The sequence below is a fragment of the Streptomyces sp. S063 genome (assembly GCF_002832675.1).
In the GTDB taxonomy this organism is placed as follows: Bacteria; Actinomycetota; Actinomycetes; order Streptomycetales; family Streptomycetaceae; genus Streptomyces; species Streptomyces sindenensis.
The window spans coordinates 973,533-1,030,119 of record NZ_CP021707.1; the positions used below are offsets into that span (position 1 = coordinate 973,533).

General features: G+C 72.5%; 48 protein-coding genes and 7 tRNA genes (2 of these 55 only partly in view). 20 read left to right on the forward strand and 35 right to left on the reverse strand.

Going from position 1 to position 56,587, the window contains the following annotated elements:
• On the forward strand, window positions 1-64 hold the 3' end of the coding sequence (locus tag CCZ36_RS04315) for a 3'-5' exonuclease (RefSeq protein WP_128817055.1). The gene continues 662 nt to the left of window position 1, outside the view; the window shows 64 of its 726 coding nt (coding positions 663-726); the start codon falls outside the window, past its left edge; its stop codon occupies window positions 62-64.
• A gap of 65 nt (window positions 65-129) precedes the next feature.
• Here CCZ36_RS04315 and CCZ36_RS04320 read toward each other — a convergent pair.
• A tRNA-Val gene (locus CCZ36_RS04320) sits at window positions 130-201 on the reverse strand.
• Window positions 202-340: 139 nt separating this feature from the next.
• Here CCZ36_RS04320 and CCZ36_RS04325 point away from each other — a divergent pair.
• Complete coding sequence (locus tag CCZ36_RS04325; RefSeq protein WP_128817056.1) at window positions 341-3,103, forward strand: SCO7613 C-terminal domain-containing membrane protein; 2,763 nt, start codon at window positions 341-343, stop codon at window positions 3,101-3,103.
• A gap of 111 nt (window positions 3,104-3,214) precedes the next feature.
• On the opposite strand, the gene CCZ36_RS04330 is transcribed toward CCZ36_RS04325, so the two are convergent.
• Both CCZ36_RS04330 and CCZ36_RS04335 read right to left on the reverse strand, forming a co-directional pair.
• Window positions 3,215-3,286, reverse strand: a tRNA-Val gene (locus CCZ36_RS04330).
• 54 nt (window positions 3,287-3,340) lie between these two features.
• Window positions 3,341-3,796, reverse strand: coding sequence for a TIGR02611 family protein (locus CCZ36_RS04335; protein ID WP_069740407.1), 456 nt, complete (start codon window positions 3,794-3,796; stop codon window positions 3,341-3,343).
• 200 nt (window positions 3,797-3,996) lie between these two features.
• Here CCZ36_RS04335 and CCZ36_RS04340 point away from each other — a divergent pair, with 200 nt between their 5' ends.
• On the forward strand, window positions 3,997-4,410 hold the full coding sequence (locus tag CCZ36_RS04340; RefSeq protein ID WP_003959770.1) for an SsgA family sporulation/cell division regulator: 414 nt from the start codon (window positions 3,997-3,999) through the stop codon (window positions 4,408-4,410).
• Between the two features lie 260 nt (window positions 4,411-4,670).
• Window positions 4,671-5,255, forward strand: a complete 585-nt coding sequence (locus tag CCZ36_RS04345; RefSeq protein WP_069740408.1) for a CGNR zinc finger domain-containing protein — start codon at window positions 4,671-4,673, stop codon at window positions 5,253-5,255.
• Window positions 5,256-5,294: 39 nt separating this feature from the next.
• Here CCZ36_RS04345 and CCZ36_RS34700 read toward each other — a convergent pair whose 3' ends face one another.
• A complete protein-coding gene (locus tag CCZ36_RS34700; protein WP_164873483.1) occupies window positions 5,295-5,450 on the reverse strand; it encodes a hypothetical protein in 156 nt (51 codons plus the stop codon).
• 151 nt (window positions 5,451-5,601) lie between these two features.
• Window positions 5,602-6,075, reverse strand: coding sequence for a hypothetical protein (locus tag CCZ36_RS04350; RefSeq protein WP_069740417.1), 474 nt, complete (start codon window positions 6,073-6,075; stop codon window positions 5,602-5,604).
• 168 nt (window positions 6,076-6,243) lie between these two features.
• Between CCZ36_RS04350 and CCZ36_RS04355 the strand changes: the two genes are divergently transcribed.
• Window positions 6,244-6,762, forward strand: coding sequence for a DsbA family protein (locus tag CCZ36_RS04355; protein WP_164873484.1), 519 nt, complete (start codon window positions 6,244-6,246; stop codon window positions 6,760-6,762).
• A gap of 42 nt (window positions 6,763-6,804) precedes the next feature.
• Here CCZ36_RS04355 and CCZ36_RS04360 read toward each other — a convergent pair whose 3' ends face one another.
• Genes CCZ36_RS04360 through CCZ36_RS04370 form a run of 3 tightly spaced genes read right to left on the reverse strand, consistent with a single transcriptional unit; the run spans window position 6,805 to window position 9,558 of the window.
• The gene (locus tag CCZ36_RS04360; RefSeq protein WP_128817057.1) at window positions 6,805-7,641 is read right to left on the reverse strand and encodes a GNAT family N-acetyltransferase; all 837 of its coding nucleotides are present in this window, start codon (window positions 7,639-7,641) and stop codon (window positions 6,805-6,807) included.
• A gap of 40 nt (window positions 7,642-7,681) precedes the next feature.
• Window positions 7,682-8,503: an aminotransferase class IV gene (locus CCZ36_RS04365; RefSeq protein WP_069744689.1), complete on the reverse strand. Its 822-nt coding sequence runs from the start codon at window positions 8,501-8,503 to the stop codon at window positions 7,682-7,684.
• Window positions 8,503-9,558 carry a chorismate-binding protein gene (locus CCZ36_RS04370; RefSeq protein WP_176735328.1) on the reverse strand — a complete coding sequence of 352 codons (1,056 nt, stop codon included), beginning with the start codon at window positions 9,556-9,558 and terminating at the stop codon, window positions 8,503-8,505. Before CCZ36_RS04370 ends, CCZ36_RS04365 begins: the two co-directional genes overlap by 1 nt.
• A gap of 156 nt (window positions 9,559-9,714) precedes the next feature.
• Here CCZ36_RS04370 and CCZ36_RS04375 point away from each other — a divergent pair.
• From CCZ36_RS04375 to CCZ36_RS04395, 5 genes are all read left to right on the forward strand, one after another.
• A tRNA-Gly gene (locus CCZ36_RS04375) sits at window positions 9,715-9,787 on the forward strand.
• A gap of 38 nt (window positions 9,788-9,825) precedes the next feature.
• Window positions 9,826-9,899: transfer RNA gene (locus tag CCZ36_RS04380), tRNA-Cys, on the forward strand.
• Between the two features lies 1 nt (window position 9,900).
• Window positions 9,901-9,972 (forward strand) — tRNA-Val (locus tag CCZ36_RS04385).
• 37 nt (window positions 9,973-10,009) lie between these two features.
• Window positions 10,010-10,081, forward strand: a tRNA-Val gene (locus tag CCZ36_RS04390).
• A 33-nt stretch (window positions 10,082-10,114) separates the two neighbouring features.
• Window positions 10,115-10,189 (forward strand) — tRNA-Val (locus CCZ36_RS04395).
• Between the two features lie 105 nt (window positions 10,190-10,294).
• Here the strand turns inward: CCZ36_RS04395 and CCZ36_RS04400 are convergent.
• The 3 genes from CCZ36_RS04400 to CCZ36_RS04410 form a co-directional block, all read right to left on the reverse strand.
• Window positions 10,295-10,591 carry a TFIIB-type zinc ribbon-containing protein gene (locus CCZ36_RS04400; protein WP_010070170.1) on the reverse strand — a complete coding sequence of 99 codons (297 nt, stop codon included), beginning with the start codon at window positions 10,589-10,591 and terminating at the stop codon, window positions 10,295-10,297.
• Between the two features lie 65 nt (window positions 10,592-10,656).
• Window positions 10,657-11,649, reverse strand: a complete 993-nt coding sequence (locus tag CCZ36_RS04405) for a phosphotransferase family protein (RefSeq protein WP_128817058.1) — start codon at window positions 11,647-11,649, stop codon at window positions 10,657-10,659.
• A gap of 486 nt (window positions 11,650-12,135) precedes the next feature.
• Window positions 12,136-12,342 carry a hypothetical protein gene (locus tag CCZ36_RS04410; RefSeq protein ID WP_069740413.1) on the reverse strand — a complete coding sequence of 69 codons (207 nt, stop codon included), beginning with the start codon at window positions 12,340-12,342 and terminating at the stop codon, window positions 12,136-12,138.
• Between the two features lie 610 nt (window positions 12,343-12,952).
• Between CCZ36_RS04410 and CCZ36_RS04415 the strand changes: the two genes are divergently transcribed.
• Window positions 12,953-14,356, forward strand: coding sequence for a serine/threonine protein kinase (locus CCZ36_RS04415; RefSeq protein WP_128817059.1), 1,404 nt, complete (start codon window positions 12,953-12,955; stop codon window positions 14,354-14,356).
• Window positions 14,357-14,390: 34 nt separating this feature from the next.
• Here the strand turns inward: CCZ36_RS04415 and CCZ36_RS04420 are convergent, their stop codons facing one another.
• From CCZ36_RS04420 to CCZ36_RS04455, 8 genes are all read right to left on the reverse strand, one after another.
• Window positions 14,391-15,209 carry a TrmH family RNA methyltransferase gene (locus tag CCZ36_RS04420; protein ID WP_069744691.1) on the reverse strand — a complete coding sequence of 273 codons (819 nt, stop codon included), beginning with the start codon at window positions 15,207-15,209 and terminating at the stop codon, window positions 14,391-14,393.
• Between the two features lie 89 nt (window positions 15,210-15,298).
• Entirely contained in the window at window positions 15,299-16,573 is a 1,275-nt protein-coding gene (gene cobA, locus CCZ36_RS04425) for a uroporphyrinogen-III C-methyltransferase (protein WP_069740416.1), read from the reverse strand.
• A gap of 247 nt (window positions 16,574-16,820) precedes the next feature.
• Window positions 16,821-19,091: a nicotinate-nucleotide--dimethylbenzimidazole phosphoribosyltransferase gene (gene cobT, locus CCZ36_RS36655; RefSeq protein WP_335755840.1), complete on the reverse strand. Its 2,271-nt coding sequence runs from the start codon at window positions 19,089-19,091 to the stop codon at window positions 16,821-16,823.
• A gap of 1,734 nt (window positions 19,092-20,825) precedes the next feature.
• On the reverse strand, window positions 20,826-22,064 hold the full coding sequence (cbiE, locus tag CCZ36_RS04435) for a precorrin-6y C5,15-methyltransferase (decarboxylating) subunit CbiE (RefSeq protein ID WP_069744372.1): 1,239 nt from the start codon (window positions 22,062-22,064) through the stop codon (window positions 20,826-20,828).
• A gap of 221 nt (window positions 22,065-22,285) precedes the next feature.
• Entirely contained in the window at window positions 22,286-22,972 is a 687-nt protein-coding gene (locus CCZ36_RS04440; RefSeq protein WP_069739872.1) for a GNAT family N-acetyltransferase, read from the reverse strand.
• A 102-nt stretch (window positions 22,973-23,074) separates the two neighbouring features.
• Window positions 23,075-23,941, reverse strand: a complete 867-nt coding sequence (locus CCZ36_RS04445; protein ID WP_128817060.1) for a MetQ/NlpA family ABC transporter substrate-binding protein — start codon at window positions 23,939-23,941, stop codon at window positions 23,075-23,077.
• Window positions 23,942-24,024: 83 nt separating this feature from the next.
• A complete protein-coding gene (locus tag CCZ36_RS04450) occupies window positions 24,025-24,696 on the reverse strand; it encodes a methionine ABC transporter permease (protein ID WP_069739870.1) in 672 nt (223 codons plus the stop codon).
• The gene (locus tag CCZ36_RS04455; protein ID WP_069739869.1) at window positions 24,693-25,772 is read right to left on the reverse strand and encodes a methionine ABC transporter ATP-binding protein; all 1,080 of its coding nucleotides are present in this window, start codon (window positions 25,770-25,772) and stop codon (window positions 24,693-24,695) included. The genes CCZ36_RS04450 and CCZ36_RS04455 overlap by 4 nt, the downstream gene beginning before the upstream one ends.
• Window positions 25,773-26,372: 600 nt before the next feature.
• On the opposite strand from CCZ36_RS04455, the gene CCZ36_RS04460 reads away from it, so the two are divergent.
• A complete protein-coding gene (locus CCZ36_RS04460; protein ID WP_003970287.1) occupies window positions 26,373-26,732 on the forward strand; it encodes a hypothetical protein in 360 nt (119 codons plus the stop codon).
• A 1-nt stretch (window position 26,733) separates the two neighbouring features.
• Window positions 26,734-27,174: a hypothetical protein gene (locus CCZ36_RS04465; RefSeq protein ID WP_128817061.1), complete on the forward strand. Its 441-nt coding sequence runs from the start codon at window positions 26,734-26,736 to the stop codon at window positions 27,172-27,174.
• A gap of 49 nt (window positions 27,175-27,223) precedes the next feature.
• Here the strand turns inward: CCZ36_RS04465 and CCZ36_RS04470 are convergent, their stop codons facing one another.
• The 3 genes from CCZ36_RS04470 to CCZ36_RS04480 form a co-directional block, all read right to left on the reverse strand.
• Window positions 27,224-27,727, reverse strand: coding sequence for a GNAT family N-acetyltransferase (locus CCZ36_RS04470; protein ID WP_069739867.1), 504 nt, complete (start codon window positions 27,725-27,727; stop codon window positions 27,224-27,226).
• A gap of 46 nt (window positions 27,728-27,773) precedes the next feature.
• The gene (locus CCZ36_RS04475) at window positions 27,774-28,316 is read right to left on the reverse strand and encodes a sigma-70 family RNA polymerase sigma factor (RefSeq protein WP_069739866.1); all 543 of its coding nucleotides are present in this window, start codon (window positions 28,314-28,316) and stop codon (window positions 27,774-27,776) included.
• Between the two features lie 128 nt (window positions 28,317-28,444).
• Window positions 28,445-29,605, reverse strand: a complete 1,161-nt coding sequence (locus CCZ36_RS04480) for a glycerophosphodiester phosphodiesterase (RefSeq protein ID WP_128817062.1) — start codon at window positions 29,603-29,605, stop codon at window positions 28,445-28,447.
• A gap of 263 nt (window positions 29,606-29,868) precedes the next feature.
• Between CCZ36_RS04480 and CCZ36_RS04485 the strand changes: the two genes are divergently transcribed.
• The gene (locus tag CCZ36_RS04485) at window positions 29,869-30,540 is read left to right on the forward strand and encodes a lysophospholipid acyltransferase family protein (RefSeq protein ID WP_006123280.1); all 672 of its coding nucleotides are present in this window, start codon (window positions 29,869-29,871) and stop codon (window positions 30,538-30,540) included.
• A gap of 80 nt (window positions 30,541-30,620) precedes the next feature.
• Here the strand turns inward: CCZ36_RS04485 and CCZ36_RS04490 are convergent, their stop codons facing one another.
• Both CCZ36_RS04490 and CCZ36_RS04495 read right to left on the reverse strand, forming a co-directional pair.
• Entirely contained in the window at window positions 30,621-32,165 is a 1,545-nt protein-coding gene (locus tag CCZ36_RS04490; protein ID WP_069739864.1) for an MFS transporter, read from the reverse strand.
• Window positions 32,162-32,713 (reverse strand): TetR/AcrR family transcriptional regulator, encoded by a 552-nt coding sequence (locus tag CCZ36_RS04495; RefSeq protein ID WP_069739863.1) that lies wholly within the window; start codon window positions 32,711-32,713, stop codon window positions 32,162-32,164. Before CCZ36_RS04495 ends, CCZ36_RS04490 begins: the two co-directional genes overlap by 4 nt.
• A 252-nt stretch (window positions 32,714-32,965) precedes the next feature.
• Between CCZ36_RS04495 and helR the strand changes: the two genes are divergently transcribed.
• Window positions 32,966-35,131: an RNA polymerase recycling motor ATPase HelR gene (gene helR, locus CCZ36_RS04500; RefSeq protein ID WP_128817063.1), complete on the forward strand. Its 2,166-nt coding sequence runs from the start codon at window positions 32,966-32,968 to the stop codon at window positions 35,129-35,131.
• 55 nt (window positions 35,132-35,186) lie between these two features.
• Here helR and CCZ36_RS04505 read toward each other — a convergent pair whose 3' ends face one another.
• From CCZ36_RS04505 to CCZ36_RS04515, 3 genes are all read right to left on the reverse strand, one after another.
• The gene (locus tag CCZ36_RS04505) at window positions 35,187-36,158 is read right to left on the reverse strand and encodes an aldo/keto reductase (protein ID WP_069744378.1); all 972 of its coding nucleotides are present in this window, start codon (window positions 36,156-36,158) and stop codon (window positions 35,187-35,189) included.
• 118 nt (window positions 36,159-36,276) lie between these two features.
• Window positions 36,277-37,704 carry an argininosuccinate lyase gene (argH, locus tag CCZ36_RS04510; RefSeq protein ID WP_069739860.1) on the reverse strand — a complete coding sequence of 476 codons (1,428 nt, stop codon included), beginning with the start codon at window positions 37,702-37,704 and terminating at the stop codon, window positions 36,277-36,279.
• 137 nt (window positions 37,705-37,841) lie between these two features.
• Window positions 37,842-39,038 (reverse strand): argininosuccinate synthase, encoded by a 1,197-nt coding sequence (locus tag CCZ36_RS04515; protein ID WP_069739859.1) that lies wholly within the window; start codon window positions 39,036-39,038, stop codon window positions 37,842-37,844.
• Window positions 39,039-39,349: 311 nt separating this feature from the next.
• On the opposite strand from CCZ36_RS04515, the gene CCZ36_RS04520 reads away from it, so the two are divergent.
• On the forward strand, window positions 39,350-40,060 hold the full coding sequence (locus CCZ36_RS04520) for a L,D-transpeptidase family protein (RefSeq protein WP_128817064.1): 711 nt from the start codon (window positions 39,350-39,352) through the stop codon (window positions 40,058-40,060).
• 9 nt (window positions 40,061-40,069) lie between these two features.
• Here the strand turns inward: CCZ36_RS04520 and CCZ36_RS04525 are convergent, their stop codons facing one another.
• The 8 genes from CCZ36_RS04525 to CCZ36_RS04560 all read right to left on the reverse strand — a co-directional run bounded on the left by CCZ36_RS04525 (window position 40,070) and on the right by CCZ36_RS04560 (window position 50,766).
• Window positions 40,070-40,606: an arginine repressor gene (locus CCZ36_RS04525; RefSeq protein WP_006123291.1), complete on the reverse strand. Its 537-nt coding sequence runs from the start codon at window positions 40,604-40,606 to the stop codon at window positions 40,070-40,072.
• A 25-nt stretch (window positions 40,607-40,631) separates the two neighbouring features.
• The gene (locus CCZ36_RS04530; protein WP_069739857.1) at window positions 40,632-41,849 is read right to left on the reverse strand and encodes an acetylornithine transaminase; all 1,218 of its coding nucleotides are present in this window, start codon (window positions 41,847-41,849) and stop codon (window positions 40,632-40,634) included.
• On the reverse strand, window positions 41,846-42,790 hold the full coding sequence (gene argB, locus CCZ36_RS04535) for an acetylglutamate kinase (protein ID WP_128817065.1): 945 nt from the start codon (window positions 42,788-42,790) through the stop codon (window positions 41,846-41,848). The genes CCZ36_RS04530 and argB overlap by 4 nt, the downstream gene beginning before the upstream one ends.
• Window positions 42,787-43,941, reverse strand: coding sequence for a bifunctional glutamate N-acetyltransferase/amino-acid acetyltransferase ArgJ (gene argJ, locus CCZ36_RS04540; protein ID WP_128817066.1), 1,155 nt, complete (start codon window positions 43,939-43,941; stop codon window positions 42,787-42,789). Before argJ ends, argB begins: the two co-directional genes overlap by 4 nt.
• Window positions 43,938-44,966: an N-acetyl-gamma-glutamyl-phosphate reductase gene (argC, locus tag CCZ36_RS04545; protein ID WP_069739854.1), complete on the reverse strand. Its 1,029-nt coding sequence runs from the start codon at window positions 44,964-44,966 to the stop codon at window positions 43,938-43,940. Before argC ends, argJ begins: the two co-directional genes overlap by 4 nt.
• Before the next feature lie 112 nt (window positions 44,967-45,078).
• A complete protein-coding gene (sbnA, locus tag CCZ36_RS04550; protein WP_069744384.1) occupies window positions 45,079-46,086 on the reverse strand; it encodes a 2,3-diaminopropionate biosynthesis protein SbnA in 1,008 nt (335 codons plus the stop codon).
• Between the two features lie 4 nt (window positions 46,087-46,090).
• On the reverse strand, window positions 46,091-47,158 hold the full coding sequence (sbnB, locus tag CCZ36_RS04555; protein ID WP_128817067.1) for a 2,3-diaminopropionate biosynthesis protein SbnB: 1,068 nt from the start codon (window positions 47,156-47,158) through the stop codon (window positions 46,091-46,093).
• 95 nt (window positions 47,159-47,253) lie between these two features.
• Complete coding sequence (locus CCZ36_RS04560; protein WP_128817068.1) at window positions 47,254-50,766, reverse strand: non-ribosomal peptide synthetase; 3,513 nt, start codon at window positions 50,764-50,766, stop codon at window positions 47,254-47,256.
• Window positions 50,767-51,430: 664 nt separating this feature from the next.
• On the opposite strand from CCZ36_RS04560, the gene CCZ36_RS04565 reads away from it, so the two are divergent.
• The 4 genes from CCZ36_RS04565 to CCZ36_RS34705 all read left to right on the forward strand — a co-directional run.
• On the forward strand, window positions 51,431-52,228 hold the full coding sequence (locus tag CCZ36_RS04565) for a thioesterase II family protein (RefSeq protein WP_128817069.1): 798 nt from the start codon (window positions 51,431-51,433) through the stop codon (window positions 52,226-52,228).
• 268 nt (window positions 52,229-52,496) lie between these two features.
• Entirely contained in the window at window positions 52,497-52,724 is a 228-nt protein-coding gene (locus CCZ36_RS04570) for an MbtH family protein (RefSeq protein WP_069739849.1), read from the forward strand.
• 210 nt (window positions 52,725-52,934) lie between these two features.
• Window positions 52,935-54,437 (forward strand): condensation domain-containing protein, encoded by a 1,503-nt coding sequence (locus CCZ36_RS04575; protein ID WP_128817070.1) that lies wholly within the window; start codon window positions 52,935-52,937, stop codon window positions 54,435-54,437.
• Window positions 54,380-56,587, forward strand: partial view of a non-ribosomal peptide synthetase gene (locus CCZ36_RS34705; RefSeq protein ID WP_164873485.1) — the 5' portion only. 198 nt of this gene lie beyond the right edge of the window; only the first 2,208 of its 2,406 coding nucleotides appear in the window; its start codon is at window positions 54,380-54,382; its stop codon lies beyond the right edge, outside the window. The genes CCZ36_RS04575 and CCZ36_RS34705 overlap by 58 nt, the downstream gene beginning before the upstream one ends.

Genomic DNA, 56,587 nt, shown 5'->3' on the forward strand with positions numbered 1-56,587 from the left:
CGGGACGCCGGAGGCGGTGGACCCGTCGTGGCCACTGCGCCCGGAGCTGCCCGCGGCGGCGTGAGGGGTCCGAGGGTGCGGACATGCGAAAGCCAGCCCGCGTGATCGTTGCGGACCGGCTTTCCCCGGTGGGCGATACTGGGTTCGAACCAGTGACCTCTTCGGTGTGAACGAAGCGCTCTCCCACTGAGCTAATCGCCCGGGAACGGGTTGAACCATACAGGGCTTCGCGCTCTTCGTTCAAACCGCTTCCGGCCGGGCTCTACTCAGGGCGTCGCGGCCGGGAAGTGAGTATCCGAGCGCATGTACGGGCCGGGCGACCGGGGTCACACTCCCGTACATGGAACATGTGCCCCCGCCCGCCGAGGAACTGGCCCGCCTCGACCGTGAACTGGCCGAGCTGGACGCCCGCCGGGCCCAGCTGCTGACCCGGCGGGCCTGGCTGCTCGCCGCGCTGCGGCCGCCCGCGCCGACGGCCGCCCCCGGCTGGAACCCGTCGGCCTGGGGCGCGCCCGCTCCCGGCCGCCCGGGTGCTCCGGCACAGCCGTGGGGTTACGTCCCCCCGAAGCGGGCATCCGCGCCGCGCAGCGCGCAGAACGTCCTGCTGACGCTGGGCGGTCTGCTGCTGACGGTCGCGGCCATCGCGTTCACGCTGGTGAGCTGGGGTTCGATGGGGATCGGCGGCCGGTCGGCGGTGCTGGCGGCGGTGACCGTGGGGGCGCTGGCCGCCCCGGCGGTGCTGCTGCGGCGGGGGCTGACCGCCACCGCCGAGGCGCTGGCGGCCCTGGCCCTGGTGCTGACGCTGCTGGACGCCTACGCGGTCCATGCGGTGGCGGCCCCGAACACGGACGGGCTCGGTTTCACGGCGGTCGCGGCCGCGGTGCTGGCGGCGCTGTGGACGGCGTACGGGCTGGCGCTGGGCAGGCTTCACCTTCCGCTGCCCGCCGCCGTGGTCCTCGCCCAGTGGCCGCTGCTGTTCGGGGCGTGGGCCGCGGGCGCACCGGCGCTGGTGGTCGGGTGGGCGCTGCTGGCCACCGCGGTGCTGGACGGAGCGATCGCACTGTGGGGCAAGGGCACGGGGGCGCGGGTCACGGCGTGCGTCGGCGGATCGGTGATGGCGTTCTCGGCGCTGCTGGTGGGACTGACACTGTCCGTGACGGCCTCCGGGCCGGTCGGGGCTCTGGCGCCCGGTGCGCTGCTGCTGACGGCCGCCGCGGCCGCCCTCGCGGGGGCGTGGCGCGCGCCGAGGGGGTTCGCGCGGACGGGCGGTGTGGTGGCCGGTCTCGCGGCGGTGGCCGCGGTGGGCGGCGTACCGGCGGCGGCGGTGCCGGAGGACTGGGGGGTGCTCGCGTACCTGGCGGCCGGCCTCGCGCTGACGGCGGTCGTACGGACCCCGCTGCCGAGGAACGCGGCGCTCGGGGTGCTGGTGGCGTCGGCGGCGGTGGTGGCCGGGGCCGTGGCGGGAACGGTGCCGGGGGTCGCGGCGGTGCTGCTGGCCCCGGTGTCACTGCTATCGGACGTGTGGGCGGGTTCGCCGGAGGGCTTCCGCTCCGCACTGGGTTCGACGCTGCCGTGGACGGGCCTGGCCGCGGCCCCGGTGGTGCTCGCGGTGTCGGCCGTCCTGCTGGGCTCGGCGTACCGCTGGTGGCCGTCGCTGACCCGGATCGCCGCGCCGCTGCCGGCACGGGAGGCGGCAAGGCCGGGCGGGAAGCCGGAGTCCGCCGGGGCACCGGGGACGGCCGCGTACGGCGCGGAGCCGGTGGGAGCACCGGGCACCGGGGCGCCGGAAGCGGGCGGAGCAACCGTTCCGGGGGCTTCCGGAACGCCGACAGCGGGCAGTGCCCCGGCCGCGCCCGAGGCGGCGGCGCAGGCACCCGGAGCGCCCTGGTACGCCGGAGGCCGGGCCGGAGCGCCCTGGTACGCCGCTGGGACGCCCGCCGCCCGCAGGCGGCCGTCCGGGGCGGCCCTGCGCGGGGCCGCCGGCGCGGGGGCGCTGGTGCTGGGCTGGGGCGCGCTGTTGCTGGCCGGGGCCGGGCTGGATGTGTCCTACGCGGTCGCGGTGGCCGGGGAGACGGCCTTGGTGGCCGGTCTGCTCGCCCTGGCCGTACGCGGCGCGGGGAGCGGCCGGGACGGTTCGGCGGCGGTTCCGGTGACCGCGCTGGTGGCGGCGCAGGCCGGGGCGGTGAGCGCCGGGCTGCTGTCGCTGGCGTCCGAGGGGGCCTCCTACGCGGTGTTCGGCGCGCTGGCGGCCCTGTTCGGCGGGGCGGCGGTCCGGGCGGGGGCCGGGGTGCCGCGTGCGGTGTTCGCCGTCGCCGCCACGGCCGGGGGCACCGTGCTCACGGGGTTCGCGGGCCGGTCCCTGGGGCTCGCCCCGCACGAGGCCGCGCCGCTGATGCTCCTGGTGCCCGCGCTGACGGTGCTGTTCGGGGCCCGGCTGCGGCGGAACCCGGTGGCGTTGCCGGTGGAGCTGACGGGCGCGCTGGGTGCGCTGGTGGCCGTGGGGCTGGCGGTGCCGGACGCGCCGTTCCTGGCGCTGGTGCTGGCGCTGTGCGGGGTGCTGGCGGCGGGTGCGGCGGTGCGGCCGGAGCGGCGGCCGGTGGCGGCCTGCCTGGCGGCGGCACTGTTCGTCCTGGCCTCCTGGGTGCGGCTGGCGGCCTCGGAGGTGTCGTTCCCGGAGGCGTACACGCTGCCGGTGACCGTGCCCGCGCTGGTGGTCGGGTTCCTGCGCCGGCGGAAGGACCCGGAGGCGTCGTCATGGACGGCGTACGGTCCTGGGCTCGCGGTAACGCTGCTGCCGAGCCTGGCGGCGGCCTGGACCGATCCGGGCTGGCAGCGGCCGCTGCTGCTGGGGGTGGCGGCGCTGGTGATCACGCTGCTGGGTGCGCGGTACCGCCTCCAGGCGCTGCTGCTGCTCGGCGGGGCGGTGCTGGCGCTGGACGGGCTGCACGAGCTGGCGCCGTACGTGGTGCAGGTGGCCGGGGCGCTCCCCCGCTGGCTGCCGCCGGCCCTGGCCGGGCTGGTGTTGCTGGTGGTGGGGGCGACGTACGAGCAGCGGCTGCGCGACGCACGCCGGGTGAAGGAGGCGCTGGGGCGGATGCGGTGAGCCGTGCGGGTCCGGGGGCTCGCCGTTCGCGGCGGCTCCCGGACCCGCGGGGAAGCGGGCAACGCAGAGGGCCCGGGAGACGGATTCCGTCTCCCGGGCCCTCTGTCCGGGTGGGCGATACTGGGTTCGAACCAGTGACCTCTTCGGTGTGAACGAAGCGCTCTCCCACTGAGCTAATCGCCCGGGCGCACCGCAAACATTACCCCATGTCAGCGGTGCTCCTGGACCGTCCCCGGGTCACTCGCTGATCTTCCACGGCATGGTGATCCCGAACTTCCAGACGTAGATCCCGACCAGCACCGCCACGATCACGAGCCCCACCGTGGTGAGGATGATGTTGCGCCGCCGGACCTTGGGGTCGAGGGCCCGCTGCGCCGCCTCGGTGACCTTGCGCTTGGTCCAGCGCAGCACCAGCTGGGCCCAGACGAACTCGGTCGCCCAGATCGCCATGCCGGCGAAGATCACCAGCCAGCCGGGGCCGGGCAGCACCAGCATGAGCACGCCCGCGACCACGACGCCGAGGCCGACGACGAAGACGCCGACCTGCCAGCTCAGATGGAGCGCCTTCGACGCCTTGATGAAGCCGGGCGCCCGCGAGCCCAGCTCGCGTTCCTCCTGGTCCGGTCCCCCCGTGGCGGATGCCGGGGGCGCCTGCTCGGCGACCCTGTTCCGCTCGTCACTCTCCGCGTTCATGACCCCAACTTACCCGACCTGCCGCGGTCACACTTATGTCACTGGAATGGGCGCATAACCCAAAGTTACACGCCGCCGGGCGAGGGACTCGAAGCATCACAAAAGGGTCAGAGGGGTTTACAACGCCACCGTAGGTGGCATGTCGATTTCGCCGACGTGCGAATCCCCGAGCGCACACTGAGCGAAAGGCCCTGGCGCTTATGAACACCACGGTCAGCTGCGAGCTGCACCTGCGCCTCGTTGTGTCGAGCGAGTCCTCACTGCCTGTACCTGCGGGCCTGCGGTATGACACGGCCGATCCCTATGCCGTGCACGCCACCTTCCACACCGGAGCGGAGGAGACGGTCGAATGGGTATTCGCCCGCGACCTCCTTGCCGAGGGGCTGCACAGGCCCACCGGCACCGGAGACGTCCGCGTCTGGCCATCTCGTAGTCACGGTCAAGGCGTCGTATGCATCGCCCTGAGCTCTCCAGAGGGAGAAGCCCTGCTCGAAGCCCCGGCGCGGGCCCTGGAGTCGTTCCTGAAGAGGACCGACGCCGCGGTTCCGCCCGGCACCGAGCATCGTCACTTCGATCTGGACACGGAGCTCTCCCACATCCTGGCCGAGAGCTGAGCCAGGCAGAGAGCCGCTCGACGCCGTCCGACTCGGGGCGACGGCGTCGTGCCGACAACCGCATAGGGCAGACACCGGCGCCGTCGCCGCGGAATCCACCGCGGCGACGGCGCCGGTGCGTGTCCCCTCCCGCCCCGGCCGCCGGAGGGGTCCGTTCCGCTCCCGGGAGGGGCCGCACCGGCCCCGGCCGGGCAGGGCCGAGCCAGTAGAGTCAGCCGCCATCGGCAGGCGCCCGCCCGCCGAAGGCCAGGGAGCGAAGCGTGCTGATCCCTCACGACACCCGGATCGCCCTCGACACGGTGGTCGATCTGATGAACACCGCACCGGAGAGCCAGCCGCCACCGGACGGGACCGGGGACGGACCCGAGGACGGGCTCGCCGGCATCGCCGCGCTGTACGACTTCGCGGAGCGGCATCTCATCAGCGGGGTCGGCACGCTCGGCGAGAAGGACCTCGCCGCCGTGCGCGACGTACGGGCCCGTTTCGCCGAGGTCTTCGCGGCCCCCGACCCCCGCACCGCGGCCGATCTGGTCAACCGGCTCGTCGCCGCCGCCGGAACCACTCCGCAGCTCACCGACCACGACGGCTACGACTGGCACGTGCACTACTTCGCGCCGGACGCCTCGATCGCCGACCATCTCGCGGCCGACTGCGGCATGGCGCTGGCCTTCATCATCGTGGCGGGCGAGCAGGAGCGGCTGCGACGCTGCGAGGCCCCGGACTGCGGGCACGCGTTCGTCGACCTGTCGCGCAACCGCTCCCGCCGCTACTGCTCCAGCCGTACGTGCGGGAACCGGCTCCACGTCGCGGCGTACCGGGCCCGGCGCAAGGAAGCCGCGGGCTGACGCCGTCGCCGGCGTCGCCCCGCGCGGCGGCGCGGCGCGTCACAGCATGAAGAGGTCGTGCAGGGCGGCCATCAGTAACAGCACCCCGATGACCGTCAGGAAGATCATCAGAGGCGGCTGGGAGAGCGCGAAGAGACAGCCGCGGGGCTCTTCGGCGGGGGGTGCGGGGGCTTCGCCCCGGGAAGTGTCCACCATCTCGGGGTGATCATGACGCACCGACGGCCGGGTTGGCGATCAACCACCGGCATTACCCCGGGAGTTCACCGTCCCGTGGCCTTCGAAAATCGCTCCGGCGTACGGGTCGCCGTCAGACATTCGGACCGGGCGGCCCCGGGCGCCCGGTCCCTCAGATGCCGTGCTTCTTCAGGATGGCCTCGATGTCGCTGAAATCGTCGCCGGACGCGGCGGCCTCCTGCTTCTTCTTCGGCTTCGACTGCGGCTTCGCCGCCGTCGCCGCGGGCCCGGCCCCACCGCCCGCGCCGAGCGAGGGGGCCGAGGCGCCCGGGGCGAGAGCCTCGTTGCGCCCGGCCGCCCGCGCGGCCTTGCGTTCCGCGCGGGTGGTCCCGCTGCGGCGCTCGATGGCGCGGGTGGTCATGAACAGCAGCCAGGAGAGGCCGAGCACCCCGAAGCCGAGCCAGACGCTCGGATTGAAGGCGATCCCGGCGACCCACTCGACGACCCCGGTCAGCACGAGCCCGATCGGCACGAGGGAGTAGGCGGCGATCCTCGTCGCCGTGAGGAACCGCTTGCGGTACGCGGCCACGGCGGCGATGCCCAGGCCGGCCGCCGACACCGCGGAACAGATGGTCTCGGCAAGCATCACGGCCTCCAGGCGCAGGGGGTACGTCCCTTCCATCCTGCACCGCCGAGCGCCGTCGCGGCCACGGTGGCGTCCCACCTCAGGGACATTTCAGGGCCGGGCTCCTCCCCAGGGGGTGGGGCCCGGAGCCGATTGGGTCGCGTCCGCCCGGCCTGGAAGACTGGGCATATGAGCGATTCCACCCCTGCGGCACCGGTCGTCCTCGACCTCTGGTGCGACCTCGAATGCCCCGACTGCCACCGAGCCCTCGATGACGTCCGCGCCCTGCGCGGCCGGTACGGGGACCGCGTCGAGATGCGGCTGCGGCACTTCCCGCTGGAGAAGCACAAGCACGCGTTCGCCGCGGCCCAGGCCGCCGAGGAGGCCGTCGAGCAGGGCCAGGGCTGGCCGTACATCGAGGCCCTGCTGTCCCGGACCGACGAGCTCGGCCGCACGGGCGATCCGGTCCTCCTCGACGTGGCCCGCGAACTGGGCCTGGACGTCGAGGAGTTCGACACGGCGCTGATCGACGGTCGGCATCTGCTGATCGTCGACGCCGACCACGCGGAGGGCAAGGCGATCGGCGTCACCGGCACGCCCACCTATGTGATCGGCGACGAGCGACTGGACGGCGGCAAGAGCCAGGAGGGGCTGCGCGAGCGGATCGAGGAGATCGTCGACCGGACCCTGGCGGCGCGGGACCGCTAGGGCGGGCCGGGCAGCCGGCTCGGAGGGGGCCGCTGCAGCACGCTACAGCGCCTTGGCCAGGTTGTACCGCGTCGTCGTGTAGCCGAGGGACTCGTACAGCCGCAGAGCCGGGGTGTTGGAGGTGAAGACGTGCAGTCCGAGCCGGTCTGCGCGCCAGGCGCGGGTGAGGTCCTCGGCGAGCAGCATCAGCGTCCGGCCGTGGCCCCGGCCCCGGTGCTCCTCGCGGACCTCCACGTCGAAGACGAATCCGGCCGTGCCGCCCGGCTCCAGCTCCCGCAGGGCCACCCACACATGGCCGACGACCTCGCCGGCCCGGACCAGCACCTGGAAGCGCACCCCTTCGGTCGCCGGTCCGTCCGGCAGGTGGGCGGCGTGGTCGGCCTCGGACTTGCGCCGCGCCTGCTCGGGGGAGACACCGCGGTCGATCCACCCCTGGGCGTACGTCCGTACCGCGTCCCGCCGCCAGACGGCGAACTCCTCCTCGCTCATGTCGCGCGAGGTGAGGCCCTCGGGCAGCGGGGCGGTGTCCGGGCCGAGGTCCTTGACCATGTTGCGGCTGCGTTCGGTGTAGCCGAGGGCGGCGGCCAGGCGCCGGGCCGGGCCGTTGTCGGCGGGGACCTCCACGCGAACCCGGGTGCAGCCCCACCCCCGGAGCACCTCCTCGGCGGCGAGCGCCGCGATGACGCCCCGGCCGCGCCGGCGCCGGGACTCCTCCACGCGGAGGGAGCGGAGCACTCCGGCGGTCGGGCCGAACGCGTCGTCGGTGCTGATCGCGACGGAGCCGACGGGCCGCCCGTTGTCGCACACGTCGTAGTGGCGGGCCCGCGCGCCGTCGGCCCCCTCCTGAAGCGGCCCGGACGGCCGGAGTGTCGTCGTCATCAAAGGTTTGTATCCCCTGGACGACGCCCCGTCACGCGCTTTACGGGTCGAGGTCGTCGCCGGCGCGCTCGGCGAAGATCCGCATGGCCTTCGCCGTCACCGGTCCGATCCCGGGCGTCAGCTCCCGGTCGTCGATCCGGTGCACCGCCTGGATGTCACGGAGGGTGGAGGTCAGGAACACCTCGTCGGCCTCGGCGAGCACGTCCATCGGCAGGTCGGTCTCCTCGGCGCCGGTCCACTCGACGGCCAGCGCGCGGGTGATCCCGGCGAGGCAGCCGGAGGCGACCGGCGGGGTGTGGATGCGGCCGCCGAGGACGACGAACACGTTGGAGCCGGTGCCTTCGCAGAGCCGGTCGGCGGTGTTGGGGAACAGCGCCTCGGACGCGCCCCTCTCCCGCGCCCGGGCCAGGGCGACGACGTTCTCCGCGTACGAGGTGGTCTTCAGGCCCGCGAGCGCGCCGCGTTCGTTGCGGGTCCAGGGGACGGTGATCACCGAGGTGGCGTCCGGGCGGCGGCTCACCCCGTCGAGGGCGACGACGAGGCTCGTCCCGTGGTCGCCCCGGTCCGAGCCGAGCGGGGACAGCCCGCCGGTGTAGGTGATCCGCAGGCGTCCCAGGGCGACGGGGTTGGCGTCGATGACCGCGGCGACGGCGTGCCGGACCTCGTCGTGGTCCGGGTCGGACAGGCCGAGGCCCCGGGCGGACCGGGTGAGGCGGTCGAGGTGCCGGGTCAGCGCGAAGGGGCGCCCCTCGCTCGTACGCACCGTCTCGAAGACGCCGTCGCCCACGGTCAGGCCGTGGTCGAGCACCGAAAGCCGAGCGTCATCGGTGTCCCGCAGCCCGCCGTTGACCCAGATCCTCATCATGCGGTCCTTCCTGTCTCCGGATGCGACCCCGACGCTACAGCGAGCAGCCGGGAGGCCTTGAGTTCGGTCTCGTCCCATTCGCGCTCCGGATCGGATCCCCAGGTGATCCCGGCGCCGGTGCCGAACCGCAGCAGCGGGGCGGGTCCGGTCCGGTCGATCCAGAACGTCCGTATGCCCACGGCGAGCGATGCGGTCCCCCGGTCGGCGTCGACCCAGCCGACCGCCCCGCAGTAGGGCCCGCGCGGCCCCCGCTCCAGCTCGGCGATGATCCGCAGCGCGCTGGACTTGGGCGCGCCGGTGACCGAGCCGGGCGGGAAGGCCGCCGCGAACACCTCCGGCCAGCCCGCCCCGTCGGCCAGCAGGCCCCGGACCGTGGAGACGAGGTGGACGAGGCCCGGGTGCTTCTCCACCACGCAGAGATCGGGAACGCTCACGCTGCCGGTGGCGCAGACCCGGCCGAGGTCGTTGCGGACCAGGTCCACGATCATCACGTTCTCGGCGTGGTCCTTCTCCAGCAGATCGTCCTCGGTCCGGCCGGTGCCCTTGATCGGCCCGGACTCCACCGTCCGCCCGTCGCGCCGGAGGAACAGCTCCGGAGAGGCGGTGGCGATCTCCACCCCGTGGCCGGGCAGCCGGATCGTTCCCGCGTACGGGGCGGGGTTGCCGCGGGCGAGCAGGGAGGTCAGGGCGTCGACGTCGGCGCCGGCCCCGCCGTCGGGGAGCGGCGCGGACAGCACGCGGCAGAGGTTGGCCTGGTAGACGTCGCCCGTCGCGATGTGTTCACGGATCCGCCGTACGCCCGCCGTATAGGCGTCACGGTCCAGCGAGGAGGTCCAGTCCCGGGCGGCGGGGCCGCGCCAGGCTCCGGGCACGGGAGGGGGCACGGCTTGCCTGCGCACGTCGGAGAAGCGGGCGCAGACGATACGGCCCTCGAAATCAGCGGATACCGCCCAGAAGCCGGACGAGTCGAGCGCCGCGGGATCGTGGGTCACATCCCGCAGACCGGAGGCTATGAGGCCGTCGAAACGGGCCAAGGGGGCGAGGTCGGACACGCGAATGAGTCTAGGACGGTGCGCGGCGGCCTGCGTCGGGGCGAGGGCCGGGCCGAGGTCGCCGCAGCACGCTGCACAAACGCGTTTTTGTGCTGGCCCAGGAATCCGCTAGAGTTCAACACGTCGCCGGGACGCGCAAGCGGAACGGAAAGACAAGCGGACGTAGCTCAGTTGGTAGAGCGCAACCTTGCCAAGGTTGAGGTCGCCAGTTCGAACCTGGTCGTCCGCTCGCAGAAGGTGGGGGGTTCTTCCCGAGCCCCCACCCCTGGTGGAGTGGCCGAGAGGCGAGGCAACGGCCTGCAAAGCCGTCTACACGGGTTCAAATCCCGTCTCCACCTCCAAGGACGATTAGCTCAGCGGGAGAGCGCTTCCCTGACACGGAAGAGGTCACTGGTTCAATCCCAGTATCGTCCACTGATCCGCCAAGGATCATCGGTCCGCAAGGATCCCCGCGCGATTAGCTCAGCGGGAGAGCGCTTCCCTGACACGGAAGAGGTCACTGGTTCAATCCCAGTATCGCGCACGCAGTACACACGCGGTAAACGCAGGTTCACCTGCGCGATTAGCTCAGCGGGAGAGCGCTTCCCTGACACGGAAGAGGTCACTGGTTCAATCCCAGTATCGCGCACCAGCAAGAACCCCCGGTCGTCTCCACGGCCGGGGGTTCTTTCGTCGTTCGATCCGGTCCGTCGCGTCCCTGGGCGGCCCGGGCTCCGGGCCGCCCACGGCTGACGGCTCAGGACGAGAAGAGCATCCGGCCGAAGCCCTTCTGGCGGCGGTGGCCGTAGTGCCCGCCGTGCTGCGGAGCGCCCCAGGCCGGGGCATGGGCGGCGGGAGGAGCGGGCGGGTAGGCCTGCTGCGGGGCGGGGGGCGCGGGCGGAGCCTGCTGGGCCCACTGGGACTCCAGGCGGGTCAGCGACTCCAGCTCGCCGTAGTCGAGGAATATCCCCCGGCAACCGTTGCACTGCTCGATCTGAACACCGTTGCGGTTGTACGTGTTCATCTGCGCGTGACACTTCGGACACTGCATCATCGGCTCGGCTCCTCGCCCTCGTTGTGCCGTCGCCGGAATGTCTGCCCGGCCACGGTCCGTTCACCCTACGACGCGGGGCCGGGGGCCAACTCGGGCGGCAACGTAGCGATTCGGGCACAGGATTCGATCATCAGCTGTTCGTGGTGGTCCGGATCCCGTTGCTCCGCGGCGCACTTGGCGAGGGCGACGGCCGCCGTCTGCACCGTCAGCGCACGGGCGGGGACGTCCAGGGCGGGCCAGGGGTCGCCGTCGGACGGAACAGCCGGTCCCCCGGCGGCGCGGTAGGCGTCCAGGAAGGTGGCCCAGTCCTCGGGGGCCAGGAGCCCGGCCGCGTACCAGGCGGCGGGCCGGCCGAGGTCCCACGCGGGATCGCCCACCCCCGCGTCGTCCATGTCGATGAGCAGCCAGGGCCCGTCCGGGGCGGGGTGACGAACGAGCTGGCCGAGGTGCAGGTCCCCGTGGCACAGGGCCCCGGCCGTCCGCTCGGGGGCCGGGGCCTCGCCTCGTGCCCAGGCGGGCAGGGCCCGCCAGCCGGTCAGCACGGAAAGGGCGGGCGGGTCGCGGAACTCGGTGGAAACGATCGCCGCGTCATCACGCAGGGCCGCGCTCATCCGGGCGACCGCCCGGGCCGCCTTGGCCGGGCCGCGCATCGGCGGCAGCGGGAACGGGGGCTTCGTCCGGTGGAGGCGGGCGAGCAGGTCGGCGGCCTCGGCCCAGGGGGCCGCGCCGGGGTCCGTCGGGTCCACGGGGGCGCCGAGCGGCCAGAGGGTGACCGGGCGGGCGGTGGGTGCGGCCGGCGCCGGGGCAGTGAGCGGCGGAAGGAGGATGCCGGCCAGCTGCGAGGCGGCGGCCAGGGCGATCCGGGCGGCCAGGGCCTCGCGGTCGGTGTCCGCGGCGTGGGCCTTCGCGACGATCGCGCCGCTGCGCACCACCGTGCCGTCGGGCCGGTCCGCGAGCACCTGCGGCGGCTCGCACACGCACGGCGTCCGGGCGGGGTGGGAGAGGCGGTGCGCGAGCGTGCCCAGGTCATGGACTACGGAGGTCTGGGTGGTGGTCAACGGGCTCCCCCGGCGGCGGTCGGCCCGGCCGTGGCACCGGGCCCGCCGTGAGCGTAACGCGAGAGCCGGGCCGAGCCACGGCGGTGCGAGCCACGGCGGTGCGCGGGGCGGTCGGCCCGACCGGGGGCGCCGGCCCCGGCGGGGCCGGGAAGCATCAGGCCGGACAGCCGGAAGACACCTCGGCACGGCCAACCGGGAGCGTCAGGGCCGGACAGCTGGGAAACGTCCGGGCTGGGCGAGCCGGAAAGCACCTCGGCGCGGACAACCGGGAAGCGTCAGGGCCGGACAGCCGGGGAGCGCCTGGGCCCGAACGCCCGGAAAGCGCCTCGGCGCGGACCGCCGTGAGCATCCGGGCCCGGACAGCGCGATGCCCGGTCAGCTCCCCAGCTGACCGGACAAACGCTGCCGTCCGCCGCACCCCCGTCCCCACGGGGCTGTTGGCCGGATGTGTGGATCCGGACCGCTCTTCCGGACCCCGGGCGCCGCTCAGCGCCCCAGCATCACCGCCACGGACGACGCCTGTGTGACCACCGCTTCCCAGCCGCCGAAGACGACCGCCAGCAGGGCCGCCAGGGGAAGGACCATGGCCGTCGCCACCAACGGGTGACGGGTGCCGGACGGACGGGCGCCGAACGAGGCGTACGTCTTGCGTCCCCGCATGCGGACCACCGTCCGCGATGCCGTGTCCGCCATGGTTCCTCTCCTGACCTGATCGGGAAGCGGCGGGCGTGACCTCGGGGGACGAGTGCTTCACCCGCCGCTTGATCTCAACATTAGGTAAGCGGCGAGCACGGGGCGTCATGCCCGCGTACCGAATACCGGGCCTCCCGGAGGATGAGCCGTCGTCGATCGGCGTACTCCCCTGGGTGGAGACGGACCGCCGGAGGTTGGGGGCATCCCGGAGGGGATGTCGGAGTCCACCGGGTGCGGGCCCGATACGGCCCGGGGCCCGTACGGGCGTCGGCGGGTGACTTCACTCACGTCCACCGCTGCCCGGCGGGGGCCGCCCCGCCCGGAGACCACCGCGGACGCTCCGCCGCGTATCCGGCGGCGGTGGTCGCGCCCCGGGCGACGGCTGTCCCCCGGCGTTCGCTCGGTGATCCAATCCGCCTGTGCCGGTGGCCGTTTGGGGCGACCGGACGGCCGACAGGGCCGGATCCACCACGCACTGACCCCTCTTCACTTCCCCCGACCGGCATGGACAATCGAAACCCCGGCGAGGGCGCGGCCTCTGAGCGCGTCGGGCGCGGGGTACGTAAGCTGTGCCTCGTCAGGCGGACCAGGCAGCGGGGATGGGCAGACGATGGCGATGATGCGGCTCCGGCGCGAGGACCCGCGTCTCGTCGGCTCGTTCCGGCTGCACCGGCGGCTCGGCGCGGGCGGCATGGGCGTCGTCTACCTCGGCTCCGACCGGCGCGGCCAGCGGGTCGCGCTCAAGGTGATCCGGCCCGACCTGGCGGAGGATCAGGAGTTCCGCTCGCGGTTCGCGCGCGAGGTGTCGGCGGCCCGGCGGATCCGCGGCGGTTGCACGGCCCGGCTGGTCGCCGCCGATCTGGAGGCGGACCGCCCGTGGTTCGCCACGCAGTACGTGCCCGGCCCCTCGCTGCACGACAAGGTCGCCGAGGAAGGGCCGCTGGCCGCCGCGGAGGTCGCCTCGATCGGGGCGGCGCTCTCCGAGGGCCTGGTGGCGGTGCACGAGGCGGGGGTGGTCCACCGGGACCTGAAGCCGTCGAACATCCTCCTCTCTCCCAAGGGTCCCCGCATCATCGACTTCGGTATCGCCTGGGCGACGGGGGCGAGCACGCTCACCCATGTCGGTACGGCGGTGGGGTCGCCCGGCTTCCTCGCTCCCGAGCAGGTCCGGGGCGCGGCGGTGACGCCCGCGACGGACGTGTTCTCGCTCGGCGCGACCCTGGCGTACGCGGCGATGGCCGACTCCCCCTTCGGGCACGGCAGTTCCGAGGTGATGCTGTACCGCGTGGTGCACGAGGAGGCGCAGCTGCGCGGGGTGCACGACGCGTTGGCCCCGCTGATCAGCGCCTGCCTGGCGAAGGATCCGGAGGAGCGGCCCAGCACGCTGCAACTGTCCATGCGGCTCAAGGAGATCGCGGCGCGCGAGGCACAGGGGCTGCACGAGAGCCGGCCGCCCGTCCAGCGTTCCGCCCAGGACGCCGACCGGCCGACGGGGCGGATGGCCGATCCGTACGCCGATCAGCACACCCGTCGTGCGGAGGGGCCGTCCGGCTCCCGTCCGCAGCCCGGCAGGCGTGGCGCCCCCGTGCGTTCGGGACCGCCGCGCACCGGTGGGTCGCGCCCGCAGCAGGCGTCGCGCAACACGACGCGTTCGGGTGGAAAGAGCGGGAAGCGGCCGGGGGCCCCGGCGGGGACGAACGGGCGCCCGGGGACGCGCTCCGGGGGCCGCACGACCTCGGCGGGGCGGCGCCCGGCCAATCCTCGGCTGCTGCGTCAGCGGCTGGTGGTGTTCGTCGTGGTGACGTTGCTGGTGGCGCTGGGCATCGCGGCGGCGCAGGGCTGCCAGGGTCCGGCGCGTGGGCTGGGCGGGAGCGAGCGGCCGGGCGGGGTGTCGCAGGCGCAGGCGTGGACCGATTCGGCGCCGGGCGGTATCGGGGCCGGTCACGCTTCCGTCTCCCGTGCCGGTGCCGACGAGCGTCACGGGTCCGCGGTTCCGGCAGGGCCGGCGGCCTGACGCCGACGCCCGGACCGGTCGGGGCCGGTCGCGCTCAGCTCTCCGGGCGTCCCGTGGCCACCGCGTAGAAGGCGACCGCGGCGGCGGCTCCCACGTTCAGTGAGTCGACGCCGTGCGCCATCGGGATGCGGACCCATGCGTCGGCCGCCATCAGGGCACGCGTGGACAGCCCGTCGCCCTCGGCTCCGAGCATCAGCGCCACCCGTTCCAACCGGTGCGGGGCCGCCTCGTCGATGCTGGTGGCCTTGGCGGCCGGGGTGAGGGCGAGGAGCCGAAAGCCGGCCTCCCGTACCGTTTCCAGCGACGTGGGCCAGGCTTCGAGCCGCGCGTAGGGGACGGAGAAGACCGCGCCCATCGAGACCTTGACGGAGCGCCGGTAGAGAGGGTCGGCGCAGTCCGGGGAGAGCAGGACCGCGTCCATGCCCAGGGCCGCCGCGCTGCGGAAGATGGCGCCGATGTTGGTGTGGTCGTTCACCGATTCCATGACCACGACGCGGCGCGCGGTGGCGAGCAGTTCGTCGGCCGCGGGCAGCGGCTTGCGCTGCATGGAGGCGAGCGCGCCGCGGTGCACGTGGTAGCCGGTGACGCGTTCGGCCAGCTCGGGGGCGACCGCGTACACCGGTGCCGGGACCTCGTCGATGACATCGCGCATCACGTCGACCCACTTGGCCGAGAGCAGCATGGACCGCATCTCGTACCCGGTCTGCCGGGCGCGGCGGATCACCTTCTCGCCCTCGGCGATGAAGAGGCCTTCGGCGGGTTCGCGCCGTCGTCGCAGCTCGACGTCGGTCAGGCCGATGTAGTCGCTCAGCCGCGGGTCGTCGGGGTCGTCGACGGTGATGAGTTCTGCCACAGGGTGATACTGCCTTGTCCGGTGTGCGGTGCCAACGCCCGGGAGGGAGTTGCGTAACCGCGGGTTACGGGGCGGGGGGGAGCCCTTGCCTACTCGGCCGCGTCCTGGACGGGGGCCGGCGCGGAGTCGGGGCCGACCGCGACGACCTCGCCGATGACGATCACGGCGGGCGGCCGTACGTCCTCGGCCACCGCTCGCTCCCCGACGTCCGCGAGGGTCGCGTCGACCCGGCGCTGGGCGGCGGTGGTGCCCTCCTGGACGAGGGCGACCGGGGTGGCCGGGTCCTTGCCGTGGGCGATCAGGGCGGCGGCGATGGCGCCGATCTTGTCGACGGCCATGAGAAGGACCAGGGTGCCTCGCAGCCGGGCGATCGCCTCCCAGTCGACCAGCGAGCGCGGGTCCTCGGGGGCGACGTGGCCGCTCACCACGGTGAACTCGTGGGCGACGCCCCGGTGGGTGACCGGGATGCCGGCCGCCCCGGGGACGGAGATGGTGCTGGAGATGCCGGGGACGACCGTGCAGGGGATGCCCTCGGCGGCCAGCGCCTGGGCCTCCTCCATGCCGCGGCCGAAGACGAACGGGTCGCCGCCCTTGAGCCGGACCACGGACTTGCCCGCCTTGGCGTGCTCGATGAGCGCCTGGTTGATCGCCTCCTGGGCCATGAACCGGCCGTACGGGATCTTCGCGGCGTCGATGACCTCGACGTGCGGCGGCAGTTCGTCGAGCAGGTCGCGGGGGCCGAGCCGGTCGGCGATGACCACGTCGGCCTCGGCGAGGAGGCGGCGGCCCCGGACGGTGATCAGGTCCGGGTCGCCGGGGCCGCCGCCGACGAGCGCGACGCCGGGGGCGCGGGTGCGGTGGTGCGGGGCGGCGAGTGTGCCGTCGCGCAGGCCTTCGACGATGACGTCGCGGAGGGCGGCGGAGTGCCGGGGGTCTCGGCCTCGGGGGGTGGTGTTGAGGACGGCGACGGTGATGTTCTCGATACGGCCGGTGGCCGGGGTCCAAGCGGTGGCGGCCTCGGCGTCGTCGGACCGGACGCACCAGGTGCGGGTGCGCTCGGCCTCGGCGGAGGCGGCGTCGTTGGCCGTGGTGTCGGAGGAGGCGACAAGGGCGTACCAGGTGTCGGCGAGGTCGCCGTCCTGGTAGCGGCGGCGCTCCCAGCGGATCTCCCCGGCGTCCGCCATCGCCTCGACGGAGGGGGTGGCGGAGGGGGAGATCAGGGTGATGACGGCACCGGTGGCGATGAGCTGCGGCAGCCTGCGCTGGGCGACCTGTCCGCCGCCGATGACGACGACGCGGCGGCCGTGGAGGCGCAGGCCTACGGGGTACGCGGGGTGGTCGGCGTGGTCTGCGTGCTCGGCCATGGCGGTACGGCTCCTCGTGCGGGTGCTGCGTTTCGTGCCGCTGCGGCGGTGGAGCGGCTGTGACGTGCGGAGAGTGGGGTTGCGGGTGGGAACACGATACGGGGTGGGGGTGGGTGGGACGCCTGGGGTGGGGCCCCTGCGGCGGGCCTCTCCCCTACCCGCCCCATCCCGGAACCGGGGCTCCGCCCCGGACCCGCTCCTCGGACGCCGGAGGGGCTGGATCGGGACCGGGGCGGAGCCGGGTGTTCTACTTCTCCGTTACGCCTGCCGAATCAAACGTCGCCACCTCGTGCATCGCGCGCGCCGCGCTCTGCACGATCGGGAGCGCCAACAGCGCACCGGTGCCCTCGCCCAGGCGGAGGTCGAGGTCGACCAGGGGGCGCAAGCCCAGTTTGTTGAGCGCGGCGACGTGGCCGGGCTCCGCGCTGCGGTGGCCCGCGATGCAGGCGGCCAGTGCCTCGGGGGCGATGGCGCGGGCGACCAGGGCGGCCGCGCCCGCGCTCACCCCGTCCAGGATCACCGGCGTACGCAGGGAGGCACCCCCGAGCAGGAAGCCCGCCATCGCCGCGTGCTCCAGGCCGCCCACCGCCGCGAGCACGCCGATCGGGTCGGCCGGGTCCGGCTGGTGCAGGTCGAGGGCCCGGCGTACGACGTCGACCTTGCGGGCGTGCATCTCGTCGTTGATGCCGGTCCCCCGGCCGGTCACCTCTGCCGCGTCGATCCCCGTGTAGACGCAGATCAGAGCGGCCGACGCGGTGGTGTTCGCGATGCCCATCTCGCCGGTGAGCAGCGCCTTGTTGCCCGCCGCCACCAGGTCCCTGGCCGTTTCGATGCCGACCTCGATCGCGGCCAGGACCTCTTCTCGGGTGAGCGCGGGGCCGGTCGTGAAGTCCGCCGTACCCGGGCGCACCTTGCGGGGCAGCAGACCGGGGGTCGCGGGCAGGTCCGTCGCCACGCCGACGTCCACGACGCAGACCTCCGCGCCGACCTGCGCCGCGAAGGCGTTGCAGACGGCTCCGCCGCCGAGGAAGTTCGCCACCATCTGGGCGGTGACCTCCTGCGGCCAGGCGGTGACCCCCTGGGCGTGCACCCCGTGGTCACCGGCGAAGATCGCGACGGCCGCGGGCTCCGGGATCGGCGGCGGGCACATCCGGGAGAGCCCGGACAGCTGCGCGGAGATGATCTCCAGCATGCCGAGCGCCCCGGCGGGCTTCGTCATCCGCTTCTGGCGTTCCCACGCCTCGCCGAGCGCCTTGGCGTCCAGCGGGCGGATCGCGGAGATCGTCTCCTGGAGCAGATCGTGCGGCTCGGCACCGGGCAGCGCGCGACGGCCGTACGTCTCCTCGTGGACGACCCAGGACAGCGGGCGGCGCTTCGACCAGCCCGCCTGCATCAGCTCGGGCTCCTCGGGGAACTCGTCGACGTAACCGACGCAGAGGTAGGCCACGACCTCCAGGTGTTCGGGCAGGCCCAGCGCGCGGACCATCTCCCGCTCGTCGAAGAAGCTGACCCATCCGACGCCGAGGCCCTCGGCGCGGGCCGCCAGCCACAGGTTCTCCACGGCCAGCGCCGAGGAGTACGGGGCCATCTGCGGCTGCGTGTGGCGGCCGAGGGTGTGGCGGCCGCCACGGGTCGGGTCCGCGGTCACGACGATGTTGACCGGGGTGTCGAGGATCGCCTCGATCTTCAGTTCCTTGAACTGCTTCGCCCGGCCCTTGGGCAGCGACTTGGCGTAGGCGTCGCGCTGGCTCTGGGCCAGTTCGTGCATGGAGCGGCGGGTCTCCGCCGAGCGGATGACGACGAAGTCCCACGGCTGCGAGTGGCCGACGCTCGGCGCGGTGTGCGCCGCCTCCAGCACCCGGAGCAGGACCTCGTGCGGAATCGGGTCGCTGCGGAAGCCGTTGCGGATGTCCCGGCGTTCGCGCATGACCCGCAGCACGGCTTCGCGCTCGGCGTCGTCGTAACCGGGGGCGGGCGGGGTGGCCGCCGGCTGCTCGGCGGGCTCCACGGCCTCCAGCGGCTCCGCCGGCTCCTCGGGCTGCGCTGCCGTCACCGGCTGCTGTTCCGCCTCGGCCTGCTGCGGTGCCTCCTCGAACCGCTGCGCCGCCTCGGCATGTGCCTCCTCGGCATGTGCCCGCGGCTGCGGCTCCGGAAGGAGCTCAGGCGTCTCGATGATCTCGGGGCCGGTGCCGTCCTCGGCGTCGGGCGCGACCACGGGGGCTGCCGCGGGCTCCGTCACCGCGGGCTCGGCCTCGGGGGCGGGAGTCGGGGCCGCTTCCCGCTCAGGCGCGTCGCCTCCGGCCGCTTCCTCCGCGACGGACTCGGCGGACTCGGCAGGCTGTTCCGCGACCGGCTCTTCCGCGGCGGGCTCCGGCTGTACGGGCTCGGGGGTGAGCGGCGCGGCCATCTGCTCGGGCTGTGCCACGGCGGGCTCCGGAGCCACGACCGCCTCAGGGCCCTCGGCCACCGCGGCGGCCGGTGCCGGCTCGACGGGCTGTTCCTGCTCGGGCTGTGGCACCTGCTCAGGCTCTATCACGGGCTCGGGCTGTGCCACCGGCTCGACGACGGGCTGGTCCTCCACGGGGGTTTGGGGTTCCGGGGCGGCGGCCTCCATCGGGGCAGCCTGTGCTTCGGGCTCCGGGGCCACGGCGACGACCTGCTGGGCCTCCACCGGCTCCACCGGCTCCACCGGCTCCGGCAGCTCCTGTGCGGTCGTCTCGTCGGCCGGGGCCTGGACGGGTGCTTCCGCCGGTTCGGCCGGGGCCTCCGGCTGTGCCGCTTCGGGCTCCGGTACGAGGACCGGCCCGGCGGGGGGCATCGCCACCGCGACCGGCTCGGGAACGACCGTTTCTGCCGGGGCGGCCTGCGGGGCCTGCTCGGGCAGCACATCGGCAGCGGGCTGCACCGGCTCGGCCGACTGCATCGGCTGGTGCGGTTGCTCGGCCGGGACGGCCGGGACGGCCGGGGCCGCCGGGGCGACCGGGGTCACCAGGACGTCCTCGGGGGCGGACACGGCCGCCTGCTCCGACTGCTGGACCGGCGGAGCCGGCTGCTCGGCCGGAACCGGCTGCTCCGCCACCGCCTCGGCGTGCTCGGCCTGCTCGGCCACCGCAGGCTCCGTCACCGGCTGCTCGGCCACGACAGCCTGCTCCGGCTCCGCGACGATCTGCTCCGGCTGCTGAACCGGCTCGGCAGCCGGCTGCTCGGCGGCAGGCACCGGCTCCGCCACGGGCTGCTCCGGCTGTGCCGCGCCCACGGGGCGCCGGCCTGCGGCGGGATCTCGCCCAGCTGCGGGCCCGGCAGGGTCGAGGGGTCCTCGGCCGGGATGCCGACATACTGGGGGCCGGTCGTCGGCGGGCCCGCGTGGCGGGCGGGCGGGGCGGTCCGCGTGGAACCGGCGGGGCCGCGGTCGGCCAGGGAGCGTACGACGCCGCCCTGCGTGCCGCCGCCGTACGACGGGGGGTCGGCGGCGGCCGGGCCCCGGTGCAGCGAGCGGCGGGCGGGGCGCCGTGCGCGCCCACCGGTGCGGGGGCGGGCGCCGGGACGCGTACGCCGTTGAGGTCCACGGAGCCGGAGTCGCGGCCACCGGTCTCGTGCGTGCTGGGCGTCTCCACGGCGGGGGCCGCCTGGACCTGCTGCGCGGGAACCTGCGGCTGGGGCTGCACCGGACCGTGGCCGGCCACGGGCGGCTGCGCCGTCGCCGTCTGCGCGAGGGGCTGGCCCTGCGCGGGGGCGGGGGCGGCCTGCGGGTCGCTCCAGGCACCCTGGGAGGTCGGCATCAGCAGGAGGTCGTCGTCCTCGGGGGTGTGCTCGGAGGGGTCGAGGAAGGCGGGCGCGTCCGGGGCGGGGATGCCCGGCTGCTCCACCATGCCTGCGTTCTCCGGCAGTCCCTCGCCCGGGATCTGGCCGGTGTCAGTCATGCGTACCCCTCGCCCATCGTCAGTGCTCCTTCGGCCCTTCGCCCGGGACGCCGAACCACGGCACGCCGGTGCTCGTCATCAAGAACGAGCGGGCTCGCCGCGCGGCACGAAACGCCCGCGGGCTTCCTATTCTCGCGGCCGATCGCCGCCGCGACAGGCAGTTCTGCCACGGCTCACTGTGGACTGCGCCACGTTGCGCGTCCCCCGGATTGCGCCGTACCACAATGCGGACCAAAACAGTCCACTTTTCCGGACATTGACGAAGGAAACGACGAACGCCCGGGCGCGGTACAACAATCGGCCAGCCTACCTCGCGTACCGGGCGTAACGGATCAGGGGGCGAGGTCCGAACGCCCCGCGGAGAGAAGGAACACCACGGACCTCTCCCGCTCGGTCCACACCTCGGTGTCCAGGTCGACGGACTGGAGCAGCGAGCATTCGACGGTGTAGCCGTTGCCGGTGAGGGCCGCGCCGAGCGCCTCGGCCTCGTCCCGGTTGGAGGCGTGGGTGACGATGCGTTCCGGCCGCCGGTCCACGACGGCCCGGACCACGGGGGCTCCCCCGCCGCCGATCCGTACGACGTCGGGTTCGGGCAGCCGTTCCAGGACGTGCGGGGCGCTGCCGCGGACGACCTGGACGGGGACGCCGAAGGCGCGGGCGGCTGCCTCGGTGCGGGCGCAGGCGGCCGGGTCGGCGTCCACGGCGAGGACCGCCGCGCCGAAGCGGGCCGCCTCGACGGCGAGGGCGCCGCTGCCGGAGCCGATGTCCCAGAGCAGGTCGCCGGTGCGGGGGCCGAGGCGGGCGAGCTGGGCGGCGCGCAGACCGGGGAACTCGCCCTCGCCGGACTCCTGCATGCGTTCGGCCCCGGCGGCCCGGTAGGCGCGGGCGGGCAGGGCCCAGCCGCGTATGCCCTGGGGGTAGGCGGGTTGGCGGCCGGCGATCCAGGCGCCCGCCGCGGTGGTCTCGGGTCCGCTGCCGATGACGATCACGACGTTGGGGTCGCGCCAGGCGTGGTCGGCCGCCTTGTCGGAGGTGAGGACGGTGACGCGTTCGCGGTCGGTGCCCAGCTCCTCGCAGATGACGAAGGTGCGGTGGATCCCGTCGAGCAGGAGGGCCAGTTCGGCGGGGCCCGCGCCCGGTGAGGTGAGGACGGCGACCTTGTGGTGGGCGCGGCAGACGTTGACCGCGCGGCGCAGGGTGCGGGGGTGGGCGACGACGATCTGGGCGTCGTCCCACGGCATACCGGCCCGGGCGAAGGCGGTGGCCACGGAGGAGACGGCGGGGACGACCTCGACCTCCAGGCCGTGTTCGCGGGCGCGCAGGGTGCGGACGACGCCGAAGAAGCCGGGGTCGCCGTCGGCGAGGACCACGGCGCTGCCGCGGTGTCCGGCGATTCTGCGGGCGGCGAGGTCGACGCTGCCGAGGCGGACGCGTTCGGCGTTCGGCGGCACTTCCGGCAGGGCGAGGTGGTGGGCGGCGCCGGCGACGAGCGTGGCGGCCGAGAGCGCGGCCGTGGCCGCTCCGGGCAGTGGCGAGCCGTCCCAGCCGATCACCGTGACCCGGTCGGCCATCGTCGTCTGTCTCCTGAGGTGTCGGAGGGGTGGGGCGTTCACCCGTGCGGTGCGGGGTGTTCCCTGCGGTGCGGGGCGCTCCCCTGCGGGTGCGGGGTGTTCCCCTGCGGTGCCGGATGCTCCCCTGCGGTGCGGGATGTTTCCCCTGCGGTGCCGGGCAGGGGTGAGAGTACCTGGTCCGGACCTTGGGCCCGCGGGTGGCCCCGGGGCGGGCCGCAGCGCTACTTCCAGTCGTTGTACGTGCCGTAACCGCCGGCGTCCGCGAGCTGTTCGGCGACCCCTTCGAGGTCCTCGGGGAGGAGTCCCCAGACGATCAGGTCGGTGCGGATGTCGGTCCAGCCGCCGTCGGTGCCGTTCTCGGTGCGGGTGCGGGCGATACGGGCGTTGCGCAGGACACCCTCGCTGATACAGCCGAGCTTCTGGGCGACCTGCTGGGAGGCGGTGTTGTCGGCGGGGGTGCGCAGCTCGATGCGCTCGAAGCCCTGGTCGCGGAAGAGCCATTCGGCTATGGCGAGGACGGATTCGGTGGCGTACCCCTCGCCGCGGGCCCAGGGGGCGGTGATGTAGCGGACCTCGGTGGAGCGGGTGCGCCAGTCGGTGGTGAGGAGGCGGACGCTGCCGACGAGCCGCTGGGTGAGGAATTCGGTGACGGCGAGGGCGATGCCGTGGCCGCCGGTGCGTTCGGCGGGGGCGATCCTGCGGACCCAGCGTTCGGCGTCGACCTGGGTGTACGGGTTCGGTCCGTCCATCCACGCGACGACCGCCTCGTCGTTCATCATCTCGATGTACGCGGGGATGTCAGCCATCTCGAAGGGGCGCATCACCAACCTGTCCGTGCTGATGGAGATGGACGGAAAGGTGGTAGTCATGCGCAGCTCCATGCCGAGGACCGGGTAAAAGCACAGCATGCAGCATCGGGTCCGCCTTGCGCATGGGCGGGTCGGCACGACGGAGCCCCGCGCCTCCGGGGAGGGAGGGGCGGGGCTCCTTCGGCAAGTGCCGGGCAGGCGTCAGGACTTGGCGGGGGCGCCGAAGGCCGGGACGATCGAGCCCTGGTAGGTGTCCTCGATGAACTTCTTGACCTCGTCGGAGTTGAGGAGCTTCGCGAGCTTCTCGACGCGCGGGTCCTTCTCGTTGCCGTCCTTGACCGCCAGGAAGTTGGCGTACGGGTTGCCCTCGGCCTTCTCCAGGGCGATGGAGTCCTTGCCGGGCTGCAGCTTGGCCTCGATGGCGTAGTTGCCGTTGATGACGGCTGCGTCCACGTCGTTCAGGGCGCGGGGCACGGTGGCGGCCTCCAGCTCCTTGAACTCCAGGCCCTTCTTGTCGGTGATGTCGCTCAGCTTGGCGCTGGTGCCGACGCCGTCCTTGAGGGTGATGAGGCCGTTCTCGGCGAGCAGCTGGAGGGCGCGGCCGCCGTTGGTGGTGTCGTTGGGGACGGCTATGGTCTGGCCGGCCTTGATGTCCTTGAGGTCCTTGACCTTGCTGGAGTAGAGGCCGAGCGGCTCCAGGTGGACGTCGACGACCGGGACGATGGTGGTCTTCTGCTTGGCGTTGAAGTCGTCCAGGTAGGGCTTGTGCTGGAAGAAGTTGGCGTCGACCTGGCCGTTCTGGGTGGCGGTGTTCGGCAGGACGTAGTCCGTGAACTCCTTGACCTCCAGCTTGAGGCCTTCCTTGTCCGCCAGGTTCTTCTTGACGAAGTTCAGGATGTCGGCGTGCGGCGTCGGGGACGCGGCGACGACGAGGGCCTTGGAGGTGTCGGCGTTCGCCCCGGTCTCGCTCTTGGACGCCGGGTCGGAGGACGTACCGCAGGCGCTGAGGCCGATGGCGAGGGCGGCGGTGGCGGCGGCAGCCGCGGTGATCTTGATGTTCTTGCGCACGAAAAGTGCCTCTTTCTTGTGGTGGTGCGCCCGGACAAGGAGTTCGGGCTCGGTGGGGCCGGAAAGTTCTGGGGGGCGGGGCCTCAGGAGGCGGTGCGGCCGCGGCGGGCCAGCAGCCGGACGGTGAGGTCGCCGATCAGCTGGATCACGGTGACGATGACGATCAGCAGCGCGACGGTGATCAGCATGAACTGGTTGTCGAAGCGCTGGAATCCGTAGGTGACGGCCTTCGAGCCGAGCCCTTCGCCGCCGACCGCACCGGCCATCGCGGAGTAGCCGATGAGCACGATGAGGGTGGTGGTGACGCCCGAGACGAGGGAGGGCAGGGCCTGCGGGAGGAGCACCTTGCGGACGATCGTGGGGATGGAGCCGCCCATCGACTGGACCGCTTCGACGAGCCCGTGGTCGACCTCGCGGATCGCCGTCTCGACGAGCCGGGCGAAGAACGGGATGGCGCCGACGGCGAGCGGCACGATCATCGCGGTGGGGCCGATGAAGGTGCCGACGACCCAGGTGGTGAAGGGGATCAGAGCGATCAGCAGGATGATGAAGGGCAGCGAGCGGCCGATGTTCACGACCACGCCGATGACCTTGTTCACCACGGTGTTCTGGAGCAGTCCGCCCTTGTCGGTGAGGACCAGCAGAACACCGAGCGGCAGCCCGCCGGCGACGGTGACCAGGGCGGACCACAGCACCATGTAGAGGGTGTCGTAGGTGCCCTGGGTCAGCAGGGGCTGCATTTCGGACCAGGTCACTTGACGACCTCCTTGGTGATCGCGGCGGGCGTCTGCTCCGGTACGAGGGGGGCGCCGGCGGTCGCGGCGCTCTCGCCGTCGACGACCTCGGCCTGGAGGCCCTGCTCACGGAGGAAGCCGATGGGGACGACGTTCTCCTCGAACCGGCCGGGCAGTTCGATGCGCATCCGGCCGATCTGCTTGCCGCCGACGGTGTCCATCGCGGCGCCGAGGATCGAGATGTCGATGTTGTACGTCCGCGAGAGCTGGGAGATGACCGGCTGGGAGGCCGACTCCCCCTGGAAGGTGACGTCGACGACCGTGCGGTCCGGGCCGGAGGCGGTCCCGCCGACCGGGAACAGCTCCTCGGCCAGTTCGGAGCCGGGGGTGGCGAGGAGTTCGCCGACGGTCCCGGACTCGACGATCCGGCCGCGCCGCATGAGCGCGGCGGAGTCGCAGATGGTCTTGACGACGTCCATCTCGTGGGTGATGAGCAGGACGGTGAGGCCGAGCTGCTGGTTGAGGTCGCGCAGCAGCTGGAGGATGGAGCGGGTGGTCTCGGGGTCGAGCGCGGAGGTCGCCTCGTCGGAGAGCAGCACCTGGGGGTCGCCCGCGAGGGCGCGGGCTATGCCCACGCGCTGCTTCTGGCCGCCGGAGAGCTGTCCGGGGTAGGACTTCGCCTTGTCGGCGAGGCCGACCAGGTCCAGCAGCTCCCTGGCCTTGCGGGTGCGTGCCTGGCCGGAGACGCCGAGGATCTCCAGCGGCAGTTCGATGTTGTCCAGGACGGTGCGGGAGTCCAGCAGGTTGAAGTGCTGGAAGACCATGCCGATGCGGGTGCGCGCCCGGCGCAGCTCGGCGCTCGCTCGCCGGCCGCGGCCGGCGAGGGCGGTGAGGTCCTGGCCGGCGACCGTGACGGTGCCGGAGGTGGGGCGTTCCAGGAGGTTGACGCAGCGGATGAGGGAGGACTTGCCGGCGCCGCTCTGTCCGATGACGCCGTACACCTCGCCTTCGCGGACGTGCAGGTCGACGCCGTCGAGTGCGGTGACCTCGCGGTCGCGCGACTGGTAGACCTTCGTGAGGCCCGTCGTGGTGATCACAGGGGGTTTCCGTCACTGTCGAGTGCGCGGCGCGGTGTCCGCCGGGCACGGGGCATTCGTCGAGGAGACTGTTCGGGCTGGTGGGCCGGGTGATGTCTCGGCATGGCTCGGGCGGCGATCGGCCGGGGGCGGCACATGCGCGGGCAGGCTCGTTCCAGGGACTGCGAACGGCACAGGCTCGGTCTCGCTTCGGGGCGCGAGGCTCAGGCGGGGGCCCTCAGAAGGCGCGCATTCGACACATACAACGAGCACCGGGCGTGCTGATCGCCTCGGTCGCAAGGGTGCGGCTGCTCGTCGTGGTCATGGGCCAAGTAAAACAGACGTGAGGTCGCGATGATCCCGACTGTCCGCATAGCGGACAGTGCTGGATGGCCGGACGTCCACCTTCCGCTTTCACCGTCCATCTCCTCTCACGCGCCCTTGACCTGCGGAAACGGGCGGAACTCGCGGGTACGTACGGTGGCGCCCGCCCCGTCGGGGAGCGGAACCTCGCCCGCCGGTTGTGTTCAAGGCCACCCCTGCGCGGCCGGGGCGGCAGCCGCCCGTGCGGGGGCCGGGGCCGCACGCGGGCGGGCGTTCCGTCCGTAATACCCTCGACTCATGCTTGACGCCCTGACGGTCGCGGTCGCCGTGACCGCGCTCGCCCTCGCCGCCTGGTGCGGACATGCCGCCTACCGGGACCAGCCGACGAAGGACTGGCATTTCATCGGGATGGCGGTCGTCTCCGTGCTGGCGCTGGCCCAGTTGGTGGTCGGCGTCGTGCAGCTGGCGCGCGGGGAGCGGCCGGAGCAGGGGATGGCGGTGTTCATCGCCTATCTGATCGGTTCGTTCGCCGCCGTGCCCGCGGCCGGATTCCTGTCGTTGACCGAGCGGACCCGCTGGGGCTCGGTCACGGTAGCGGCGGGCGCGGTGGTGCTGGCGGTTCTGGAGGTCCGGCTCTATGACATCTGGGGAAACTGACGTGAGCGACACCGACCGCCCCGAGGCGACCGCGCCCCCGAAGCCGGCGTTCGAGCTGGGCACCGGGCCCGGCCGGGTCCTGGTCTGGTTCTACGGGGTGTTCACGGTCGCGGCGGCCTCACGCTCGATCGTCCAGATGATCATGGACTTCGACCGGGCGCCGCTGGCGTACGTGCTCTCGGCCGTGGCGGCCGTGGTGTACGGCTTCATCACGTACTCGCTGGTGCGCGGCGGGGAGAGGGCCCGCAGGGCGGCGCTGGTGTGCTGCGCGGCGGAGCTGCTGGGCGTGCTGGTCGTCGGCGCGTGGACGCTGGCCGAGCCGGCCGCGTTCCCGGACGCGACGGTGTGGTCGGACTTCGGGATGGGTTACCTCTTCATCCCGGTGATCCTGCCGGTCACCGGGATGATCTGGCTGCGCCGCGCGAAGACGGTGGCGGTCTGAGGCCTGCGGCTCCGCCCGGCCCGATCCGCCCGGCCTCGCGCGGCGCCCCTCAGGCGCTGGCCACGAAGTCCCGCTCGGCGGCGTCCTTCTCCAGCAGGACCATCCGTACGCCGTCGGCTCCGGTGACGGCCCCGACCTGGGCGTATCCGGCCTTCCGGTAGAGCCGCAGATTGCTCTCGCTGCGGTGGCCGCTGTGCAGCCGGAAGCGGGTCGCCGACCGCTCGGTGGTCAGGGCCGACTCGGCGGCCAGCAGCAGCCGGGCGCCGAGGCCGTGGCCCTGGAGCCGGGGGTGGACGCAGAGCTTCCCGATCAGGCCCGTGCCGTCGGGATCGGTGAATCCCCGGACCGCGCCGACGACTTCGTCCCCGAGCCGGGCCACGAACACCAGGTCGTCGGCGACTTCCGCGCGCAGTGAGTCGAGGCTCTGGACGAGCGGGTCGATCCGGTAGTTGTCGTACAGCTCGGCCTCGCGCTGGAAGCAGAGGTACTGAAGTCTGAAGATCTGCTCGACGTCCTGTGCCGTCGCCGCCGAGATGGTCACGCTCATGCCCATGTGTGCACGCCTCCCGCTCACCTGTCCGCCGGTTGCCTACCGCTCCCTATCCCCGCACGGATGGGGCGACAACCTCCGCAGCCAGCATTCTGCGCAGACATCCAAGGCAACGGGAACGGATCGGGCCCAAACTCCCCTGTGACATACCCAACTCCCCTGCGATTTCCCGGTAGGTCGGGTCGCCGGGGTCGAGTAACGCCTCCAGCAGCCGGGGGCAGCGTCCGGGCAGTCTGGCCATCGCGGAGCGCAGCGCCCGGCGTTCGGCGGCTCCGAGCGCGGCGCGTTCCGGGCAACCGGCGGGCCCGGCGGCGGGTTCCGTGCCGGCGTACGGGCGTTCCCGCCGGGCCGTGCGGCGGGCTCGGCGGGCCTCCGCCCGTACGGTGTCGCGGACCCAGCGGGCGGCATCGGCGGGCGGTCCGGCGGCGGCCGGGCGCTCCAGGAGCCGCACCCAGACGCTCTGTTCGAGATCGGCGGGATCGACCCCGGCCGCCGGGGCCTCGGCCCTCGCCTCCGCGCGCACCAGGGGTTGCAGGGCGCCGACGAGAGCGGTGGAGGAGGAAGGACCGCGGTCATGGTCGAGAAGCGTCATGCCCCGGCGGACGTGCCGGTGGGGGCGGCCGGTTGCTCCGGTTGCGCCGCACCACCCGACCGGGGCATGCGCGGGCGTACGGCTGACGGCGCGCCTCGCGCACGGGAGGCGCGCCGCCCCGCCCCCGGTCAGCGTCCCGCGTGGTCCGCGGCGGCGAGCAGGGCCGTGTCCGGGTGGTCGGCGAAGATGCCGTCGATGCCGGTGGCGAAGTAGGCCGCGCAGGCGCCGAACACGTCCCCGTAGGCGTTGGGGTCGGTGCCGCGCCGGAAGTCGGCGGGCAGGAAGCTGTTCTCGTTGCGCAACGTGTACGGGTGCAGGAGCAGGCCCTTGGCATGCGCGTCCCGCACCAGCGTCGTCGGGGTGGTGAGCCGCCCCGAGGCGTCCTTGGGGATGATCAGGTCGAGGGTGGGGCCGATGCCCTGGGCGAAGGAGGCCAGCCACTTCAGCCCGGCGGGCTTCACCAGATCGGCGACCGTGCGCGGGTCGCCCGACTCGACGAAGTCCCAGGGTCGCGACTTCGGGCCGGACAGCAACACGATGCGCGGAGTGTCGACGAGGCGCGCGAGGCGCTGGACCGAGGTCGGCTCGAAGGACTGAAGGATGAGCGCGGAGTTCTTGCCGTCACGGCCGTACCGGCGCAGCAGCCGGGCGAGCGGCTCCTCCGGGCCGAGGCCGAGCTTGCGGAAGTAGGTGGGGTGCTTGGTCTCGACGTACAGCCAGACGGGCGCACCGCGCTTGCGGCCCTCCTTGTCGGCCCAGCGCAGGACCTCCTCGAAGGTGGGAATCGTCCACCGGCCGTTGTAGAGGGTGTTGTCGGGGCGGTTGCCCGGGATGCGTTCCGTGGCCCGCAGGGTCTTGAGCTCGGCGAGGGTGAAGTCCTCGGTGAACCAGCCGGTGTAGGAGACGCCGTCCATGCTCTTGGTGGCCTTGCGGTCGGCGAACTCGGGGTGGTCGGCGACGTCGGTGGTGCCGGTGATGTCGTTCTCGTGACGGCAGACGAGATGGCCGTCCTTGGTCGGCACGAGGTCCTGCTCGACGATGTGCGCGCCCAGGTCGAGGGCCAGCTGGTAGGAGCCGAGGGTGTGCTCGGGGCGGTAGCCGCTGGCCCCGCGGTGGCCGATCACCGTCGGCACGGGCAGATCGCGCAGCGACCCGTGGCCGCCCCCTCCGTGGCCGCGGCCCCGCTCGGCGGCCTGGGCGGCGGCGGGCAGGCCGAGGGCCGCGGTGCCGAGGACCGCGGCGCCCAGCAGGGTCCGTCGGCCGGGGGTCTTCCGCGCACGCTCCGTCATGAATGCTCCTCGCTTGGTGATGTCCGGGACCGGTCGAGCGAGGCCCGATCGTAGGCTGGGAGACGTAACCGAGGACGGACCTTCGGCCAACGTGGCGGAAACACATGTCAACACCGCGTATCCGCTCCGTGAACCCGATGTGCGATCAGCGCATACCCGCGAGTATCGTCCTCACCTGCACCGACCATCATCCGTCGGCACCGGCCACCGCCCGGGGGACCCGTTCCCTCGCGGCCGGCCCGGCCACGACACCGGAGGAACCGTTGTCCCGTCTCACGGTCATCAAGGCAGTGCTCGGACCGATTCTGCGCCTGATGTTCCGCCCCCAGGTGGAGGGCGCCGAGAACATTCCCGGGACCGGTCCGGTGATCCTCGCGGGCAACCACCTGACGTTCATCGACTCGATGGTCATGCCGATCTGCGTCGACCGGCCGGTGTTCTACATCGGCAAGGACGAGTACGTCACGGGCAAGGGGCTCAAGGGCCGGCTGATGGCCTGGTTCTTCACCGGCTGCGGCATGATCCCGGTGGACCGGGACGGCGGCCGGGGCGGCGTCGCGGCGCTGATGACGGGCCGCCGGGTGCTGGAGGAGGGGCAGGCCTTCGCGATCTACCCCGAGGGCACCCGCTCCCCCGACGGCCGGCTCTACCGGGGCCGTACGGGCATCGCGCGGCTGACGCTGATGACGGGCGCGCCGGTGATCCCGTTCGCGATGATCGGGACGGACAAGCTCCAGCCGGGCGGCGCGGGCCTGCCCCGGCCGGGCAAGGTCACGGTGCGCTTCGGTGAGCCGATGGAGTTCTCGCGGTACGAGGGCATGGACCGCGACCGCTATGTGCTGCGGGCGGTGACCGACTCGGTGATGGCCGAGGTGATGCGGCTGTCCGGCCAGGAGTACGTGGACATGTACGCGACGAAGGCGAAGGCGGCCTGATTCCGTAGGCCGCGTGGACCCGGGAAGGGCCCGCAGCCGGTTCGCGGCGGGCCCTTCGTCGTACGGCCTTCGTCGTACGCCTACGGGTGCTCGACGCCGTCCTCCAGCTTCTGGCCCCGCAGCAGGAACCAGGCGGCGACCGCCGCCGCCAGCAGGACCGCCGCGCCGACGCCCGCGGCCGACCGCAGCCCGTCGACGAACGCCTCCTGGGCCGCCGAGACCAGCGGGCCCGCCTGGGCCGCGGGCAGCGCCGCGGCCGACTCGACCGCTCCGCCCAGGGACTCGTGGGCGGCCGCCTCGACGTCGGCGGGGATGCCGGCCGGGGTCGGGAAGCCCCGGTAGACGCCGGTGACGATGGAGCCGAGGAGAGCGATGCCGAGAGCCGCGCCCAGTTCGTACGCGGTCTCGGAGACGGCGGACGCGGAGCCCGCCTGCTCCTTCGGGACGCTGGAGAGGATCACGTCGGCGGTGACGGTGAACGAGAAGCCCGCGCCGACGCCGACGACCAGCAGCATGGCGCCGAGCAGCGGATAGTCGGTGTGCTGGTCGAGCAGGGTCACACTGCCCAGGGCGAGACCGACCGCCGCCAGGCCGCCCGAGACGACGGAGCGGACCGAGAAGCGGCGGGCGGCGAATCCGGCCAGCAGACCGGCGGTCACCGCGCCGATCGCGGCGGGCAGTTCGGCGAGCCCGGCCTCCAGCGGCCCGCGGCCCTGCACCAGTTGGAGGAACTGCGAGAGGAAGAAGACCAGGCCCGAGAGGCCGAGGATGGTCAGCAGGTCGGCGAGGACCGCACCGGAGAAGCCCCGGTGGTGGAAGAGCCGCATGTCCAGCAGGGGCGCGGGCAGCCGCAGTTGCCTGCGGACGAACCAGGTCAGCGCGGCGACGCCGACGACGGCGGCCACCGCCGAGTCCCAGCCGAGTCCGTGCGAGGCCGTCTCCTTGATGGCGTACACGACACCGATCATGCCGACCAGGGAGAGCCCGACGCTGAGCATGTCCCACGGGCCGGGCGCCGGGTTCTTGGACTCGGGGATCAGCTTGATGCCGACGACCACGAGGACGGCCATCACGGGCAGGTTGATGAGGAAGACCGAGCCCCACCAGAAGTGTTCGAGCAGGAATCCGCCGACGACCGGGCCGACTGCCGCGCCCGCCGATGCCATGGCGCCCCAGATCCCGATGGCGAGGCTGCGCTCGCGCGGGTCGTGGAAGAGGTTGCGGATGAGGGCGAGCGTGGACGGCATCAGGGTCGCGCCCGCGACACCGAGGAGCGCCCGGGCCACGATCATCATCTCGGGCGTGGTCGCGTACGCGTTGAGCACGGAGACCGCACCGAACGCCACGGCACCGACCAGCAGCAGCTTCTTGCGGCCGATGCGGTCGCCGAGGCTGCCCATCGAGACGAGCAGGCCGGCGATGACGAAGGAGTAGACGTCACCGATCCAGAGGAGCTGGGTGCCGGTGGGCTTCAGGTCCTCGCTGAGGAACGGGGTGGCGAGACCGAGGACGGTGGCGTCCACGGCCACCAGCAGCACGGCGAGGACGAGGACCGCGAGCGCGATCCACCGCCCTGGACGGCGTGCCTCGTCCGTGGTGTCCGGGTTCTTCTCGGTGCTGATCATTGCTCCACGCTCCGGCGTGCTCCGCCGAGCAGCAGCTCGACGATCATGTACTGGAAATCCTGTGCGGCGACCCGGCCCGCCTGGATGGACCAGGCTCCGGTGCCGACGAGCCCGTAGAGGGCCTCGGTCAGCCAGGCGGGGGTGAGGTCGATACGGAACTCGCCGCGTTCCTGGCCCCGGCGGAAGAAGGCGGAGACCCGGGCGTCGGCCCGGTTCCAGCCCTCGTTGACCTCGTCGCCCTCGAAGAGCTGGTTCTCGTTGACGAGGAAGGACATCAGCCCGGCGCTGGGCTCGACGGCCGCGATGAGACGGCGCAGCCCCTCCTCCGAGGTGCCCTCGTGGAGCCGGGCGGCATCCAGGGCCGCCTCGAACTCCTGGAGGCCGAGGTTCTCCAGCGCCTTCACCAGGGCGTCGCGCCCGGCGAAGTGGCGGTGGAGGGTGGCCCGCCCGATGCCCGCCGCCTTGGCGACCTCGTCCATGGTGGCGGTCGATTTACGGGTCAGCAGAGCGGCGGCGCTGCGCAGCACCTGCTCACGGTCGAGTGTCATGAGACGACCATAACCCATGTGAGACATTCACGTCTCACCAGAGGGCGTGCGGGCTCACAGCGGGGGCAGACAGGGCGCGGCGGGGCGGGGCCGGGAAACAAAAAAGTGGCCGGAGGAAGAACCTCTCCTGGCCACTCTCAACTTATAGCGCATGGGGGGCCTTGCGGCAAGGCCCCCATATGCCACAGAATCGTCCGCCGTAGCCGGGACGGGACGCCGCCCCCGTAAGCACCGCAGATCGGAACTGACGACGTGACATCCCTGACCACCAGCGCGTTCGACCTCCCCGACCGGCTCTCCCCGAAGGCCGACCCGGCGCTGATCGCCGAGGACGAGCAGCACTTCGCGGCCATCGCCCACTGCTTGGACCGGTCGATCGCCGAGCTGACCGAACGGCTCGCGGCCGAGCGCCGCGCGCCCGGCGGGGCGAGCCGGGCGGCGATGGACCGGGACGTGGAGATCCACCGGCTGACCGCCCGGCTGCGCACCCTGCGCCGGTTCGGTCTCGACCTGTGTCTCGGGCGCATGGTCCCCGCCGACGGCTCCGGTCCGCTGTACGTGGGACGGCTCGGCCTCACCGACAGCACGGGCCGCCGGCTGCTGGTCGACTGGCGCTCACCGGCCGCAGAGCCGTTCTTCGGGGCCACCCACGGCGACCCGATGGGCCTGGTGAGCCGCCGCCGCTACCGGTGGGCCGGCGGCCGGGTCGGCGACTACTGGGACGAGGTGTTCGCCCCGGAGGGGCTGGCCGGGCATGCCGCGCTGGACGACCGGTCCGCGTTCATCGCCACTCTGGGCTCCACCCGGTCGGCCCGGATGCGCGATGTGCTGGGCACCATCCAGGCCGACCAGGACGCCGTCATCCGTGCGGGTTCCCGGGGCGCGCTCGTCGTCGACGGCGGGCCCGGCACGGGGAAGACCGTCGTCGCCCTGCACCGCGCCGCCTATCTGCTGTACGCCGACCCGCGCCTCGGCCCCCGTCGCGGCGGGGTGCTGTTCGTCGGGCCCAACGAGCCCTACCTCGGGTACGTCGCCGATGTCCTGCCGAGCCTCGGTGAGGAAGGGGTCCGGACGTGCACCCTGCGGGACCTGGTCGCCGAGGGGGCGGCGGCGGTGCCCGAGACCGATCCTGAAGTGGCACGGCTGAAGGCGTCGGCGGATCTGGTGAAGGCGGTCGAGCCGGCCGTCCGGTTCTACGAGGAGCCGCCCGCCGAGGGCGTACGGGTGGAGACGCACTGGTCGGACATCTGGCTGAGCGCCGCCGACTGGGCCTCGGCGTTCGGGGCGCCGGATCCGGGCACCCCGCACAACGAGGCGCGCGACCAGGTCTGGGAGGAGCTGCTCACGATCCTGGTGGACAAGCACGACGGCGACGCCCCGGCGGAGCACGTGCGCGCCTCACTGCGGCAGAACCGGGAGCTGTTCGCCCTCTTCGACCGCGCCTGGCCGCTGGTCGAGGCGGCCGACCTGGTCGGCGACCTCTGGTCCGTACCCGCCTATCTGCGTAAGTGCGCCCCCTGGCTGACCGCCGATGAGGTCCGGCGGCTGCGGCGGGCGGACACGCGGGCCTGGACGGAGTCCGACCTGCCGATCCTGGACGCGGCACGGCAGCGGCTCGGCGATCCGGAGGCGTCCCGGCGCCGGCGCCGCCAGGAGGCGGCGGCCGCCGCCGAGCGGGAGCAGATGGACCGGGTCGTCGACAGTCTGCTCGCCGACGAGACGCTGGCCGACGCGGACGCGGACGGCGAGGGGGCGCTGGTGATGCTGCGCGGGGAGGACCTGCGGGAGTCCCTGGCCACCGCCGGCCGGCCGAGCGGGGTGGAACCGGATGTGCCGGCCGGGCCGTTCGCGCACATCGTCGTGGACGAGGCCCAGGAACTGACCGACGCCCAGTGGCAGATGCTGATCCGGCGCTGCCCGTCCCGCAGCTTCACCGTCGTCGGGGACCGGGCACAGGCCCGCCACGGCTTCCCCGAGACCTGGCAGGAGCGTCTTGAGCGGGTCGGTCTCGACCGGATCACCCTGACCTCGCTGACCGTCAACTACCGCACGCCGGAGGAGATCATGGCGGAGGCGGCGCCGGTGATCCGGGCCGCCCTCCCGGACGCCAATGTGCCGGTCTCCGTCCGCAGCAGCGGTCTCCCGGTCTCCCACGGCCGCGCCGAGGACCTGGACACGGTCGTCGGCGACTGGCTCGCCGCGCACGAGGACGGAACCGCCTGTGTCATCGGCGCGCCGGGCTTCCGGGCGACGGCCCGGGTGCGGTCGCTGACGCCGGAGCTGTCGAAGGGGCTGGAGTTCGACCTGGTCGTGCTGGTCGACCCGGAGACGTTCGGCGATGGCGTCCGGGGCGCGGTGGACCGGTACGTGGCGATGACCCGGGCGACCCGGGAACTCGTGATCCTGACCGGTTCCTGAGGCCGCCCGGCCGGGTCGGCGGGGTGGCGGGGCAGGCCGCCCGGCCGGTCCGGGGTCAGTGCCAGGGCAGCCCGGCGCGGTGCCGCCAGTACGCCTCCGGCTCCTCGACCAGGGCGTCGAGACTCGCCCGCTGCTCGTCGTCCAGGTCGACGACGGCGGCGTGCAGATTGCCGGAGAGCTGGCCGACCGTGGCGGCGCCGGAGAGCACGACACCCGCCCAGGGCTGGTGCAGGACGAGCGCGAGGGCGACCGCGTCGCCGCCCACGCCCGCGTCGGCGGCGATCTCCTGGAACACGGCCGGGGCCTCGTCCCCGGCGAGCCGCCCGTTGGCCATGCCCTCCTTGACGATGACGGTGAGCCCGGCGTCGTGGGCCTCGGCGAGCGCGGGGGCGGCCGAGGTCTCCAGGGCGTTGTAGGTGGCCTGGACCGTACGGAAGAGGGGTTCGCCGTCGACCGTGACGGCGAGGGCCGCCCGGATCGCGTCGGCCTGGGCGGGCCCGCTGGTGGAGAGGCCGACGGTGACGCCGTCGGAGGCCAGGGCGGCGAGCCGGTCCAGCAGTTCCTTGTCCGTGAGCGCCGGGCTGTCCGGGGTGACGGAGTGGACCTGGTAGAGGCTGAGCCGGTCGCCGAGGAGATCGCGGGTCTCGGCGTACTGGCGCTCGAAGGTGGCGAGGCTGTGGTCCTTGACCTCGTGCTCCTCGGCCTCGACGCTCCAGTCGGCGGTGTAGGTGTAGCCCCATTTGGAGCCGACGACGAGGTCGGTGAACGAGGGCCGCGCGTCCAGCCACTCGGCGAGGAACTCCTCGGCACGGCCGTAGGAGCGGGCGGTGTCGACGTACCGCACCCCCTGCGCGTAGGCGGCGTCCAGGAGTTCGTGGGTGCGGGCGCGCAGGGCGTCGGGGTCGCGGTCGGCGGGCAGGTCGCGGTCCCGGTGGAGGTTGATGTAGCCGGGCCTCCCGACGGCGGCCAGGCCGAGTCCGATGTGGGCGGTCGGGGTCGTCGCGGCGGCCAGGGCGGCGAAGGGCATCGCGGGCTCCTCGGGGTCGGGTTTCGGTTACTCCTACCCCGGTGAACGTAGCTCGCGACACCCTTCGTGGACCTCTTGCGACACCGCCATCACCTGCGCCGACCGGGCCCCGCTCCCCTTACTGGCGGGCGGTCGCCCACGCGTGCTGGGCGGCCAGGTCCTCCTTCACCTCGGCGAGCTGCACGGCGACGGCGGCCGGGGCGGTGCCGCCCCGGCCGTCGCGGGAGGCGAGGGCGCCCCGCACGTTGAGGACCGTGCGGACCTCGGGGGTGAGGTGCTCGGAGATCGTGGCGAACTGCTCGTCGGTGAGCTGGTCCAGTTCGATGCCGTGCCGCTCGCACTCCTTGACGCAGGCGCCGGCCACCTCGTGCGCCACCCGGAAGGGGACGCCCTGCTTGACCAGCCACTCCGCGATGTCGGTGGCGAGCGAGAAGCCCGCCGGGGCCAGCTCCTCCATGCGCTCGCGGTTGACGGTGAGGGTGGCCATCATGCCGGTGAAGGCGGGCAGCAGGACTTCCAGCTGGTCGCAGGAGTCGAAGACGGGCTCCTTGTCCTCCTGGAGGTCCCGGTTGTAGGCCAGCGGGAGCGCCTTGAGCGTGGCGAGGAGGCCGGTCAGATTGCCGATGAGCCGGCCGGACTTGCCCCGGGCCAGCTCCGCGATGTCCGGGTTCTTCTTCTGCGGCATGATCGAGGAGCCGGTGGAGAAGGCGTCGTGGAGGGTGACGAAGGAGAACTCCTTCGTGTTCCAGATGATGACCTCCTCCGCGATCCGGGAGAGGTTGACGCCGATCATCGCGGTGATGAAGGCGAACTCGGCGACGAAGTCCCGCGAGGCGGTGCCGTCGATGGAGTTGGCGACCGAACCGTGCTCGAAGCCGAGGTCGGCGGCGACCGCCTGCGGGTCGAGCCCGAGCGAGGATCCGGCGAGCGCCCCGGAGCCGTACGGGGAGACGGCGGTGCGCTCGTCCCACTGGCGCAGCCGTTCGGCGTCCCGGGACAGGGACTGGACGTGGGCGAGCACATGGTGGGCGAAGAGGACGGGCTGGGCGTGCTGGAGGTGGGTCCGGCCCGGCATGGCGACGTCCGCGTTGGCCTCGGCGAGACCGACCAGCGCACTCTGGAGGTCGGCGATGAGGCCGCCGATGGTCCGGGCGTGGTCGCGCAGGTACATCCGGAAGAGCGTGGCGATCTGGTCGTTCCGGGACCGGCCGGCCCGGAGCTTGCCGCCGAGGTCGGGGCCGAGGCGCTCCAGGAGTCCGCGCTCCAGGGCGGTGTGGACGTCTTCGTCGGCGATGGTGCCGGTGAAGGAGCCGTCGGCGACATCGGCTTCGAGCTGGTCCAGCCCGGCGAGCATCCGGGTCAGCTCGTCCTCGGTGAGCAGGCCCGCTTTGTTCAGGACGCGGGCGTGGGCGCGGGAGCCGGCGATGTCGTACGGGGCGAGCCGCCAGTCGAAGTGGACGGAGGCGGACAGCTTGGCCAGCGCCTCGGCCGGCCCGTCGGCGAAACGCGCGCCCCAGAGCCGGACGTCACCGTTGTTGCTGCTCACTGCGTGCTCCTCAGATACGAAGGCCCAGGCAAAGACATAAGCGAAGGCAGGGTGCGGATATGCGGCCGCCTCCCTGCCACGTGACGACGGGGAGGCGGCTGTACAACGAGAGGCGGGCGGGCGGGGTTCGCGTCGGGCTATGCCTGCAGATCCCGCTTCGCCGCGATCTTCGAGGAGAGGCCGAAGATCTCGATGAAGCCCTGCGCCTTGGACTGGTCGAAGGTGTCGCCCGAGTCGTAGGTGGCGAGGTTGAAGTCGTACAGCGACTCCTCGGACTTCCGGCCGGTGACGACGGCCCGGCCGCCGTGCAGGGTCATCCGGATGTCACCGGTGACGTGCTGGTTGGCCTCGTTGATGAAGCCGTCCAGGGCCCGCTTCAGCGGGGAGAACCACAGGCCGTCGTAGACCATCTCGCCCCACCGCTGCTCGACCTGCCGCTTGTAGCGGGCCAGCTCGCGCTCGACGGTGACGTTCTCCAGCTCCTGGTGGGCGGTGATCAGCGCGATCGCGCCGGGCGCCTCGTAGACCTCACGGGACTTGATGCCCACGAGCCGGTCCTCGACCATGTCGATCCGGCCGATGCCCTGGGCGCCCGCCCGTTCGTTGAGCTGCTGGATCGCCTGGAGGACGGTGACGGGACGGCCGTCGATGGCTACGGGCACGCCCTCCTTGAAGGAGATGACGACCTCGTCGGCCTCGCGCTGGGAGGCGGGGTTGGAGGTGTACTCGTAGATGTCCTCGATCGGCGCGTTCCAGATGTCCTCCAGGAAGCCCGTCTCGACGGCCCGTCCGAAGACGTTCTGGTCGATGGAGTACGGGGACTTCTTGGTGGTCGCGATCGGGAGGTTCTTCTCCTCGCAGAAGGCGATCGCCTTGTCCCGGGTCATCGCGTAGTCCCGGACCGGGGCGATGCACTTGAGGTCGGGGCCGAGCGCGGAGATCCCGGCCTCGAACCGGACCTGGTCGTTGCCCTTGCCGGTGCAGCCGTGGGCGACGATCCCGGCGTCGTGCTTGCGGGCGGCGGCGACGAGGTGCTTGACGATGGTCGGCCGGGAGAGGGCCGAGACCAGCGGGTAGCGGTCCATGTAGAGGGCGTTGGCCTTGATCGCGGGGAGGCAGTACTCCTCGGCGAACTCGTCCTTGGCGTCCGCGACCTCGGCTTCGACGGCACCGCAGGCGAGCGCGCGCTTGCGGATGACGTCCAGGTCCTCGCCGCCCTGGCCGACGTCCACGGCAACGGCGATGACCTCGGCGCCCGTCTCCTCGGCGATCCAGCCGATGGCGACGGAGGTGTCCAGGCCGCCCGAGTAGGCGAGTACGACGCGCTCGGTCACGGGTTTCTCCTTACGGTGCAATCACTGATGGGTATAACTATGCGGTCCTCCGTATTGTTTGTCAAAGCGGCAGGTCAGAGCGGTGCTCTTGACCGTCTGGCGGGAAAATATCGGCGCTTCCGGTCGGGAAGGACCTCGCATCGGCCGCTGCCGGCGGCGGTGCGCCAGAGGCGCCCGGACCCCGGGTACCGGTGACGTCCCGCCCGGGTACGCCGCCTGGTCCGTACCGGCCGTGCGTCGGGGGCGGTCCGCTGGGCCGTACGGAGCAGGTCCGGTGGGGCGTCGCCCGTGGCCGCCGTACGGTCCGGAGCATGCGCAGATCACTGGTGACCGCCGCCGTACTCCTCGCCCTGGCCGGCTCCCTCGGGGCCGCGCCCGCCGACGCCTCCGACGTACCGCCCCTGCCGGACCGGCTGGCGGACACGGGCGGTGGTTCGCAGCTGATCACGGCCGAGGCCCCCGACACCGGCTCGACCACCGGAACGGTCACCTGGTGGGAGCGGCGCGGGGGCCGGTGGGCGGAGGCCGGATCCGCGCCCGCGCGGTTCGGGGCGAACGGCCTGGCCGAGGGGGCGACCCGGGAGCAGGGCACCAGCACCACACCGACCGGGCTGTACGACCTGCCGTACGCCTTCGGCATCGAGGACGCCCCGGCGGGGACGACGTATCCGTACCGGAAGGTGAACGAGGACTCCTGGTGGTGCCAGGACAACGACTCGGTCGCGTACAACCGCTGGGTGGAACCGCGGCCCTCGCACTGCCGGGCGGCGGAGGCCGAGCACCTGGTCTCCTACGGCACGCAGTACGCGCGGGCGCTGGTGATCGGCTTCAACTACGAGCAACCGGTGCTGGGCCGGGGCGCGGGGATCTTTCTGCATGTGAACGGGCGCGGGGCGACGGCGGGCTGTGTGTCCGTGCCCGCCGACGCCATGGCGGAGATCCTGGCGTGGGCGGACCCGGAACGGCGGCCGCACATCGCGGTCGGGACCACCTCGGGCCCGACCGCGATCACGCGCTACTAGTGAAAGAGCTCAGCGGTCGTTCTGAGCGAGCCTCAGCAGATGGTCGGCGAGCGCCTGACCGCCGTTCGGGTCGCGGCTGATGAGCATCAGCGTGTCGTCGCCCGCGATCGTGCCGAGGATGTCGTGCAGTTCGGCCTGGTCGATGGCCGAGGCGAGGAACTGGGCCGCTCCCGGTGGCGTACGGAGCACCACCAGGTTGGCCGAGGCCTCGGCCGAGATGAGCAGTTCGGCCGAGAGCCGGCGCATCCGCTCCTCCTTGGCCGAGCCGCCCAGCGGGGCCTGCGGGGTGCGGAATCCGCCCTCGCTGGGCACCGCGTAGATCAGCTCGCCGCCGGTGTTGCGGATCTTCACCGCGCCCAGCTCGTCCAGGTCGCGCGAGAGCGTCGCCTGGGTGACGCTCAGCCCGTCGTCGGCGAGGAGCTTGGCCAGCTGACTCTGCGAGCGGACCGGCTGCCGGTTCAGGATGTCCACGATCCGGCGGTGGCGGGCGGTGCGGGTCTGCGGCACGGACGGCCCGCCGTGCTCGGATTCCTGCGCCTCGGTCATCGTCGTCGCCTCATTCTCCGGAGGGTCATGCTCCGGATCGTCCGTCCCCGTATGCCGCGTCGAGAGCGCTCGGCAGGATCTCCAGGAACGCGTCCACCTCCGCGTCACCGATGATCAGCGGCGGCATGAGCCGCACGACATCGGGGGCGGGCACGTTCACCAGGAGGCCGGCTCCCTGGGCCGCCTGCTGCACCTGCGGTGCGAGGGGTCCGGTGAGCACGATACCCAGCAGCAGGCCACTGCCGCGGACATGGGATACCAGCGGGTGTCCCAGCGCCTCCACACCGTCGCGGATCTTCTCGCCGAGCCGCTTGACGTTGTCGAGCGTGCCGTCGGCCGCGAGGGTGTCCAGGACGGCGAGCCCGGCGGCGCAGGCGACCGGGTTGCCGCCGAACGTCGTGCCGTGGTGCCCCGGCTTCAGCAGGTCGGCCGCCGGGCCGAAGGCGACCGTCGCGCCGATCGGCAGACCGCCGCCGAGCGCCTTGGCGAGCGTGACGATGTCCGGCTCGACGCTCTGGTGGGCCTGGTGCTCGAACCACTGGCCGCAGCGCCCGATGCCGGTCTGCACCTCGTCGAGGACGAGCAGCGTCCCGGTCGCCCGGGTGATCTCCCGGGCGGCCTCCAGGTAGCCCTTGGGCGGGACGACGACGCCGTTCTCGCCCTGGACGGGTTCGATGATGACCAGCGCGGTGTCGGTGGTGACGGCCGCGCGCAGCGCGTCCACGTCCCCGTACGGGACATGGGTGACATCACCGGGGAGCGGCCGGAACGGATCCTGCTTCGCCGGCTGGCCGGTCAGTGCGAGCGCGCCCATCGTCCGGCCGTGGAAGCCGCCGTCGGTCGCGACCATGTGGGGGCGTCCGGTGAGCCGCCCGATCTTGAAGGCGGCCTCGTTGGCCTCCGCGCCCGAGTTGGAGAAGAAGACCCGGCCCTGGCGGCCGAAGAGCTGGAGCAGCCGCTCCGCGAGGGCGACCGGCGGCTCGGCGATGAACAGGTTCGACACATGGCCGAGGGAGGCGATCTGGGTGGAGACGGCCTCGACGACGGCGGGGTGGGCGTGACCGAGGCCGTTGACCGCGATGCCGCCGACGAAGTCGAGGTAGCGGGTGCCGTTCTCGTCCCAGACGTGGGCGCCCTCGCCGCGGACGAGCGGCAGGCGGGGGGTGCCGTAGTTGTCCATCAACGCGCCCTGCCACCGCGCGGTGAGTCCGGTCGTGGTTCCGGTGCCGGTGCCGGTTGTCATGATTCCCCCAGTGCAGGACCCGTGTGGGCGTTGCCCGTGTGTACGTCGACGGGGGCGTCCGGCACGACCATGGTGCCGATGCCCTCGTCGGTGAAGATCTCCAGCAGGATCGAGTGCTGGACGCGCCCGTCGATGACGCGGGCGGTCTCGACGCCGTTGCGTACGGCGTGCAGGCAGCCCTGCATCTTGGGGACCATGCCGCTGGACAGCTCGGGCAGCAGCTTCTCCAGCTCGCTCGCGGTGAGCCGGCTGATGACGTCGTCGCTGTGGGGCCAGTCCTCGTACAGCCCCTCGACGTCGGTGAGGACCATCAGCGTCTCGGCGTTCAGGGCGGCGGCGAGCGCGGCGGCCGCGGTGTCGGCGTTGACGTTGTAGACGTGGTGGTCGTCGGCGGAGCGGGCGATGGAGGAGATGACCGGGATGCGGCCGTCGTCCAGGAGCGCCTGGATGGCCCCGGTGTCGATGGCGGTGATCTCGCCGACCCGGCCGATGTCGACGGATTCGCCGTCGATGGTGGGCCGGTGCCGGGTGGCGGTGATGGTGTGGGCGTCCTCGCCGGTCATGCCGACGGCGAGGGGGCCGTGCTGGTTGAGGAGGCCGACGAGCTCACGCTGGACCTGTCCGGCGAGCACCATCCGGACGACGTCCATCGCCTCGGGGGTGGTGACGCGCAGCCCGGCCTTGAACTCGCTGACCAGGCCCTGCTTGTCGAGCTGGGCGCTGATCTGGGGGCCGCCGCCGTGCACGACGACGGGCTTGAGGCCGGCGTGCCGCAGGAAGACGACGTCCTGGGCGAAGGCGGCCTTCAGCTCCTCGTCGATCATCGCGTTGCCGCCGAACTTGATGACGACGGTCTTGCCGTTGTGCCGGGTCAGCCAGGGCAGCGCCTCGATGAGGGTCTGCGCCTTCGGGAGTGCGGTGTGCTTCCGCGCGGCGCTCATGAGCTGTACGCGCTGTTCTCGTGGACGTAGTCCGCGGTGAGGTCGTTGGCCCAGATGACGGCGGACTCGGTGCCCGCGGCGAGGTCGGCGGTGATCTTGACCTCCCGGTAGCGCATGTCGACGAGGTCGCGGTCCTCGCCCACTCCCCCGTTCTTGCAGACCCAGACGTCGTTGATGGCGACGTTGAGCCGGTCCGGCTCGAAGGCGGCCTTCGTGGTGCCGATGGCGGAGAGGACGCGTCCCCAGTTGGGGTCCTCGCCGTGGATGGCGCACTTGAGGAGGTTGTTGCGGGCGATGGACCGGCCGACCTCGACGGCGTCGTCCTCGGTGGCCGCGTTGATCACCTCGATCCGGATGTCCTTGGAGGCGCCCTCGGCGTCGCCGATGAGCTGCCGGGCGAGGTCGGCGCAGACGGCCCGGACGGCCTCGGCGAACGTGTCCTGGTCCGGGGCGATGCCGCTGGCGCCGGAGGCGAGGAGCAGCACGGTGTCGTTGGTGGACATGCAGCCGTCGGAGTCGACCCGGTCGAAGGTGGTCCGGGTGGCCTCGCGCAGAGCGGTGTCCAACTGCTCCGCGGGCACATCGGCGTCGGTGGTGAGGACGACGAGCATGGTGGCGAGGCCCGGGGCGAGCATGCCGGCGCCCTTGGCCATGCCGCCGACGGTCCAGCCCTCGCCGCCCGCGACGGCGGTCTTGTGGACGGTGTCGGTGGTCTTGATGGCGATGGCGGCCTTCTCGCCGCCGTGCTCGCTGAGGGCGGCTGCGGCCTGCTCGATGCCGGGGAGCAGCTTGTCCATGGGGAGCAGGATGCCGATGAGCCCGGTGGAGGCGACGGCGATTTCGCCCGCGCTGTGGCCGTCCAGCACCTCGGCGGCCTTCTCGGCGGTGGCGTGCGTGTCCTGGAAGCCCTTGGGTCCCGTACAGGCGTTGGCGCCGCCGGAGTTGAGGACGACGGCGGTGACCTCGCCGCCCTTGAGGACCTGCTCCGACCAGAGGACGGGGGCGGCCTTGACACGGTTGGAGGTGAAGACGCCCGCGGCGGCGCGGCGCGGGCCGTTGTTGACCACGAGGGCCAGGTCCGGGTTCCCGCTCTCCTTGATCCCCGCGGCGATGCCCGCCGCCGAGAATCCTTGTGCTGCCGTGACGCTCACGGTGCGACTCCGATCGTCGAAAGACCTGTGTCCTCGGGGAGTCCGAGGGCGATGTTCATGCTCTGGAGGGCGCCGCCCGCGGTGCCCTTGGCGAGGTTGTCGATGGCGCAGACGACCACGATGCGCCCGGCGGCCGGGTCGTGCGCGACCTGGACCTGTACGGCGTTGGAGCCGTACACCGCCGCGGTGGCGGGCCACTGCCCCTCGGGCAGGAGCTCGACGAACGGCTCGTCCGCGAACGCCTTCCCGTAGACCGCGCGCAGGCTCTCCGTGCTCACCCCCGGCTTCGCCTTCGCGCTGCACGTGGCGAGGATGCCGCGGGGCATGGGGGCGAGGGTGGGCGTGAAGGAGACGGTGACCGGCTGCCCGGCGGCGGCGCTGAGGTTCTGGATCATCTCGGGCGTGTGGCGGTGCCCGCCGCCGACGCCGTACGGGGTCATGTTGCCCATCACCTCGGAGCCGAGCAGATGCGGCTTGACCGCCTTGCCCGCCCCGGAGGTGCCGGACGCGGCGACGACGACGGCCTCGGGCTCGGCGATACCGGCCTCGTACGCCGGGAAGAGCGCGAGCGAGACGGCGGTCGGGTAGCACCCCGGCACGGCGATCCGCTTCACCCCGGCGAGCGCGGTCCGCCCGCCCGGCAGCTCGGGCAGCCCGTAGGGCCAGGTCCCGGCGTGCGGGGACCCGTAGAACGTCTCCCAGTCCCCCGCGTCCTTGAGCCGGAAGTCGGCCCCCATGTCGACGACGAGGACCTCGTCCCCGAGCTGCTCGGCGACGGCGGCGGACTGCCCGTGCGGAAGCGCGAGGAAGACGACGTCGTGCCCGGCGAGCACCTCGGCGGTGGTGGGCTCCAGCACCCGGCCGGCCAGGGGCCGCAGGTGCGGCTGGAGCGAACCGAGCGCCTGCCCGGCGTTGGAGTGCCCGGTGAGGGCGCCGATCTCGACCTCCGGGTGCGCCAGCAGAAGACGGAGCAGCTCCCCGCCGGCGTATCCGCTCGCCCCTGCCACTGCTGCTCGTACCACCATCGGTAACCCTCCTGATCGATGGCATGACTATACGCAGCGACGCACTTTTATGCAAAGCGTGGAGGGTGGCGCCCGGGAGGTGGTGGCGGATGTGACGGAGGATTGTGCGGGTTCAGGAGTCCCGTGCCAGCTCCTGCGGCCGTACGGGGTGCTCGACCGGTTCGCCCCAGCTCTGCGGCGCTCCGAAATGCCGCTCCACCCACGCGGGGTCGTACACGGTGTCGAGATAGCGCTCGCCCTGGTCGGGGGCGAGCACGACGGCGGTGAGCGGGGGCGCGTCCTCGCGTGCGGCCAGCCAGCGCAGCGCGCCGCTGACCACCGTGCCCGTCGAACCGCCGAACAGAAAGCCCTGCCGCGCCATGGCGTGACAGCTGTCGATGGTGTCCCGCTCGGGCACCATCACCACATCGTCCACGAGGCTCGCGTCGAGCAGCGGAGGCCGTACCCCCGCGCCGAGGCCGGGAATCATCCGGGGCAGCGCGGGGCCGCCGAAGGTCACCGACCCGACGCTGTCGACGGCCACGACCGTCACGGGCCTGCTCCGTTCACGGAAGTAGCGGGCGCAGCCCATCAGAGTGCCGCCGGTGCCCGTGCCCACGAAGAGGACGTCGAGCTCCGGGAACTCGGCCGCTATGGCGGGCGCCGTACTGCGGTAGTGAACCCGCCAGTTGTTCGGGTTCGCGTACTGGTTGAGCCAGACGTACCGCGCGTCCTCCTCGCACATCCGGTGCACCAGGTCGAGCCGCGTGCCCAGCAGGCCGCGGCTCTCGTCCTCGTGCGTGACCACGCGCACCTCGGCGCCGAGCGACTCCATGAGACGGCGGCTCGCCCGGTTGCACCGGGAGTCCGTGACGCAGACGAAGCCGTATCCCCGGTGGGCCGCGATCATGCTCAGCGCGATGCCGAGGTTGCCCGAGGACGACTCGACGATCACTGACCCGGAGGTGAGGACACCGTCCTCCTCGGCCGCCCGCACCATTTCGAGGGCGGCCTTGAGCTTGATGGAGCCCGCGAGGTTGAAACCCTCGCACTTGAGGTGGAGCGGTACCCCGAAGACCGGGGCGAGATCCACGAATACGTCATCCGCGTTGATTTCGTAGGGGGCCGAGACAACCGGCACGGGGTCAGTCCTTTCGCCGGTGGGCCGGCGAGCCGCCGGTACGTCCGTAGCGGTCGAGCTCGTGGAAGAAGCCGTCCACGACTCCGAGCCGCCCCGCCTCCCGCAGTCGGTCGTGGACATGCCTGCCGAGAGCGATGTCGAGGACACCCAGGCCGAACGGGGAGAAGATCACCGGCCGGTCCGCCGGCGCCTCGACCCGGCCATCGAGAACGTCGTGCAGGGTGCCGTCGATGAAGTCCCGGTTTCCCGTGCGCTGTTCGGTGAGGTGGACGGAGGTGTCGGCCTTCAGGCAGTGCTCCACGTCATCGACGAAGTTCGCCGACGTGAGGACCACTTCCGGGGCCACGTCCCGCAGCGACACGTTGAGCACCAGGGGGTTGTGCGTGAACCACGCGGGATCGTGGACGTGCGGCGTCGCGGCGACGGTGGCGAAGACCACCAGATCGCTGCCGCGGATGACCTCCTCGGAGGTGGCGCCGATGACGGTCCGCGCGTCGCCCGGGCCCTCGGTCAGGTACTGCGCGAACGCCTGCGCGTGATCGTCGGACAGATCGTGGACCGCTACCTCGTCGAAGGTCCAGCCGGTGGCCTCGAAGTAGTGGTGGATGTAGCGGGCGATGAGCCCGGTGCCGATGAAGCCGATGCGGCGGGGCCGCTCGCCCGGGCTGAGCCGGCCGGCCGCGAGGACCGCCGAGGCCGCGGTCCTGGAGGCGCTGATGATCGAGCTCTCCAGACACGCGAACGGGTAGCCGGTGTCGTGGTCGTTGAGTATCAGGACCGCCGACGCACGGGGGACGCCGGACGCGACGTTGTCGGGGAAGCTGGAGATCCACTTCAGGCCGTCCGTCGGCCGCTCGCCGCCCAGGGAGGCGGGCAGGGCGATGATCCGCGACGTGGGCCGGTCCGGGAACCGCAGGAAGTACGACGGGGGGTTGACCGTGGAGTCCTGGCCGTGCAGCCGGTAGGCCTCCTCGATCAGGTCCACCACCTGTGTCTCGCCGCCGGTGAGCACCTGGGCGACCTGCTCACCGGTGATCACGGCGAATGACGGCACGCGAGGCTCGTGGGACAAGGCTGACTCCAAACGTCAAGGAAATGGTGGGCACTGCCGGGTGCTCGGCGAGGTACGGACGCGCGCCGCCGTGGCGGCAGGAGGCGCGCCCGGTGTCAGGGCCCCGCCGGACCGGGGAACGCGGGGATCGCCACGGGGTCGCCGAGGACGACCGCGACCTCACGGCTCCCCTCGTACGGCTCCCGGCTGTGGGCCATCCGCAGGTTGTCGACGATCATGAGGTCCCCGGCCCGCCACGGCTCCCGGAGCGTGTGCTTCTCGTACACCTCGTTGATGGCGAGCACGGTGGCCTCGTCGATGGCCGCGCCGCTGCCGTAGCGGGTGTTGAAGGGCAGGCCGTCGTCGCCGAACTCGAACTTGAGGTACTCGCGGACCGCCGCGTCGAGCGTCCACTCGCTGAGAAACGAGATCTGGTTGAACCAGGATCGGCGGCCCGACACCGGGTGGCGCAGCAGGGCCGCGGAGCGCTGACGCGTGTGCAGGCCGCCGTCTCCGGCCCAGCGGGTCTCGATGCCGCGGGCACCGCAGTACGCGTCCACGGCCGCCCGGTCCCCGGTGCCGAACGCCGCCGCGAGGCTGATCCCGGCGAGGCCGGTGTAGTTGCGGTCGACGAGCCACCCCTCGTTCTCGAACCGGTCCACAAGACCGGCGGGCAGCGCGTCCAGCACCTCCTGGGAGTCCGCCACGGCCGTCACACCGCCGGAGGAGGGCGCGGTCAGACAGGCGAAGATCAGGGTGCCCGGCACCTCACGGGCGTAGCTCAGCTCGTGGTGCATGCACATCGGCTGCTCGGCGGGCCACTCCGAGGACGAGTGGACGCCGTCCGCCAGTACCCTCCGGGTCGCGAAGCCCTCCCGCTCGGTCATCACCTCGTGCAGCAGCTTCCGGGCCACCTGCCCGACCGTCTCAGCGTCCCGCAGGCCCAGACCGCGGACCAGCACGGCGCCGTGCTGTGCGACGGTCGCGTGCAGGCGTGCGCGGTGTTCGGTGACCCAGGCGACGGGGTCGGACGGGGCGGCCCGGCCGAGATCGAGCACGGCGGGCCGCCCCTCGGGCCGACCCACGTCGAACGGCGCGTTCGCGGCGGGTGCCACCGTGTGCCCCGCTCCGGCGTCCCGCGGGTCGTTCCGGGCGGCTGCGGGCGCTGTGGTGTCGCCCCGCCCGCTGTCGGCCGCCGGTGAGGAAGCCGCCCGCGCGTCCGCCCGGTCCGCCGCGGTGTCCGGCAGAGCCGCGAGGCCGGCGAGGGTGGGGTGGGCGTGGACGTCTCGCAGGGTGAAGGCCCGTTCCGCCCGTACGACGAGCCGGATCGCCGACAGCGAGGTACCGCCCAGGGCGAAGAAGTCGCTCTCGCGGCCGATCCGGTCGACGGGCACCCGTAGCACCTCGGCCCACGCCTCGGCCATCCGGCGTTCCTCGTCGGTCCGCGGGGCGTCGTGTGCCTCTTGCCCGGTGGCCGTGAGGAGTTCCCGGGCGAGCACCCTGAGGGCCCGCTTGTCGGTCTTGCCGTTCGGCGTCAGCGGCAGGGCATCCAGAAGGACGACCCGGCGCGGCACCATGTACCCCGGCAGGCTCTGCGCCAGGGCGTCGCGCAGTGTCTCGGAGGGCAGCTCGGAGCCGGTCCGGAATGCGACGAGCTCACGGTGCCCGTCGGGGCCGTCGACGACGACGACCGCTCCGTCCCGGACCCCGGGGAGCCGCAGCAGCTGGTTCTCGATCTCGCCCATCTCGATGCGGAAGCCCCGGATCTTGATCTGCGCGTCGCGCCGTCCCAGGAATTCGAGCGAGCCGTCGGGCAGCCAGCGCCCGAAGTCGCCCGAGCGGTACAGCCGATGGCCCGGGCGGTGCGGGTCCTCGCCGAACGCCTGCTCCGTACGTACGGGATCGTTGACGTAGCCGCGGCCCACGCACACACCGGAGAAGACGATCTCGCCCGGTGCGCCGAGCGGGACCGGACGCAGGTCGTCGTCGACGACGTAGACCGTCACGTTCCGCACCGGCGGGCCGAGCGGTACGGAGTCGCGCTCCGGAACAGCGGTCAGCACCGCGTGGTTGGTGTCGTCCGACGTCTCGGTGAGCCCGTAGGCGTTCACCAGCGCGATGTGGGGGAACCGTGCGAACCAGCGCACGGTCAGCTCCTTCTTGAGCGCCTCGCCCGTGACCGACACGCAGCGCAGCAGCGGCAGCCGTCCGGGAGAGTCCTCCAGGCGGGACAGCAGCACCTCCAGGTAGGACGGCACGATCTGCAGGACGGTGACCCCGCCCCGTTCCACCGTCTCCAGGAAGCGGTCGACCTCGAGGATCGCCTCCTGCTCGACGATCAGCGTTCGGCCACCGACCACGAGCGCGGAGACGAGCTGCCACAGGGAGATGTCGAAGGACTGCGGCGCGGTCTGGGCGACGACCTGCCCCTCCTCGACGCCCAGGTCCTCGATCTTCGCGTAGAGGTGGTTGACGAATCCGTCGTGCTCGCACATGGCCCCCTTGGGTTCACCGGTGGAGCCCGAGGTGAAGTACAGGTAGGCCAGTTGGCCGGGGGCGACCTGGATGCCCGGGTTGTGCTCGGGGTGTCCTTCGTCCAGGGCGGCCGCGACGGTGAGCGCGTCCAGGCCCGCGAGCGCGGCCTGCGCCGGCTGTCCGGAGCGGCCCTCCTCGGTCAGGGCGAGGCGGCAGCCACTGCGCTTCAGCATCCGGCTCATCCGCTCGGCCGGGAGGCCCGGCTCGATGGGCAGATAGGCGGCGCCGGCCTTGAAGACACCGATCACCGCTGCCTGCCAGTCGAGGTGACGTTCGGTCACGACAGCGACGACCGCTTCCGGCCCGAGGTCCCTGGCGAGGATCGCGTGGGCGATGCGGTTGGCCTTGGCGTTGAGCTCGCCGTAGGTATGGCTGTCGTGCCCGTGCACGGCGGCGATCTCGTCCGGCCGCAGCGCCGCCTGCTCCTCGAACAGCTCGTGGAAGCGGCGGTCGGGCAGCTCGCGCGCGGGCCCGGCCATGCCGTGGAGCTGTCGGTGGAGCTCGTCGTCGGACAGCAGACTGCGGCCGCGACACGGTGCGTCGGGCGCGGCTGCCATGTGCTCCCACGCCGTCACGTAGTACCCGGCGACGCGCTCGGCCGCCTCGGCGTCCAGGACGTCGGTGCGGTAGCGGAGGTGCAGGACCGGTCCTTCGGGTCCGCTCCGCAGGGCGACGGTCAGGGCGGCGTCGGAGCTTCGGTACGGCTGCCCCGCACCGAGGTCGAGCACGGTCTCGAAGGAGCCGTCCACGGCGTCGTCGACGGCGCGGGCGGCCGTGGTCAGGAGCGCCCGCCAGCTCCCGCCGTCGACGGTGAGCGCGCACGGCCGGATGTCGCCCGAATCGGCGCCGGCGACAGGCGCAGGGGTGATGTACCCGGTGACAAAAGCCTGTTCACCGCTGAGCGCACCGAGGACCGCGGCGTGCGCGGCGAGCGCCGCCGCCTCCCACGACACGGCGGAACGGCGGGCCAGGAGGCGGACACGAGCGGACAGGCGCACGGGGACCGCCCTCGTCAGCTCCGCGTGTCCGGGGGGGGCACCGGCCGACGGCACCCACCGAGGTATCAGCCGCTGCGGTGCTCCAGTGATCGTCATCGCGCTCTCCTGTGAGGCTGGACGCCGAGGGGAGGGGAGAACGGGCGCATCGAAACCTGGCTCGAAGAAAGCGGTTCGATGCCCCGTACGACTGCGAATGCCGGGCTCTCACGCCCGGCCCCCCTGAACTTCTCGCAGCCGAAGACGACCAAACGCTACCTCACCCGTTTATGTGGCCGTCAGGGCGTTCCGCACCGAACCCGGCCGGCGGGCTCCACTCCGCCCTTGCCCTTCAGGGAACTGACGGCATGTTCGGCGATGCTGAGAAGCTGCGGCCAGGGAATTTTGGCCGGGCCGGGTCTTCGTGGCAGTCTCGTAAGAGCACGGCCGGATGACCTTGCGTCAAATGGCTGAAAATAAACGAGTGTTGCGTGGCCCGCACCGGTGAGTAATGTCACAGGTCCTTGGAACGGTATGCAGCCACCGGGCAGGATCTGCATGCGGGCCGTGCGGCGGGTGACCGGGCCGCGAAATCGAGCAAACGGGGGAAGTGCGATGGGTTTCAGCGATTCATCATGTACGGAGACATCGACTGCCGAAACGGGGCGCGCCCCGCGACGGGCGGTGTCCCGTTGAGCGGGCGGCACTTCGGGGCGGCCGAGCAAAGGGTGGCCGCCCCGGCGCCCCTTCGTACCTCCCCGGCATTTTGAAGGAACCCTGGCACATGCTCAGTGATGACCACGCCCTGGCCGACCGCTGGCTACGACGTATCACCAAGTGGGGTGGAAGCCCGCGGGCTCGCCTCATTTGCTTTCCCCACGCAGGCGGCACCGCGAGCTATTTCCGGGACTGGGCCCGGCTCGTCCCGCCCGATATCGATGTGCGGGCGGTCCGATATCCCGGCCGGGAGGACCGGCTCGCCGACCCCTTCGCCGAGACCATGGAGGAGCTGGCCGAGGCGCTGACGTCCGCCGTCGAGCCGTTGCTCGACAGGCGCGTGGCGTTCTTCGGCCACAGCATGGGAGCCTCCGTCGCCTACGAGGTCGCGGCGCGGCTGCACGCGCGACGCGCCCCGTCGTACGCCCCCGCGCCCGTCGCGCTCTTCCTCTCCGGACGCGCCGGCCCGGGGCATGAGCACGTGCGGAGCCTGGGCGAGGCCGACGACGAGGCGCTGATGGCCGAAGTCGTCGGTATGGGCGGCATGGAGGCGCACACCTTCAGCGATCCGGAACTCCGTGACCTGGTCCTTCCCGCGATCCGTGCGGACTTTCGGCTGGTGGAGCGCTACGGCAGGACAAGCCCCGGCAGCCCCCTCCTGGACACTCCGGTCTTCGCCTACTACGGCGATCGGGACGATCACCTCGACCCGGCGGCGGTCAACGCGTGGTCGGCCGTGACGAGGGGTCCGTTCGTTACGCGGAGCTTCACCGGCGGCCATTTCTACCTGGCCCAGCACGCGGGGCGACTCGTCGATGACGTCATCGGCGGCCTGCGCCCGCTCCTGGGCGAACCGGTGCGCTGACCCGCCGTCCCGCGACCGTCCCCGGCGGCCGCAGGGCACCGGGTCACCGCCTGCGCCCCGACTACGGAAGGCGCCATGAAACCTGGCCGCCCCACGGCCTGCGGCACGGCCATGCGGATTATCGGATTCCGCTGTGTGGATTCCCGAAACGCCGATGCGTCATGTGTCGTGCACGCTCTCTCGCTCGTCCCGTCGCACGTCCCACGGGCCGGGTCACGGCAAGCCCCCTCCCCATCTCACTCAAGATTCCGCGCAAGAGGAGAAACCGATGAGCAACCCGTTCGAAGACGCCGACGGTACGTACCTCGTTCTCGTCAACGACGAGGGCCAGCACTCGCTCTGGCCCTCTTTCGCCGATGTTCCCGCCGGCTGGACCACGGTGTTCGGCGAAGCCGGGCGCACCGAGTGCCTTGAGTTCGTCGAGCAGTCCTGGACGGATATGCGCCCGAAGAGTCTGATATCTGCCATGCAGGCTGCAGCTGACACCAAGAGCTGACCTGCGTCAATCCTTTCGACAAATTCCGGGTGCCGGTTCCCGATTCCCCGGCAACTCGTCTTCCCGTGACCGTCGGTGTCCAGGAGCGGCCGGCCCGTACATCGCCGTGCCGGCCTCCGGCGTGTCACAGGAATACCCGGACGGCCGCATGCGGACTGCCGCGCCTGCCGCCCGTAGAAATCTTGAACAGCTCAAATAAGGGGTATTGGTGTGTCTGAGCAGGACGGCGTCTTCCACGAGTTGATGGCTGCGCAGCTGGGGATCTGGACTGCTCAGCATCTCCACCCCGACAACCCCATATACAACGTCGGCGAATACATGGAGATCATCGGCGAACTGGACGTCGAACTCTTCGAGCGGGCCCTGCGCTCGGCGGTGCGCGAAGCGGAGGCTGTCCACACCCGTTTCGTCGGCGAGGGCGAAGCCGTCCGGCAGCACATCAAGGTGTCGGACGACTGGCCCTTCCACCGGATCGACCTCAGTGGCGAGCCCGACCCGCGGGCCCGCGCCGAGGAGTGGATGCGGACGGACATGCGCCGCCCGGTAGACATGCGTGGCGACGCCCTGTTCACGCAGGCGATGCTCCGGCTCGGCCCGAACCACGTGTACTGGTACCAGCGCTGCCACCACATCCTCGGCGACGGCTTCTCCGGCCCTCTGGTCAACAACCGCATCGCGCAGATCTACGCGGCCCTCAGCGCGGGCGACGCCTACGACGAGGGCGCGCTCGCGCCCTTCGCCAACCTGCTCGACGCCGACCGCGCCTACCGCGGGTCGGAGGAGCAGGCGAAGGACCGCGCGTACTGGGGCGAGATCTTCGCCGACCTTCCCACCCCGGTCAGCCTCAGCGGCCTGATCCCCACCGGCACACCGCACCACCTGATCCGCGGCACGGCGGAGATGCCCTCGGAGGCAGCCGCCGACCTGCGCTCCACGGCACGCTCCCTGCGCACCAGCATCTCCGGCATGGCGATCGCGGCCGCCGCGGTGTACCTCCACCGTGCCACGGGAGCCGAGGACGTCGTCGTCGCCCTTCCCGTCTTCGGCCGGTTCGGCAGCGCCCAGCGCCAGACCCCGGGCATGGCGACCAACCTGCTGCCGATCAGGCTGACGGTCCGCTCCTCGATGACCGTCCAGGAGCTCGTACGGCAGGTCTCCGTCCAGGTGCGCGGCGCCCTGCGCCACCAGAAGTACCGTTACGAGGACATGCTCAGGGACCTCCGGCTCATAGGCCGCGGGAACCTCGCCAGCATGGTCGTCAACGTCGTCCCCTACGCCTACGACTTCTCCTTCGGCGACTGCGAGGTCCGCGCCCACGCGCTGAGCAGCGGCCACTTCAACGACGTCGCGTTCTGCGTCTACGACCGGTCCGCGGACGGCCGGATCCAGATCGCCACCGACGCCAACCCCGAGCTGTACGCGCCGCACGCCAATCAGCGGCACACGGACCGCCTCCACTCCGTCCTGACCTGGCTCGCGACGGCAGCCCCCGAGGACCGCGTCGGACGCGTCGAGATCCTCGACGAGGCCGAGCGCCGCCAGGTCCTCCAGGACTGGAACGACACGGCTCGGCCCGTCCCCGCCACCACGCTGACCCAGCTCCTGGAGGACCAGGCCGCCCGCACCCCGGAGCGCCCGCCGTCTCCTCCCGGGGTGTGGAGCGCTCGTACGCCGAACTGCACGCGAGCGCGAACCGGCTGGCCCGCCTGCTGATCTCCCGCGGTGTGGGGCCGGAGTCCCTGGTAGCCGTCTCCATGGACCGCTCCGTCGACCTGGTGGTGGCGCTCCTCGCGGTCCTCAAAGCCGGTGGCGCCTACGTGCCGGTGGACCCCGAGTACCCGGCCGACCGCATCGCCCACATGCTGGAAGACGCCCGGCCCGTCCTCGTCCTCACCAGCGAGGCCGTCGCGCCGTCCCTGCCGGACGTGGCGGGCCCGGAACGCGTCGTCGTCGACGAGCCGGGCGTCAGGGCAGCGCTGAACGGCCTCGGCACCGCCGCCCTCACCGCGTCCGAACGCCGCGGGCCGCGGCTGCCGGCCCACCCCGCGTACGTCATCTACACCTCGGGGTCGACGGGGCGCCCCAAGGGCGTCCTGATCACGCACCGGAACCTGGTCAACTACGTGAGCCGGTGCACGGAGGCTTACCCCGACCTTCACGGGACCACCCTGCTGCACGCGTCCATCTCCTTCGACGCCGGTGTGACCGCTCTGTACGGCGCCCTGACGTGCGGCGGCCGGGTGATCGTCGAGCCCATGGACGAAGACCTGCCGGTGACGCTGCGCACCCACGAACTGGCCTTCCTGAAGGCCACCCCGAGCCACCTCACGTACCTGGACGGATTCGACGAGAGCTGCGCCCCGACGGGGCAGCTCATGGTCGGCGGCGAGGCCGTCGGCGGCACCCAGATCCGCGACTGGCGCCGCCGCCACCCGTCGGTGGCGGTCGTCAACCACTACGGGCCCACCGAGGTGACCGTCGGCTGCACCGACTACGTGGTCACCGCCGACGACGACGCCGAGACCACCACCCTGCCCATCGGCCGCCCCATGTGGAACACGCGCGTCTACGTCCTGGATGCGGCCCTGCGGCCCGCCCCCGCGGGTGTCACGGGTGAGCTGTACGTGGCGGGCGACCAACTCGCCCGCGGATACCTGGGCCGGCCGGGCCTCTCGGCCGAACGCTTCATCGCCTGCCCGTTCGGCACCGCGGGCGAGCGCATGTACCGCACGGGTGACGTGGTCCGCTGGCGGGCGGACGGGAACCTGGAGTTCCTCGGCCGCGCCGACGACCAGGTCAAGATCCGCGGCTACCGGATCGAGCCGGGTGAGATCGAGTCGGCGCTGGAGTCGCACGGGGACGTCTCACGGGCCGCGGTGCTGGTGCGCGAGGACGTGCCCGGGGACAAGCGCCTGGTCGCCTACGTCGTTCCGGCCGTCTCCGGCGCCACGGTGGACACGGCGGTGCTGCGGGCCGACCTGGGCCGGTCGCTGCCGGAGTACATGGTTCCGTCGGCGACGGTCGTCCTGGAGGCGCTGCCGCTGACGGTCAACGGCAAGCTGGACCGCCGCGCACTCCCCGCACCCGAGTACACGGCCGCCGGCGGTGGCCGCGCTCCCGCATCGCTCCAGGAGGAGATCCTGTGCTCGGTGTTCGCGGAGGTCCTCGGTGTGCCCGGCGTGGGTGTCGACGACAACTTCTTCGAACTGGGCGGCCACTCCCTCCTCGCGGTCTCGCTGATCGAGCTGCTGCGCGAGCGCGGGGTGTCCGTGAGCGTGCGCGACCTGTTCGCCGCTCCGACGGCCGCCGGTCTGGCCGCCGCGTCGGCGGGCGTGGGCGCCGTCACTGTGCCGGAGAACCTGATCCCGGCGGGCTCCGAGAGCATCACGCCGGACATGCTGACGCTGGTGGACCTGACGGCGCAGGAGATCGAGCGGATCTCGGCCCGGGTGCAGGGCGGCGCGGCGAACATCGCCGACATCTACCCGCTGGCCCCGTTGCAGGAAGGCATCTTCTTCCACTCGGTGCTGGGGGGCGACTCCGGCGCGGACGTGTATGTGCTCCCGACGGTCCTGAGCTTCGATACGCGGGACCGCGCCGACCGCTTCCTCCAGGCATTGCAGTCGGTCGTGGACCGGCACGACATCCTCCGTACGGGCTTCGCGTGGGAGGGCCTGGGAGAGCCGGTACAGGTCGTTCTGCGCAGGGCGACCCTGCCCGTCGAGGAACTCCAGCTCACCGCACAGCCGGGCACCGACCCCGTGCGGCAGCTCCTGGAACTGTGCAGCCCGTCCATGGACATCCGGCAGGCCCCGCTGCTGCGGGCCACTGTCGCGGCGGAGCCCGGCAGCGACCGCTGGCTG

Coding starts and splice junctions, on each gene's coding strand:
- CCZ36_RS04495 (WP_069739863.1), bottom strand. CDS start 32,713: ATGACACTCGACCGTGAGCAGGTGCTGCGCAGCGCCGCCGCTCTGCTG.
- CCZ36_RS04560 (WP_128817068.1), bottom strand. CDS start 50,766: ATGACGATCACTGGAGCACCGCAGCGGCTGATACCTCGGTGGGTGCCG.
- CCZ36_RS04350 (WP_069740417.1), bottom strand. CDS start 6,075: ATGCTTGCCGAGACCATCTGTTCCGCGGTGTCGGCGGCCGGCCTGGGC.
- CCZ36_RS04340 (WP_003959770.1), top strand. CDS start 3,997: ATGAACACCACGGTCAGCTGCGAGCTGCACCTGCGCCTCGTTGTGTCG.
- CCZ36_RS04325 (WP_128817056.1), top strand. CDS start 341: ATGGAACATGTGCCCCCGCCCGCCGAGGAACTGGCCCGCCTCGACCGT.
- CCZ36_RS04525 (WP_006123291.1), bottom strand. CDS start 40,606: ATGACCGAGGCGCAGGAATCCGAGCACGGCGGGCCGTCCGTGCCGCAG.
- CCZ36_RS34700 (WP_164873483.1), bottom strand. CDS start 5,450: ATGGTGGACACTTCCCGGGGCGAAGCCCCCGCACCCCCCGCCGAAGAG.
- argC (WP_069739854.1), bottom strand. CDS start 44,966: ATGGTGGTACGAGCAGCAGTGGCAGGGGCGAGCGGATACGCCGGCGGG.
- CCZ36_RS04400 (WP_010070170.1), bottom strand. CDS start 10,591: ATGATGCAGTGTCCGAAGTGTCACGCGCAGATGAACACGTACAACCGC.
- CCZ36_RS04520 (WP_128817064.1), top strand. CDS start 39,350: ATGCGCAGATCACTGGTGACCGCCGCCGTACTCCTCGCCCTGGCCGGC.
- CCZ36_RS04410 (WP_069740413.1), bottom strand. CDS start 12,342: ATGGCGGACACGGCATCGCGGACGGTGGTCCGCATGCGGGGACGCAAG.
- CCZ36_RS04505 (WP_069744378.1), bottom strand. CDS start 36,158: ATGCCCTTCGCCGCCCTGGCCGCCGCGACGACCCCGACCGCCCACATC.
- CCZ36_RS04490 (WP_069739864.1), bottom strand. CDS start 32,165: ATGATCAGCACCGAGAAGAACCCGGACACCACGGACGAGGCACGCCGT.
- CCZ36_RS04335 (WP_069740407.1), bottom strand. CDS start 3,796: ATGAACGCGGAGAGTGACGAGCGGAACAGGGTCGCCGAGCAGGCGCCC.
- CCZ36_RS04360 (WP_128817057.1), bottom strand. CDS start 7,641: ATGACGACGACACTCCGGCCGTCCGGGCCGCTTCAGGAGGGGGCCGAC.
- CCZ36_RS04565 (WP_128817069.1), top strand. CDS start 51,431: ATGCTCAGTGATGACCACGCCCTGGCCGACCGCTGGCTACGACGTATC.
- CCZ36_RS04440 (WP_069739872.1), bottom strand. CDS start 22,972: ATGCTGTGCTTTTACCCGGTCCTCGGCATGGAGCTGCGCATGACTACC.
- CCZ36_RS04355 (WP_164873484.1), top strand. CDS start 6,244: ATGAGCGATTCCACCCCTGCGGCACCGGTCGTCCTCGACCTCTGGTGC.
- argB (WP_128817065.1), bottom strand. CDS start 42,790: ATGAGCGCCGCGCGGAAGCACACCGCACTCCCGAAGGCGCAGACCCTC.
- CCZ36_RS04530 (WP_069739857.1), bottom strand. CDS start 41,849: ATGACAACCGGCACCGGCACCGGAACCACGACCGGACTCACCGCGCGG.
- CCZ36_RS04470 (WP_069739867.1), bottom strand. CDS start 27,727: ATGGGCATGAGCGTGACCATCTCGGCGGCGACGGCACAGGACGTCGAG.
- CCZ36_RS04460 (WP_003970287.1), top strand. CDS start 26,373: ATGCTTGACGCCCTGACGGTCGCGGTCGCCGTGACCGCGCTCGCCCTC.
- cbiE (WP_069744372.1), bottom strand. CDS start 22,064: ATGGCCGACCGGGTCACGGTGATCGGCTGGGACGGCTCGCCACTGCCC.
- CCZ36_RS04480 (WP_128817062.1), bottom strand. CDS start 29,605: ATGACGGAGCGTGCGCGGAAGACCCCCGGCCGACGGACCCTGCTGGGC.
- CCZ36_RS04570 (WP_069739849.1), top strand. CDS start 52,497: ATGAGCAACCCGTTCGAAGACGCCGACGGTACGTACCTCGTTCTCGTC.
- CCZ36_RS04365 (WP_069744689.1), bottom strand. CDS start 8,503: ATGAGGATCTGGGTCAACGGCGGGCTGCGGGACACCGATGACGCTCGG.
- CCZ36_RS04415 (WP_128817059.1), top strand. CDS start 12,953: ATGGCGATGATGCGGCTCCGGCGCGAGGACCCGCGTCTCGTCGGCTCG.
- cobA (WP_069740416.1), bottom strand. CDS start 16,573: ATGGCCGAGCACGCAGACCACGCCGACCACCCCGCGTACCCCGTAGGC.
- CCZ36_RS04475 (WP_069739866.1), bottom strand. CDS start 28,316: ATGACGCTTCTCGACCATGACCGCGGTCCTTCCTCCTCCACCGCTCTC.